General features: G+C 43.5%; 48 protein-coding genes, 13 tRNA genes, 4 rRNA genes and 4 pseudogenes (2 of these 69 running past the window's edge). 12 read left to right on the top strand and 57 right to left on the bottom strand.

The features are described 5' to 3' along the window. The 3 genes from ACQ4MX_RS19100 to ACQ4MX_RS19090 form a co-directional block, all read right to left on the bottom strand. Positions 1-776, bottom strand: partial view of an NADH-dependent flavin oxidoreductase gene (locus ACQ4MX_RS19100; protein WP_431086666.1) — the 5' portion only. Its footprint begins 430 nt before the window's first position; the window shows 776 of its 1,206 coding nt (coding positions 1-776); its start codon is at positions 774-776; its stop codon lies beyond the left edge, outside the window. 282 nt (positions 777-1,058) lie between these two features. Next, on the bottom strand, positions 1,059-1,655 hold the full coding sequence (locus tag ACQ4MX_RS19095) for a TetR/AcrR family transcriptional regulator (protein WP_431086665.1): 597 nt from the start codon (positions 1,653-1,655) through the stop codon (positions 1,059-1,061). Positions 1,656-2,070: 415 nt separating this feature from the next. Further along, positions 2,071-2,811, bottom strand: coding sequence for an SDR family NAD(P)-dependent oxidoreductase (locus ACQ4MX_RS19090; protein ID WP_431086662.1), 741 nt, complete (start codon positions 2,809-2,811; stop codon positions 2,071-2,073). Between the two features lie 171 nt (positions 2,812-2,982). On the opposite strand from ACQ4MX_RS19090, the gene ACQ4MX_RS19085 reads away from it, so the two are divergent. Continuing rightward, complete coding sequence (locus tag ACQ4MX_RS19085; protein WP_431086660.1) at positions 2,983-3,414, top strand: MarR family winged helix-turn-helix transcriptional regulator; 432 nt, start codon at positions 2,983-2,985, stop codon at positions 3,412-3,414. 613 nt (positions 3,415-4,027) lie between these two features. Further along, positions 4,028-4,771 (top strand): SDR family oxidoreductase, encoded by a 744-nt coding sequence (locus ACQ4MX_RS19080; RefSeq protein WP_431086659.1) that lies wholly within the window; start codon positions 4,028-4,030, stop codon positions 4,769-4,771. Between the two features lie 64 nt (positions 4,772-4,835). On the opposite strand, the gene ACQ4MX_RS19075 is transcribed toward ACQ4MX_RS19080, so the two are convergent. The 5 genes from ACQ4MX_RS19075 to ACQ4MX_RS19055 all read right to left on the bottom strand — a co-directional run bounded on the left by ACQ4MX_RS19075 (position 4,836) and on the right by ACQ4MX_RS19055 (position 8,756). Continuing rightward, positions 4,836-4,958 carry an IS3 family transposase gene (locus tag ACQ4MX_RS19075; RefSeq protein ID WP_431086658.1) on the bottom strand — a complete coding sequence of 41 codons (123 nt, stop codon included), beginning with the start codon at positions 4,956-4,958 and terminating at the stop codon, positions 4,836-4,838. Between the two features lie 788 nt (positions 4,959-5,746). Continuing rightward, positions 5,747-6,163 (bottom strand): SRPBCC family protein, encoded by a 417-nt coding sequence (locus ACQ4MX_RS19070; protein ID WP_431086656.1) that lies wholly within the window; start codon positions 6,161-6,163, stop codon positions 5,747-5,749. A 583-nt stretch (positions 6,164-6,746) separates the two neighbouring features. Beyond that, the gene (locus ACQ4MX_RS19065; RefSeq protein WP_272639237.1) at positions 6,747-7,118 is read right to left on the bottom strand and encodes a nuclear transport factor 2 family protein; all 372 of its coding nucleotides are present in this window, start codon (positions 7,116-7,118) and stop codon (positions 6,747-6,749) included. A gap of 39 nt (positions 7,119-7,157) precedes the next feature. Further along, a complete protein-coding gene (locus ACQ4MX_RS19060; protein WP_431086653.1) occupies positions 7,158-8,186 on the bottom strand; it encodes an NADH:flavin oxidoreductase/NADH oxidase in 1,029 nt (342 codons plus the stop codon). A 147-nt stretch (positions 8,187-8,333) separates the two neighbouring features. Then, complete coding sequence (locus ACQ4MX_RS19055) at positions 8,334-8,756, bottom strand: MarR family winged helix-turn-helix transcriptional regulator (RefSeq protein WP_431086651.1); 423 nt, start codon at positions 8,754-8,756, stop codon at positions 8,334-8,336. 94 nt (positions 8,757-8,850) lie between these two features. Between ACQ4MX_RS19055 and ACQ4MX_RS19050 the strand changes: the two are divergent. Beyond that, positions 8,851-9,157, top strand: a pseudogene (locus ACQ4MX_RS19050) (transposase); the annotation flags it as partial. A 116-nt stretch (positions 9,158-9,273) separates the two neighbouring features. Here ACQ4MX_RS19050 and ACQ4MX_RS19045 read toward each other — a convergent pair. Beyond that, complete coding sequence (locus ACQ4MX_RS19045) at positions 9,274-10,314, bottom strand: NAD(P)-dependent alcohol dehydrogenase (protein ID WP_431086649.1); 1,041 nt, start codon at positions 10,312-10,314, stop codon at positions 9,274-9,276. Between the two features lie 490 nt (positions 10,315-10,804). Here ACQ4MX_RS19045 and ACQ4MX_RS19040 point away from each other — a divergent pair, with 490 nt between their 5' ends. Beyond that, positions 10,805-11,188 (top strand): MerR family transcriptional regulator, encoded by a 384-nt coding sequence (locus ACQ4MX_RS19040; RefSeq protein ID WP_431086648.1) that lies wholly within the window; start codon positions 10,805-10,807, stop codon positions 11,186-11,188. A gap of 110 nt (positions 11,189-11,298) precedes the next feature. On the opposite strand, the pseudogene ACQ4MX_RS19035 reads toward ACQ4MX_RS19040, so the two are convergent. The 12 genes and pseudogenes from ACQ4MX_RS19035 to ACQ4MX_RS18980 form a co-directional block, all read right to left on the bottom strand. Continuing rightward, positions 11,299-11,966: pseudogene (locus ACQ4MX_RS19035) on the bottom strand (IS3 family transposase). Between the two features lie 323 nt (positions 11,967-12,289). Continuing rightward, on the bottom strand, positions 12,290-12,655 hold the full coding sequence (locus tag ACQ4MX_RS19030; protein WP_431086647.1) for a nuclear transport factor 2 family protein: 366 nt from the start codon (positions 12,653-12,655) through the stop codon (positions 12,290-12,292). A gap of 130 nt (positions 12,656-12,785) precedes the next feature. Then, a complete protein-coding gene (locus tag ACQ4MX_RS19025; RefSeq protein WP_431086645.1) occupies positions 12,786-13,376 on the bottom strand; it encodes an NAD(P)H oxidoreductase in 591 nt (196 codons plus the stop codon). 236 nt (positions 13,377-13,612) lie between these two features. Continuing rightward, on the bottom strand, positions 13,613-14,734 hold the full coding sequence (locus tag ACQ4MX_RS19020) for an NADH-dependent flavin oxidoreductase (RefSeq protein ID WP_431086643.1): 1,122 nt from the start codon (positions 14,732-14,734) through the stop codon (positions 13,613-13,615). Positions 14,735-14,749: 15 nt separating this feature from the next. Then, positions 14,750-15,394 (bottom strand): SDR family oxidoreductase, encoded by a 645-nt coding sequence (locus ACQ4MX_RS19015; RefSeq protein WP_431086642.1) that lies wholly within the window; start codon positions 15,392-15,394, stop codon positions 14,750-14,752. Positions 15,395-15,456: 62 nt separating this feature from the next. Then, positions 15,457-16,200 carry an SDR family oxidoreductase gene (locus tag ACQ4MX_RS19010; RefSeq protein ID WP_431086641.1) on the bottom strand — a complete coding sequence of 248 codons (744 nt, stop codon included), beginning with the start codon at positions 16,198-16,200 and terminating at the stop codon, positions 15,457-15,459. A 365-nt stretch (positions 16,201-16,565) separates the two neighbouring features. Then, entirely contained in the window at positions 16,566-17,048 is a 483-nt protein-coding gene (ybaK, locus tag ACQ4MX_RS19005) for a Cys-tRNA(Pro) deacylase (protein ID WP_431086640.1), read from the bottom strand. A 299-nt stretch (positions 17,049-17,347) separates the two neighbouring features. Further along, positions 17,348-17,773 carry a MarR family winged helix-turn-helix transcriptional regulator gene (locus ACQ4MX_RS19000; RefSeq protein WP_431086639.1) on the bottom strand — a complete coding sequence of 142 codons (426 nt, stop codon included), beginning with the start codon at positions 17,771-17,773 and terminating at the stop codon, positions 17,348-17,350. Positions 17,774-18,471: 698 nt separating this feature from the next. Beyond that, positions 18,472-18,708, bottom strand: a complete 237-nt coding sequence (locus tag ACQ4MX_RS18995) for a GH32 C-terminal domain-containing protein (protein WP_431086637.1) — start codon at positions 18,706-18,708, stop codon at positions 18,472-18,474. A gap of 367 nt (positions 18,709-19,075) precedes the next feature. Continuing rightward, on the bottom strand, positions 19,076-20,248 hold the full coding sequence (locus ACQ4MX_RS18990; protein WP_431086635.1) for a M24 family metallopeptidase: 1,173 nt from the start codon (positions 20,246-20,248) through the stop codon (positions 19,076-19,078). Positions 20,249-20,439: 191 nt separating this feature from the next. Beyond that, positions 20,440-21,522, bottom strand: coding sequence for an alkene reductase (locus tag ACQ4MX_RS18985; protein WP_431086632.1), 1,083 nt, complete (start codon positions 21,520-21,522; stop codon positions 20,440-20,442). Positions 21,523-21,581: 59 nt separating this feature from the next. Further along, positions 21,582-21,758, bottom strand: a complete 177-nt coding sequence (locus ACQ4MX_RS18980; protein WP_431086629.1) for a hypothetical protein — start codon at positions 21,756-21,758, stop codon at positions 21,582-21,584. 185 nt (positions 21,759-21,943) lie between these two features. On the opposite strand from ACQ4MX_RS18980, the gene ACQ4MX_RS18975 reads away from it, so the two are divergent. After that, positions 21,944-22,615: a response regulator transcription factor gene (locus ACQ4MX_RS18975; RefSeq protein WP_431086627.1), complete on the top strand. Its 672-nt coding sequence runs from the start codon at positions 21,944-21,946 to the stop codon at positions 22,613-22,615. After that, on the top strand, positions 22,612-23,649 hold the full coding sequence (locus ACQ4MX_RS18970; protein ID WP_431086625.1) for a HAMP domain-containing sensor histidine kinase: 1,038 nt from the start codon (positions 22,612-22,614) through the stop codon (positions 23,647-23,649). The genes ACQ4MX_RS18975 and ACQ4MX_RS18970 overlap by 4 nt, the downstream gene beginning before the upstream one ends. Before the next feature lie 194 nt (positions 23,650-23,843). Here the strand turns inward: ACQ4MX_RS18970 and ACQ4MX_RS18965 are convergent, their stop codons facing one another. The 5 genes from ACQ4MX_RS18965 to ACQ4MX_RS18945 all read right to left on the bottom strand — a co-directional run bounded on the left by ACQ4MX_RS18965 (position 23,844) and on the right by ACQ4MX_RS18945 (position 29,061). After that, positions 23,844-24,341: a PTS sugar transporter subunit IIA gene (locus tag ACQ4MX_RS18965; RefSeq protein ID WP_431086623.1), complete on the bottom strand. Its 498-nt coding sequence runs from the start codon at positions 24,339-24,341 to the stop codon at positions 23,844-23,846. 94 nt (positions 24,342-24,435) lie between these two features. Next, the gene (locus tag ACQ4MX_RS18960; protein WP_431086621.1) at positions 24,436-25,869 is read right to left on the bottom strand and encodes a 6-phospho-beta-glucosidase; all 1,434 of its coding nucleotides are present in this window, start codon (positions 25,867-25,869) and stop codon (positions 24,436-24,438) included. Between the two features lie 126 nt (positions 25,870-25,995). Continuing rightward, the gene (locus ACQ4MX_RS18955) at positions 25,996-27,408 is read right to left on the bottom strand and encodes a PTS transporter subunit EIIC (protein WP_431086618.1); all 1,413 of its coding nucleotides are present in this window, start codon (positions 27,406-27,408) and stop codon (positions 25,996-25,998) included. Between the two features lie 162 nt (positions 27,409-27,570). Continuing rightward, complete coding sequence (gene licT, locus ACQ4MX_RS18950; protein ID WP_431086616.1) at positions 27,571-28,407, bottom strand: BglG family transcription antiterminator LicT; 837 nt, start codon at positions 28,405-28,407, stop codon at positions 27,571-27,573. Positions 28,408-28,680: 273 nt separating this feature from the next. Further along, positions 28,681-29,061, bottom strand: a complete 381-nt coding sequence (locus tag ACQ4MX_RS18945) for a DUF2231 domain-containing protein (protein ID WP_431086615.1) — start codon at positions 29,059-29,061, stop codon at positions 28,681-28,683. 122 nt (positions 29,062-29,183) lie between these two features. Between ACQ4MX_RS18945 and ACQ4MX_RS18940 the strand changes: the two genes are divergently transcribed. The 3 genes and pseudogenes from ACQ4MX_RS18940 to ACQ4MX_RS18930 all read left to right on the top strand — a co-directional run. Further along, positions 29,184-29,654 carry a MarR family winged helix-turn-helix transcriptional regulator gene (locus ACQ4MX_RS18940; protein WP_431086614.1) on the top strand — a complete coding sequence of 157 codons (471 nt, stop codon included), beginning with the start codon at positions 29,184-29,186 and terminating at the stop codon, positions 29,652-29,654. A gap of 103 nt (positions 29,655-29,757) precedes the next feature. After that, positions 29,758-30,705, top strand: coding sequence for a quinone oxidoreductase family protein (locus ACQ4MX_RS18935; RefSeq protein WP_431086613.1), 948 nt, complete (start codon positions 29,758-29,760; stop codon positions 30,703-30,705). Positions 30,706-30,941: 236 nt separating this feature from the next. Then, positions 30,942-31,262: pseudogene (locus ACQ4MX_RS18930) on the top strand (IS30 family transposase); the annotation flags it as partial. A gap of 72 nt (positions 31,263-31,334) precedes the next feature. Here the strand turns inward: ACQ4MX_RS18930 and ACQ4MX_RS18925 are convergent. From ACQ4MX_RS18925 to ACQ4MX_RS18795, 27 genes are all read right to left on the bottom strand, one after another. Beyond that, a complete protein-coding gene (locus ACQ4MX_RS18925) occupies positions 31,335-31,673 on the bottom strand; it encodes a helix-turn-helix domain-containing protein (protein ID WP_431086612.1) in 339 nt (112 codons plus the stop codon). A gap of 179 nt (positions 31,674-31,852) precedes the next feature. Further along, entirely contained in the window at positions 31,853-33,685 is a 1,833-nt protein-coding gene (gene glmS, locus ACQ4MX_RS18920; RefSeq protein WP_192513361.1) for a glutamine--fructose-6-phosphate transaminase (isomerizing), read from the bottom strand. A 632-nt stretch (positions 33,686-34,317) separates the two neighbouring features. Next, entirely contained in the window at positions 34,318-35,658 is a 1,341-nt protein-coding gene (gene glmM / locus ACQ4MX_RS18915) for a phosphoglucosamine mutase (protein WP_134912351.1), read from the bottom strand. Between the two features lie 59 nt (positions 35,659-35,717). After that, on the bottom strand, positions 35,718-37,187 hold the full coding sequence (locus tag ACQ4MX_RS18910) for a CdaR family protein (RefSeq protein ID WP_431086609.1): 1,470 nt from the start codon (positions 37,185-37,187) through the stop codon (positions 35,718-35,720). Continuing rightward, positions 37,184-38,017, bottom strand: coding sequence for a diadenylate cyclase CdaA (gene cdaA, locus ACQ4MX_RS18905; protein WP_134912347.1), 834 nt, complete (start codon positions 38,015-38,017; stop codon positions 37,184-37,186). Before cdaA ends, ACQ4MX_RS18910 begins: the two co-directional genes overlap by 4 nt. Positions 38,018-38,237: 220 nt before the next feature. Beyond that, positions 38,238-38,858 carry a zf-HC2 domain-containing protein gene (locus ACQ4MX_RS18900; protein WP_431086608.1) on the bottom strand — a complete coding sequence of 207 codons (621 nt, stop codon included), beginning with the start codon at positions 38,856-38,858 and terminating at the stop codon, positions 38,238-38,240. 150 nt (positions 38,859-39,008) lie between these two features. Further along, a complete protein-coding gene (gene sigW, locus ACQ4MX_RS18895) occupies positions 39,009-39,575 on the bottom strand; it encodes an RNA polymerase sigma factor SigW (protein ID WP_014278287.1) in 567 nt (188 codons plus the stop codon). Positions 39,576-39,765: 190 nt separating this feature from the next. Further along, on the bottom strand, positions 39,766-42,558 hold the full coding sequence (ppc, locus tag ACQ4MX_RS18890) for a phosphoenolpyruvate carboxylase (protein ID WP_431086607.1): 2,793 nt from the start codon (positions 42,556-42,558) through the stop codon (positions 39,766-39,768). A gap of 736 nt (positions 42,559-43,294) precedes the next feature. Beyond that, a tRNA-Gly gene (locus tag ACQ4MX_RS18885) sits at positions 43,295-43,365 on the bottom strand. Between the two features lie 9 nt (positions 43,366-43,374). Then, positions 43,375-43,448, bottom strand: a tRNA-Pro gene (locus ACQ4MX_RS18880). Between the two features lie 18 nt (positions 43,449-43,466). Beyond that, positions 43,467-43,543 (bottom strand) — tRNA-Arg (locus ACQ4MX_RS18875). Between the two features lie 5 nt (positions 43,544-43,548). Then, positions 43,549-43,623: transfer RNA gene (locus tag ACQ4MX_RS18870), tRNA-Gly, on the bottom strand. Positions 43,624-43,633: 10 nt separating this feature from the next. Beyond that, a tRNA-Leu gene (locus tag ACQ4MX_RS18865) sits at positions 43,634-43,714 on the bottom strand. An 11-nt stretch (positions 43,715-43,725) separates the two neighbouring features. After that, positions 43,726-43,801: transfer RNA gene (locus ACQ4MX_RS18860), tRNA-Lys, on the bottom strand. Positions 43,802-43,805: 4 nt separating this feature from the next. Further along, positions 43,806-43,880: transfer RNA gene (locus tag ACQ4MX_RS18855), tRNA-Gln, on the bottom strand. Positions 43,881-43,935: 55 nt separating this feature from the next. Continuing rightward, positions 43,936-44,011 (bottom strand) — tRNA-Val (locus tag ACQ4MX_RS18850). Positions 44,012-44,022: 11 nt separating this feature from the next. Then, positions 44,023-44,094: transfer RNA gene (locus ACQ4MX_RS18845), tRNA-Glu, on the bottom strand. An 8-nt stretch (positions 44,095-44,102) separates the two neighbouring features. Then, a tRNA-Thr gene (locus ACQ4MX_RS18840) sits at positions 44,103-44,175 on the bottom strand. 5 nt (positions 44,176-44,180) lie between these two features. Further along, a tRNA-Asn gene (locus ACQ4MX_RS18835) sits at positions 44,181-44,253 on the bottom strand. 19 nt (positions 44,254-44,272) lie between these two features. Beyond that, a 5S ribosomal RNA gene (gene rrf / locus ACQ4MX_RS18830) occupies positions 44,273-44,389 on the bottom strand. Positions 44,390-44,523: 134 nt separating this feature from the next. Continuing rightward, positions 44,524-47,450: ribosomal RNA gene (locus ACQ4MX_RS18825) — 23S ribosomal RNA — on the bottom strand. Positions 47,451-47,707: 257 nt separating this feature from the next. After that, positions 47,708-47,783, bottom strand: a tRNA-Ala gene (locus ACQ4MX_RS18820). Positions 47,784-47,804: 21 nt separating this feature from the next. Further along, a tRNA-Ile gene (locus tag ACQ4MX_RS18815) sits at positions 47,805-47,881 on the bottom strand. Positions 47,882-47,919: 38 nt separating this feature from the next. Beyond that, positions 47,920-48,036 (bottom strand): 5S ribosomal RNA (gene rrf / locus ACQ4MX_RS18810). Between the two features lie 118 nt (positions 48,037-48,154). Then, positions 48,155-49,712, bottom strand: a 16S ribosomal RNA gene (locus tag ACQ4MX_RS18805). Together the 16S, 23S and 5S rRNA genes with 13 tRNA genes alongside form the textbook arrangement of a ribosomal RNA operon. A 417-nt stretch (positions 49,713-50,129) precedes the next feature. Further along, positions 50,130-50,360 (bottom strand): hypothetical protein, encoded by a 231-nt coding sequence (locus ACQ4MX_RS18800; protein ID WP_013312131.1) that lies wholly within the window; start codon positions 50,358-50,360, stop codon positions 50,130-50,132. A 195-nt stretch (positions 50,361-50,555) separates the two neighbouring features. Next, positions 50,556-51,170 (bottom strand): stage II sporulation protein M, encoded by a 615-nt coding sequence (locus ACQ4MX_RS18795; protein ID WP_431086605.1) that lies wholly within the window; start codon positions 51,168-51,170, stop codon positions 50,556-50,558. A 99-nt stretch (positions 51,171-51,269) separates the two neighbouring features. Between ACQ4MX_RS18795 and pdaB the strand changes: the two genes are divergently transcribed. Beyond that, positions 51,270-52,049: a polysaccharide deacetylase family sporulation protein PdaB gene (gene pdaB / locus ACQ4MX_RS18790; protein WP_431086604.1), complete on the top strand. Its 780-nt coding sequence runs from the start codon at positions 51,270-51,272 to the stop codon at positions 52,047-52,049. A gap of 106 nt (positions 52,050-52,155) precedes the next feature. Continuing rightward, complete coding sequence (gene gerD, locus ACQ4MX_RS18785) at positions 52,156-52,914, top strand: spore germination lipoprotein GerD (protein WP_431086603.1); 759 nt, start codon at positions 52,156-52,158, stop codon at positions 52,912-52,914. 34 nt (positions 52,915-52,948) lie between these two features. Here the strand turns inward: gerD and ACQ4MX_RS18780 are convergent, their stop codons facing one another. The 4 genes from ACQ4MX_RS18780 to ACQ4MX_RS18765 form a co-directional block, all read right to left on the bottom strand. Next, entirely contained in the window at positions 52,949-54,055 is a 1,107-nt protein-coding gene (locus tag ACQ4MX_RS18780) for a P-loop NTPase (RefSeq protein WP_431086602.1), read from the bottom strand. A gap of 60 nt (positions 54,056-54,115) precedes the next feature. After that, a complete protein-coding gene (gene cwlD / locus ACQ4MX_RS18775) occupies positions 54,116-54,892 on the bottom strand; it encodes an N-acetylmuramoyl-L-alanine amidase CwlD (RefSeq protein ID WP_431086601.1) in 777 nt (258 codons plus the stop codon). A gap of 69 nt (positions 54,893-54,961) precedes the next feature. Beyond that, entirely contained in the window at positions 54,962-56,131 is a 1,170-nt protein-coding gene (gene sat / locus ACQ4MX_RS18770) for a sulfate adenylyltransferase (RefSeq protein ID WP_149096342.1), read from the bottom strand. A 51-nt stretch (positions 56,132-56,182) separates the two neighbouring features. Continuing rightward, positions 56,183-56,875: a phosphoadenylyl-sulfate reductase gene (locus ACQ4MX_RS18765; protein WP_431086600.1), complete on the bottom strand. Its 693-nt coding sequence runs from the start codon at positions 56,873-56,875 to the stop codon at positions 56,183-56,185. Positions 56,876-57,186: 311 nt separating this feature from the next. On the opposite strand from ACQ4MX_RS18765, the pseudogene ACQ4MX_RS18760 reads away from it, so the two are divergent. Next, positions 57,187-57,671: pseudogene (locus tag ACQ4MX_RS18760) on the top strand (NAD-dependent malic enzyme); it runs 1,214 nt beyond the window's last position.

Raw genomic sequence — 57,671 nt, 5'->3', positions numbered from 1 at the left:
TAATCTACACCTCTTGAAACTAACTGTTCAATCAGATATAGAGAATCATCGAGTGTATAACCAATATCTGAACCATGAATTTCTTCAGGTGAAATACGGTAGCCCAAAATAAACGGTTCTGCGGACTCTTCTTGCGCAACTCGTTTGACTTCGTCAAAGATAGCAAGGGCAAAGGCAGAACGCTTTTCAAGACTCCCTCCCCATTTGTCCGTGCGTTTATTGGAAGTCGTAGAAAAGAACTGTTGAATTAAGTAATGGTTAGCACCATGTATTTCCAGGCCATCAAAACCAGCTTTGATTGCTCTACGAGTTGCATCTCCGAAGAATCCGATCACGTCTTGGATTTTTCGTTCGCTCATTCCTGTAACTTCGTATTCCAAAAACGGGAATTTAATTGTACTTGGCCCATAGGCTACTCCATAATCTCTCTGCGTAACCGATGCTTCACGACCCGTATGGTACACTTGCATTATGGCTTTTGCCCCTTCAGACTTCATGGCTTGCGCCATTTCAGTCATGCCTGGAAGATGTTTGTCGTCGAAAATTCCATATTGATAGTCAAGCCATTGGGCCATGATATCATTGTAACATGCAGCCGTTATCAATAATTGCCCTGTTTTAGCTCTACGCTTGAAGTATGCAATATCGGCATCGGTAACTGTTCCATCGGCATTGGATGAATTGATAACCATCGGTGCCATGACAAAGCGACCCGAAACTTCAATGCCATTCGGGAACGACATCGGACGAAATAACGATTCAAATCTGGAGTTCATTGAATTACCCTCTTTCATGTGATTAATTTCACAAAATAAATAAAAAAAATAACCTTTCTTATCCACTGAATATAATGAACGCGTTCATCGAACATGTTCATTATACTCCAACAAAACATTTTGTTCAAGGGGAAATTTTACTCCATTAAACAATAATGAACTGCTCACGTTTTTCTTAGAGATAAATATTTGGTCACCAAAAAAAGCAGAATCCATTCCAGATCTGCTTTCCTTAGGTACATTACCACTATTCAATTCTGTGCTTCAAACTCTCGAAATTGATCATAACCCTTTGATGAAAATGGACAACAAGTGCTGAACATACTGAGGTAGATCATAATTTCCTTCATGAACACACCAATCCATAATGGCACCTTTGAATATGACACACAGGTCCTTAGTGGTTTCTTCACAAGATCTTTCGCCCAAATGGATGAGCTGCTGCTCAACTGCCTCTTGAACGTATTCCAACGTGATCTCCATGACTCGGTTATAGATACGATCTGTATTGAGAGAGGAATTCGTACTTGAGAAAAATAAGCGGCAAAAGTCCAATCCAAACTCGGTAGTGTACCCGGCATACCAAACGTAAAAGGAAGTAATTTTCTCAATCGGATTCTGGAACCCCGTGTACATTTTAGCGTGCTGCTCAAAATCCTCTCCAGCCATTTCATAATAGAACGATAAAAGCTGTTCTTTACTATCAAAATAATTATAGAAACTACCCGTGGAGGTTCCGGCGATTTTGCAAACTTCCCTAATTGTAAAATTATCATAACCTTTATTTTTCATCAGTTCTAGCGTAGCTTGAAAAAGCTTTTTTTTCGTGTTTAACGCTTTCAGTTCTCTGGTAGTAAGCTTCCTTGCTTGACTCTCCATAATACCCCCCCCTTCTAACCTGTATACTCTATCTTCAGTATTCTATATCCAATAGTATAGCAAAATCAGTATGTATCAAACCATATACATGTATTCGTCTTATCTCCCCCGATTGAAAGAGCCGTTAATCTCAACATCGTATGCGCTCTCTGGCGAATATTGAATCGCTTGTTTTGGATGATAGGGACATTCATAAAACGGTTATAAGTATGTCCAATGTACAGTATTTTGTCCCCAAAAAAGCCTTGCTTTACACGCCAATTGACATAGTGAATCGCATGCTGCTTTTATAAAGAGCACGGATAATTATAGCTCAGGCCCGGTAGCTTGAAGTATAGCTTACCGGGCCTTACCAATTGAAACTAATAATGTGTAATAAATAGGGTACGATTGATAACTGGATATAAAAGGGTTATCACATTTCGCCTCCACCGCTCACAGGCAGGTAACTTCCTGTGAGATAAGCACTATCATCACTAGCATAAAAAGCAATAGCTTTTGCAATATCCTCAGGATACCCAATTCGGCCAAGAGGGAGAGAGGCCGTTAGCTGGTGTTTAAACCCTTCAGGCATAGAGGTAGTCGCATCTGTCTCTACCAATCCCGGGGAGACAACATTTGCTGTAATTCCCTGGCTGCCCAGCTCTTGGGCAATATATTTAACAAAACTATTTAGTGCTCCTTTTGATGTTCCGTGTGCTATAAAATTAGGTCCTGGGTGATTACTCAGACCGCTTGATATATAAATCAACTTTCCATAATTCTGTTTCTTCATATAAGGCAGTACCACCTTTGTAGAGACGAAAGCAGCCTGAAGTTCATCATTAGGTTTTTGAATAAACTCATCGAATGTCATATCTTCAAAAGATTTCTGAACAAAGCTCATACCCGCATTATGAACGAGGATATCTACGGTACCATAATTTTTAATGGTTTCTTCCACGAGCGTACTCATTTGTTCCATACTTCTAGCATCTGCTTGTATTGCGAATGCTTCTCCGCCATTTTCCCGGATCGATGCCACTACTTTATTAGCTTCTGTTGAATTTCTTGCATAATTCACAACTACTTTTGCTCCACGTTCAGCCAATATTTTTGCCGTAGCAGCACCGATCCCTCGACTTGCTCCTGTTACAATTGCTACTTTTCCTTGCATGTTGTTCTCTCTCCTTTATTAGTCAATATATTGACTACTTTAAGCAATTTAGCAGTATTAGTCAACATATTGATTAATTATCTGGAATTAAAATATAATGAGTTAGCCAACAGGTACGATCAATATATACGAGAAGTGCTTTAGTGACTTTGACTGAGATGGAGGTTCAATATGGAAGATGTAAAAACAGATATCACTTTAGATTTTTTAAGGATATCAAATCTTTTGAGCAAAGATGGAGCAAAGATGGTTGCAGATGTTGGACTTAATAGCATACAACAATGGGTTATTCTTAGTGCAGTCGCCAAAAAGGGGGATATCTCTATTGGTGAACTAAAAGAAGAAACACTCGTAACGAAACAAAATATGACAGGGATGATCAATCGTATGCAACAATCTAATCTGGTTGCTCTATTCCAAGACCCACAAGATAGAAGGCGAACCCTTGTGAAATTAACGGATGAAGGACACCGCGTTTATGAGCAATTGAATACTTCACGAATTAATTTTAATAACCAAACTTATCATATTTACAATGACCATGAAATTACTGTGTTAGGAGATTTACTTCATCGGATGGTTGAGCATTTAAAAGAGTACTGATCTATTTTTTGGTTCACCTGAATAAAAAGTTTATGTTTTGAACTAGCGCTTGTCTTCAATTCAAGGAACTCATATTCATAATAGAAGCTAACGTCAAAAAAGCCTTGAACGTACACATCAATTTACCATAGCAAGTCCGCCAGACGATCATAGTGTTTTAAAAAAGGAAATCCACTCCTTGTGAGATCCCAATCATAATCCTCTCGAAGAACATGGCGATTCTTCTTACTTGGGATGACTGGAATCGCCTGTTTTAAAAAAAAAGATCCCGGTTGGAATTACCCTATAATTTATACTCTTCATTACGTGTGGGTAAGCATATTTATATTCCGAAATAACACTATCTTTTTCATTTTGCATACTTACTTCAATTATCTTATTTCCCTTTAAGCAATTTCAAAGAATGTCTCGGGATACTTTATTTATTACATCATCGATTTTTAAATCGGCAGAACCTTTCATCGTACGGCAAAAACGGCTACTTTTATCATTTTTTTTGCCAATAGGGTATTGCATTTACCTTATAGTAAACAAATTGACAAAATGAAAAAACAATGCTAAATTAAATGCATGATTCATGCATTTAATTTGATAATGAAGAGGTGTACCAGATATGTCTTATATCACAGATAAGGTAATAATCGTTACAGGAGCTTCAAGCGGAATTGGCAAGGCAACCGCCATTCACCTAGCGAAGAATGGCGCATCAGTCGTGCTGGCATCAATTGATGGAGATGGACTAAAGATTGTAGCAGAACGTATTCAAAATGAAGGTGGCATAGCCATTTATAAAAAAACAGATGTCACGGTTAAGGAAGAAGTTCATGCTCTAATGGATGTCACACTGAATAAATTCGGGCGAGTGGATACACTGATCAATTGTGCCGGTATGATGCTATTCTCTATGTGGGATAATGCAAAAGTTGATGAGTGGGAAAAAATGATCGACTTGAATCTAAAAGGTACACTATACGGTATTGCTGCAGTTCTGCCGCACATGAAGAAACAAGGGAAAGGCCAGATCATCAATGTTGGCTCCATTGCTGGACACGCTGTTGGCGAAGGCCATGGCGTATACAGCTCCACAAAATACGCAGTAAAAGCTATCACAGAAAGCTTGCGTAAAGAAATGTCCGTCAAATACGGTATCCAAGCATCCATGGTATCTCCTGGTGTCATTGCGACAAACTGGCAAGATAGTGTAACGGATGAAGACGTGAAAGGCGTTCTGGACAATCTGAAGGAAGTAGCCATCGACGTAGAACATGTTGCGAGAACCATCGCATTCGTTGTCGACCAGCCTTCTGATGTGCTGATTAATGATGTTATTGTTTCACCGACACGCCAAGAATGGTAATGCAAAAAAAGAACTAACTGAAAATGAATTTGCCCTTGTCAAGTAGACAGTTACAAGAAAGACCCTAAGCAGCCTTAGTTCGGTTCCCGACCGGACTAAGGTTATTTAATTTTTTCTGGAATCTGTGGTGGTTATAAAAGTGTATGTAGCGCTGGACTTTCCCACGAGTTGCTTCTGGCTGGTGCAACGCAGGAGCCAGAAGAATTGCTCTTGAAAATGGCTAAAGAAACTTTCCATACAGCGTTTTAGTGACCAACTCCATTTCGTTACATACTAAACTGAATGCCATGACGCGAAGTAACTGGTGATACGACCTCGACGTATACTGAAAGCCGCGGCCACTGTGTCAGGAGGATTCCGCGCCTCATTCGTTTTTTGAACTGCTTTCTTCATCGTATCGAGCACAAGACAAAGGTTCTTACGAGCACCGATTGTAGTCAACCACTTCGTTCGCTGTACAGATCATAGATCGTAGAGAGGTAAAAGAAACTTTCCCCCAAAAGTAAATAGGTGATGTCCGTCCCCCATTTCTCCAATTGAACGCGTTGTTGAAATTCGCGGTTCAGGACGTTGTCTGAGGTAACACAAACTTTCTTCGTACAGGATTTGTGTCGACAATCCTGGTTGCCAGATGATTCACCATCACCCACACACAACCAAATGTGTGGTGACTAACATTCTCTCTTATTGAGTTCCTAATACTACAAATTATAAATAAGAAAATCCTGGAATGATTCAATCCAGGATCTTAAACTATTGTTCATATAATTCATCTGTTTTCTGCTTTGATTGCTTGATGATGAGGCAGAGATAAGAAATCTTTTTTTACTTGCTCCACGCTTTAACTAGCTACTGGTTCCCAATAACGTCATTTATCATGACAATAAGGACAATCTTCGCGTCCAATCCTTTATAATCTAAGTCAATGGATTCCGTGTATAATTTTTTTTATTGGCCTAGTACGGTTCAAGGTTCTTAATTCGCAAATGCTTGTCCCAATGCTTTTAATCCATTTTCGTACATTTCAAGGAATAAATTCTCAGCTTCTTCGTCACTGATACCTACAGGTGTGAAGCTGCCAGACCACTCAACCAATGATGATTCGCCGATAGCATTCTCGTGTACTTGGATGGTAGCTTGATAATCGGTGACTGGGAATGATGACTTCAATATCGAATACGTGTAGAAACGTTCCTTGTCATTAAATACTTCGAGGCGCTCTACAATCGTCACCCCATCAACATCAGTCAGATGACGTATGCGTCCACCTTCGCTTAGCTCACTACTAGATATAGAAGGTAACCAACCAGGAAGTGAATGAAACCCCCCGATCAATTGCCATACTTGATCAGCTGAGACAGGAATTTTTATTGTTGTTGAAGCATGTGCCATAAGAAGTACTCCTTTCAATTTTATTTAGTGTGTACTTTTACGTTTGTAGGCAAATAACAGATAGATTAGCTAGTGAAACGCGTAAGGAAACTATCTTGATGATCGATCTAATGATGGTTTACTCTTTTTTACAAACCAAAACTTTATCTATATATACAACACTTTCGTTCATGTGGAAGGTCATCTTGTTTGTACAAACTAGATGACCTTCTATCTGAGTTATGGTCAAATTGGATTATCTCATTACCACTCTTGGCGTGTCGGTGAAACAATAACATCATTAATCAGCACATCAGAAGGCTGGTCGACAACGAATGCGATGGTTCTCGCACATGCTCTACGTCGATGGCTACTTCCTTCAGGTTGTCCAGAACGCCTTTCACGTCTTCATCCGTTACACTATCTTGCCAGTTTGTCGCAATGACACCAGATTCAATACTATCTACAATTTTCTGAAGCTTGTTATCGCTGCTGCTTCTCCAATACCACTTGATGCACCTATCAAAACTACAACTTTATTTTCAATGTAAGACATAGTGAGAAATCTTCTTTATTTTATCGTTATCCTTACTGAGGAACTGTATTAACCATGTAAGTGGAATAGTTTACCGATCACTTTCCATTCTCCGTCTACCTTTAGTAGCTGATGATAGTCCGTATAGGACTCTCCATATGCATCATTTTCCAGACTGATACGTGCCGAAGCGATGGTGCCCTCTACATCCAGCACATCGATTCTCGATTTCATATTCGGTGCGGCACCTGCTTCGTCCACGAAATCCCACAAGTTTTGAATGGAACCTCCTAGGAAACCATTTGAATTATAACCGTACATCGTCGCATCTTTATGGAATGCTGGTTGCATAATTTCTTTCTTGCCAGCAATCAACCCATCCACATACTTACTAATCACTTCAACAATTGCTTCATAATCCTCGATTGGTGTTTTACTCATTTTCACTATTCCTCCTTATAAGTAGTAATTCCTTTTTACTTAGCGACGGAAACCATCTTCATATTGTTTTGGAACATCAGCCTCTTTACGCAATTGCTTAGATGCTTCCAAAGCCCAGTAAGGGTTTCGAAGCATGCCGCGACCTACCGCGATTAAGTCTGCTTCCTCATTTCCGATGATGCCATTTGCCAAAACTGCATCATCCAGTCTTCCTACAGCGATAACCGGCACATCCAATGCTTCTTTAATCTTTCTAGCTAATGGTGCTTGATAGGCAGCATGTGTACCCGGTCTACCCCAAGCGGCGATTTGCCCTTCTCCGCCGGAAGAGATATCGAACATGTCTACACCTGCATCTTGATATTCTTTAGCGAACTTGATGCTCCCGTCGATGTCATAACCGCCCTCTACATATTCTTTTGCAGAGATACGCATCAACAATGGCATACCCGTGGGAATCTCTTCTTTTGCTACTTGAATGATCTCCCGGCCGAATTTCGTCAAATCTTTTCCATACTCATCATCACGTTTGTTTGTAAGCGGAGAATGGAATTGGTGAATCAAGTAACCGTGCGCACCATGAATTTCGATTGTATCGAAACCAGCTTTTACTGCTCGTCTTACAGCAAGACGGAATTTTTCAACCATACCCTTTACTTCTTTCGTTGTCAGCGCGCGGGGGGTTTTGGAATTCTCATCGAATGGAATCGCAGATGGCGCAACTGGGACTTCTGCATCCTGTGCTTTACGTCCTGCATGAGCGATTTGGATACCTACTTTTGCGCCTTGTGCATGAATCGCGTCAACGATTTTCTTTAGTGCTGGAATCTGGTCATCCGACCACAAACCTAAGTCGTAATCCGAAATTCTTCCATCCGGCTCTACGTCTGTCATTTCAATCATGATAAAGCCTGCACCACCAACAGCACGGCTTACATAGTGGAGATAATGCCAGTCTGTTGCGATACCGTCTTTCTTATCGACAGAGTACATGCACATCGGAGACATCACAATCCGATTCTTCAGCTCCAACCCCTTAATTTTAAAAGTACTAAATAGATCTCGCATGTGAACATCCTTTCTCTTTAATAACATTCATGAGCATGCATCTATTTATTGAATGCATAACACATGCATATAATTTAACTCTAAACCTCACAAAAGTCAAATCAAAGAGCCCAAAGAAAATATAAGCTCTTTGAAAGACCATGCTGCTTAGAGTTCGTTTATTAATTTTTTCACTATTGCATCAAGATTATGCGCTTTTAAATGTTTTTGTAAAATCTCATGGAAAGCATGAAGACTTTTTCGAAGTTTATTCTCTCCCAGTTCTGTTAGCCTGGTATAGCTACCCCTCCGATCATCTGAACAAGTATGCTTCTCAAGAGCACCACAGCTTTTCGCCTCCATATTTCCCACCAGTCTAGAGAGTGCACTTTGGCTTAATCCTATTCTTTCCTGTAACTGTTGTAACCTAAGTTTTTTTTCGGGTGCCTTAGAAAGATAATAAAGGACGTAGAACTCTTTAATCGATAAACTAAATTGAGCCTGTAATATACTTTCCAATTCCTTCTTGATGTTATTTTGTATGATGTCCATAGATAACCACTGATCCATGAACTCATTTGTATTATTCATAATATAACTTCCCACCCGTCCTTCATGTAATTAATTATTTTTTTAGTATAAGGCAACCTGACTCTTTACTCAAATAACTTAAATGTCTGCTGTAAAGTGTAAAACCTGCCCTTTACGCGAAGGATGCTACAAGCCAGATGCCCGAAGTAAGATGTACTCGATTCGAATCTTGGCAGAACATTTCAAGAAGCAGATCGAGTTTGAACTCAGGATACGTTTAAGGAGCGGATCAAGCGCAGACCGATCATTGAACATAAAAAAAAATGCAGAGATGAAGAGATTCCATGGTATGGGAGCAGCCAAACACCGGGGCCTTTTCGGCATGCGAACTCACGGCATTCGTTGTAAATGTAAAACAAATGGTGAAGCTAATAGAGCAAAAACAGCCCATCCTCGCTTGAGGATGAACTGCTTTTTCATTTTTCGGCATCTGTTTTCCAGTTCGGAGTCCTGATTTAAACAAAAGTAAGGCTTTTGCAGGGCTCTCCATAGAGGCGACTCTTTTTACTTTACTGAATTATATCGTTGATGCGTCAATGACAAAACGATAACGCACGTCACTCCGGAGAACACGATCATACGCTTCTTCCACTTGGTGAGCATGGACGATCTCGATTTTGGGAACAATGCCGTTTTCTGCGGAGAAATCAAGCATTTCCTGAGTTTCACGGATACCTCCAACGAGTGAACCGGCAATACTGCGGCGTCCCATCAGCAAGGAGAACACATTGTACTGATCAGGTTTACCTGGAGCTCCTACATTCACAAGTGTTCCATCGACTTTAAGCAAGGATAAGTAAGCATCTACATCCAAATTGGCCGATACCGTATTTAGAATCAGATCAAATTGACTAGCTAGTGTCGTGAACGTAGCAGTATCCTGGGTTGCAAAGTAGTGATCTGCTCCCAATTCAAAAGCTTCGTCTTTCTTATCATTGGAACGACTCAGCACGGTAACCTCAGCACCCAGGGCATGTGCATATTGAATGGCCAGGTGACCCAGGCCGCCTACACCCACGATAGCAACTCTTTTACCCGGTCCGGCATTCCAGTGTTTCAAGGGGGAGTATGTCGTGATACCTGCACACAACAGTGGGCTTGCGATATCCATACCCAGTACATCCGGAATACGTACAACAAATCCTTCCGTTACAACAATCTTTTGGCTGTATCCACCGTATGTCGGTGTGCCATCATAATCTCTCGAGTTATAGGTTTGTACAACACCTTTCGTACAGTACTGTTCCTCTCCCTTCAAACAGTATTCACACTCTCCGCATGAATTGACGAAGCAGCCCACACCGACACGATCACCCACCGTGAACTTGGTGACTTCCTCACCTACGGCTTCCACATGACCTACGATTTCATGACCAGGTACCATCGGAAAGATTCCCCCGCCCCATTCACCATGTGCGCTATGAATATCGGAATGGCAGATCCCGCTGAACTTAATGTCGATCAAGATGTCATACGGTCGTAATTCTCGGGTTTCCATCGTTATTTTTTCAAATGGAGCTTTGGCATAGGGTACACTTAACATGCGAGTTTGAGTCATTTTTCTTCTCCTTTTTTATGCAATCATCATAATGTGATTCAAGTTTTTAATTGCTGGGGCATGTTTTTTTTCAAAAATGTCACCATTTTCGACCTATTAAGGTTTCCTTCGATCTTCCAATATCGGATCATGAAGACCAACTTTCTAATTTCTGATTACCGCTTTCAGATCAGAATCTCCATCAATACTCCTGTCCAGATCAAATACAAAATTCGGTCTGAGTCGCGAGCTTTGAGTAGCAATATCATCAATTTCCCTGACCTAAGAAGTTCCGTGCTTTCTGACTGAAGCTTTCGTTGTGTCCTTTTGTTAACCTCCATGTATCGAAATTTGTTTACACGAGTATCATATCGTTTAAAGTGTACTTTAGGTCAAATCTTTTTTTATTCCACTAAAAAGTGCTATACTCAACAATTCCGTTGAACTATTTTTATTTTATAATTAAAGCAGGTTAAATAATTGAGAAAATTGAAATGAGGTTGAAGCTGATATGAAAGAAATTAAAGATGTTGTAAGCGAAACGGGAGTCACCGCCTCTGCACTCCGATTTTATGAAAGTATGGGATTACTACCTTATGTGAAACGAACCCAAAGTGGGATAAGACTTTATGATGATGAAGATATCAAGTGGGTTGATTTTGTTACCGCGCTTCGTCGAACCAGCATGTCGATTTCGCAAATTCAAGAATACGTTAGGCTATATAAAGAAGGGGATCACACAATATCTAAACGAAAAATGATGATGATCGAGCATAAAAAAGCTATTGAAGAAAAAATGGAAGAAATTTATCGGAATCTAGATAAAATCAATTATAAATTAGCTCTATACGATGTGATGGAAGCACAAATGAACAATGATAAAATAAAAATATGAGAACGGGCTAGTAATGTATAGCATTAAAGTGTACTTTAATGCTATACATTACATTTTCATTTTCTATAGCTAAGGACGAGTAAATGAAAATATGGATTGTCAACACTAAACTAGACAGCTTTTTTGTGATGTCTCTGTTTGAATTCAGCCGGACTCAAGTAATGCAGAGATCCATGAATCCGGATATGTTTAAACCAGTGCACGTAGTCATGTAACTCTGTAGTTAGCTCAGCTATAGGCTTTCAAAATGACGTTTCTTCACAAACTCCGTTTTGAAAATTTTAAAAGTGACTTCCGAAACAGCATTGTCATAGGGGCATCCTTTCATGCTCAAGGAACGCTCAATCTGACAATTCCTCAATCCTAGAGGAAAGCTCATCATCCTCCGATGTAGCTCCGACCTTGCTCTCTTCATAATAATAGGTGCTTCTAGGGAGTTTCAGGACGTCGCACATGGCTGATACCGAGTATTTGTGTTTATTCTGGTGAATTACATTTACTTTCGTCCCATGATCGGTGCGGCTTGCTTTAAAATGTCGTTTTCCATTTTAAGTCGCTGATTCTCTTTTCGCAGTGTAATGAGTTCGTTCTCTTCAGGAGGACGATTATCCTTCTCTGCGAATGAGCCTGAGGTTTGAGCTTGTTTAATCCAACGATCTAAGGCAGATGCACTTAATTCGTATTCCTCCACAATATCTGCTCTTGATTTTCCATTCTCATATAGTTGAACCATTTGTCTCTTGAACTCGTCTGTAAATGTACGTCTTTTTCCTGGCATAGTAGATCCGCTCCTTGTTGTGTTGTAACTATTCCACTAGCCATTAATTTGGGCTTGTTCTAACTTGTTGTTAATGCCCGTTTGTAAGTCTATAAGGGTTAACCAATGATCGAGAAGTTCATTGGTTGATGGTGTAGACATTAAGTTCACCTACTGTAGTTATACATAATTAGGTTGTTACAGTATCCATAGTGAATCAGTGAAGAATAACATACCGGAGTATTTATAGCTATATTTCATGACCAAAACGTTTATCATCACAGAGATAAAAAAGCATGGATCATCAAACATGTGATCCATGCTTCCCTTGTGCGTATAGTTAATTAATATTGGTGAAACAGCTTCGAAACCACTTTCCACTTGCCATCTAATTTCAGCATTGTATGGTAATCCGTATATACTGCTCCTGGGGCCTCCAAGATAATACGGACGACTGCAACAGTCACCGCAACATCCAAAACATCAATACGGTATTCCAGATCTTTGGCCGGACCTAACTGATCGATTACATCGTACAGATTCTGAATAGATCCCGCACTTAGATTTCCATCATTCGTGTATCCATACATGATTGCATCGTCATGAAAAGTGGATTTCATGACATCACTATTGCCTGAAATGTTACCCTCAATATAACCTTTCAACGTCTCTACGATTTCTTCATAGTCTCTTATGGCAGTTCTGCTCATAGCGCTCTTTCTCCTTTTCAATATACAATTTGTATGTTCATGCATGTTTATTGCATTGATTTACAGTACACCTTTTAATTTTTAATAACTCCTTGACCTGGTCTGAGTCACGTTTTAGATTCTTTAGACGTTATAATGTATAGCCTATATTGTAGGCTTCATCAAGTAAGTTGTTGTAGAGTGAATCTAAATTCGTTTCTTGGTTATCTTCAAACTCCCCAAGTGTATTATACATAAAGTGTACCTGAGAATCCTTGACTCCCACATATTCAGCCATGCCAATGTTCATATACTTCTCCATCATGGTATCATAGTCCCTTTTTCTAAAATGGGATTGCGTATCACCGACCAGTGCAATCCATCTTATTTTGTTGACGGGCAGTTTTATTTCTCCATATGCAAAACCTAGGTTCCACACTCGATCAATATAGCCTTTCATTATAGCAGGAAAACTATACCACCAAACCGGGAATATAAACACCATCGCGTCCGATGACTTAATCCTTTCCATCTCACTTAGGACTTCATCAGAGTATAATTTGGATTCATTATTCCAGTCCGGTTCATCTTGGGGTAGTAATACTGGATTGAAGGCCTCTCGATATAAATCTGCTGTATCGTATTCATGTCCAGCTGCAGTCAGTCCCTCAGCAAACCGATGAGTTATACTCATCGTAAGCGAGTCGCTTCTAGGATGTGCGGTAACAATAAGTACTTTCATTATAAGCTTTCCTTTCAATTGAGAATATCACTAATCATTGATCTTATAATGTCGGTTATCACCTGATCATAAGAAAGAATAAACCACAGGATCGAGAAATATAGTAGAATCACCGTTCTTGAGCTGTAGATTACACAATGACATCATTGATCAGCACATTGGCTGGCTTGTTCACAACAAAACCAATCGTTTCAGCAAATCTCTAATCTCAAAAGAATACAGAAAAAGCCGAAGCTTTACTTACTAAATGGTATCCATCCCTGAGAAGTCTGAATAATATTCCATAATTTCGAAGGAATCTGAAGTTGACTCAATTTTGAAGTTTTCACTCCTGATTCAATCTGATCTTCTTGTCCACTCTCAACCAATTCGACCCAATTCGGATTCATAATCAAACCTCGGCCAATAGCGATTAAAGATACACCTGACTCCAATGCTTTTGCAGCAAGAGACGGTTCAATAATGGAACCCGCGACAATAAGAGGCACCCTGCCGTCCACATACTCTGCAATTAATTCAAGACGAGTTTTCTCACTTTGTGTCTCTACCGGGCTCGAGAGTACATGATCTAATGAAGCATGAATATAATCCACTTTCTGTTCCGCAAGTCGATCAATAAGGACATATGCCTCTTCCATTCTCAACCCACCCGGCTGGGAACGTTCCTCAGGTGAAAATCTGTAACCCAAAATAAACGGCTTCTCCGCATATTTTTTGATGACTTGCTCCACTTCCCGAACTACCTCAAGCGGAAAGCGAAGACGATTTTCAAGCGTATCTCCCCATTGGTCAGTCCGCTGATTGAAATACGGAGACAGAAAATTTTGAATCAAAAATCCATGCGCCCCATGAATTTCAACTCCGTCAAAGCCTGCTTCGATGGCCCGTCTCGTTGTCTCACCAAACGCTTTAATCATACTCATAATTTCTTCATGCGAAAGCGCTCGCGGCGTTTTCCCAAACGGACTACCTTGTACCGCACTGGCACTCACAAGGTCACGATCAGGTATAAGTTCAGGAATCGCTTTATTTCCTGCATGAAATATTTGCAGTATCGCAGGTGCTCCCCCTCGTTGGGCAGCACTGGCTAATTTCCGCAAGCTGGGGATGAATTTGTCATCAAAACCCGCGAATTCATCCGTAAATCCGATTCCGTTTGCTGTAATATGCGTACAGCCCGTTATCACAAGCCCTACTCCATTAACACGATTATTATAGTAGGTCACCTCTTCATCCGATATAGTAAAATCAGCATTGCCTGACCATGTGGTCATCGGAGCCATAACTACCCTGTTTTTCAAAGTGACTCCGTTATTTAATGTGAATGGTGCCAATAACTCTTTATATTTCGGATTCATACCGTAACCTCTTTTTCAGACTTTTTTCAATGCATCGGCAATCAAATCGTCACCAGTAATCAGATCGAATGCACGTTTATAGGTATGCTTCTCATCCAAAGCAGCCAAAATGGCATGAGCTACATCTTCACGAGGGATACTGCCATAGGTGATATTCTCAGCAGCAGACACTTTTCCCGTTCCTGGTTCATTCAAAAGAATTCCTGGACGTATAATAGTGTAGGTCAACCTGCTACTTTCCAGCACTCTGTCTGCATAATGCTTCGCTGCATAATACGGAAGGATATTATCGTGCCAATTCTCCCGGTTATTCGCCTGAATTGCACTGACCATGATAAATCTGTCAATGCCTGCTTTTTCGGCCGCTTCAATTGTTTTTCCAGCACCATCCAGATCAATCAATAGCGTTTTATCGTCTCCCGTTTTTCCACCCGAGCCAGCCGTAAACACAATGGCATCACAGCCCTTGGCGGCTTCTGTAATGGAGTCGACCGTCCCTTCCAAGTCTGCAAGAACTGTTTCGATGCCCTGCTTTTCATATGCATCGGCTTGTTCTTTTTTTCGTACCATCGCCCGAACTGTGTGCTCTTTGTTTTCCTTCAAAAGTTGGATCAGGCGCTGTCCGATTTGTCCATTTGATCCCACTACCAAAACTTTCATGCCCGGTCACCCCTCGTCACAAGATTTTGATTTCTGTCAACACAAATTACAGAACTTGAATCTTACCATTCTTGGGCTGTAGGGGCTACAATGACGTCATTGATCATAACATTTGCGGGCTTGTTTACGACAAAACCAATGGTTTCAGCCACATATTCAACATCAATGGCGACGTTATTCAAATCTTCCAATACCGTTTTGACATCCTGATCCGTTACTGTACTCTGCCAGTTCGTTGCGATAACCCCTGGGGATACCAGAACCGCTTGAATATTGTGTTTGACGGACACTTCTTTACGAAGACTTTCTGTAATCGCCCGCATTGCATATTTAGTTGCACTGTAGACGCCATGACCTTCCCCTACCGCATGGCCTGCAATGGACCCAACATTGATAATCTGGCCTTGTCCCTGTTTTTTCATTTGAGGCAATACGGCTGCAATTCCATATAACGTCCCTTTGATGTTAAGGTCAATCATCTTTTCCCACTCTTCCACATGGGCGTTATCCCACAGGGAGAATAGCATGTAACCAGCACAATTGATCAATGTGTCGACGCGACCCAAGTGGTCTATGGTGAAACTCACCAAAGACTGTACTTCATCATTGACAGTGACATCGGTTGCTTTATAGAACGCGTTACCACCCTCATTTTTGATCCGTTCAGTCAAGGATCTCAATTTACCTTCATTTCTTGCTGCGAGGACAACCGTTGCACCATTTTTTGCCAGATACAAAGCCGTCGCCTCACCTATTCCACTTGAAGCACCTGTTATAATAATGACTTTGTCTTTAACATATTGCATTTTCAAAACTCCCCTCTTGTTTTAGATAATTACCCAATAACTAATATCTAGCACGCCACAAAATCAAAAGCATGCGCATGCATTTAATTTAATGGAAAAATCAGATGTTGTCAAGTCTGTGACAATAGAACACCATTATTTCTGCCTAACTGATTACATTTGCTGCAGATCACATCGTATAGAACAAACATTAAACATTATTGGTTTGTTCTAATAAAATATACGTGGATTAATTTATGAAAATGTATAAATCGGAGGTGCGGAAATTGGGTAGATTTCATTTTAAACAACCGTTCAAGGATTTATAACATATCGGAGCGCATAGTAATGGGATCAAACTTAAGCATGGCATTTACATCTAATATTTACACTTCCCTCATTATGTTCGCAGGTGTCACAGGAATGATCTTTTGTAAATCACTTAACGCCAGTTGCACCTGACATCCTACTCGCCCACCTGAAAAATAAATAGTCTCATAATTTACAGCGATATGGTCAATAAAGGTCTTGAACTGCTTTTTCATTCCGATCGGTGAACAGCCCCCGTGAACATACCCCGTCAAGGGCAGTAGCTCCTTCTGAGGAATCATCTCTAGTGTTTTTTCCCCCGTCACCTTTGCAGCTTTTTTTAGATCAAGCTCCTTCTCAACAGGTACCATAAAAACATAATGTACTTTCGAACGACCAGATGTCACAAGTGTCTTAAACACCATAGCGAGATCCTGTCCGTAGGAATTTGCCACATCAAAAATATTAAGCGTTTTATGATCAAAGTAGTAATAATCATAGTTGATTTCCTCCTGATCAAGGATTCGCATTACGTTGGTCTTATCTAACTTTTTCACCATATTCATCACCAAATATATAAAATTTTTGTTTTATTTTATAGCTCTGATCGTTGGTTTTGTTATTTTGCAAGAGATCCTAATAAATGAATGTGCATTCATATGAATTTGCGTGTTTTCATTTTCACCTGTGCAGTATTCAGATAATTCGTTCTGACAATACGAATTATTCACAAAGAAATTTAATGAAGCGTGCAAGGAACTAAAAAAGACACCCCTCTAACCTTCTGTAGAGTGCCTTTCACATAACAAAAGATATATTAAGAATCTGAAGTATGATATGGCAACGCAGGTAAGCAATCTTAAAGCAATTTTTGGATAACGTTATGAAATTCAGATTTCAAACCTTTATTTTGAAGTTCTGATTGTAGAACCTGGTTGAAAGTTTGTAGAGCACGCTGGAATTTATTTTCGCCCAATTCCGTAATCCGAGTATAAATACCTCGGCGATCATCCTCGCATATATGTCTTTCCAGCGCGCCACAGTTCTTGGCTTCCATTCTTACTACGAGTCTCGAGGTCGCACTTTGACTTAAACCCACCATTTCCTGAAGTTTCTGTAATCGTAATTCTTTATCCTCCGACTTGGATATAAAATTCAATACATAAAACTCCTTTAATGATAAATCATATTGTTGTTGCAGAGCTTGTTCCAATTTGTCAGTAACATTGGAATATATATGAGACAAAGACAACCATATATCTAAAAGATCATTTTTATTTTGCAATTTTTGAACCACCCAATCTATACTAAAGTAGTATCACATAGTTTATGCTATTGTATCAAGCTTAAACGGAACGGTCAAAACCAATATCATACCTGATAATAATTCATAAAAGTTCTTATTATAAACAAATTGCTCGAGACATAGCCAATTCAAGGCATTGCCACGAGCAATAAATTTCGATTCATGTTTATGAAAGAAACTGATGAATTGCTTGGAAATTACTTTTCACTTGCCGCCAACCAGAAATTGGATACTCCTCATTAAAATCAGCTGAAATCGTGAAATCTGCCCATTTTTCGATCTCTTTCAGATGCGGACCAATACGATCCTCGGCAGCTACTGTTAGTCCTTCAGCAAATCGATTAGTTATACTCATTTCTACGATGAGCGACAACAAACAGGACTTTTATAATATCTTTCCTTTCAATTAAGAATCTCGAACCTTAAATCAATCTTATTTCGTTTTTAGTCAGTCTTTCTCATCAATAGCGACTGCATTCAATTCATCTAATACATAGTTTACATCTTGCTTTATCTTTCCATTCTGAAGAGATCACACCTGAAGATAAAACGCGGAACAAACTAAAACAAAACTGCAAAGTAAAAAAGCATGCACGTGCATATAATTTAATGGATATCTAGACTTTTATCAAGTTTGGTATGCATTGAAGGCTGTTTGACGTACTCCATCTGTCTTCTTACCTGAATTTAGAACAATTAAGCATAAGTTTCTGCTCCGGAATAGAATATGTGATAACCGTTTCTTCTCGATCTGTTCCACGAAACTTCAAGCCTACCAAGTCTGCACTTGACTTCGTGAGGTCGAACACTACCTTAACTTCAAGCAGGTCGGCTTCAACTTCCTTGAAGTAACTTCCAGAAATAGCGTCGCTAAGTGTGAAGTGATAATACCAACAAATCGAACATTGTGGCATTCTATGAACAGTGTGAATAATATAATATCGAATAGGGTATGCAAATTCGACTAGTACACATTCTATACCGAATTATCCTGTCCAACTTCCGTTGATGATACGAGGATGATATTTCCTACACCCGTCTCTATTGGAAAGGTATAATTCCGTTTCCAAGCGCCGCGCACCTAATGTTACATGTTGCCGGCGCCTCCCTTTCCGCTCGCCAAGTCGTTGACGATGCGCTACACGTTCTGGCGGTTGGCACCCAGATCGCGTGCGAGCCAGGCCACCGGTTGCGGACGATCCGCCGCAACTGACGACTGCAGCCCACATGGCCCATCTTTTCGCGAAAATATCCAGCTGCGTGCGCCGGGCACATCGCCGCTTATCGGACTACCTGCATATGGACCGGCAGTGAGTTGAGCTCTTCTGAGCCGTCGCGCGTCACGATAACAGCGCCCCCGGACAGTGCCTTCTTGTAACCCAGGGCGGCGCAAGGCTCGACTGCCAGCACCATGCCTTCCTCTAGAACCAGCGCTTCATCATTATAGCCGGGGACGAAAGCGGGAGCCTTGAAAGAAGGATGGACGTTGGCTTCCATCAGACCCGCGTTCATCTCTCCTACAAGAAGCACGGGGGACAGGCTGTGCAAGACGGGGCTTCCGACCCAGCATCCCGCATCGAGAATAACTTGACGCATGGCCTTCCAGACCGACGCAAATGGTACTCCGGGGCGGATTTGCGCGACACCAGCCTCATAGGAACGACGTGCCACATCCGCAAGGTGCAGGCGTTCGGCATCGGGTTCACCGATGACGATACTGATCTGCGCTTGACTGTCCTGGCCGCCATACCAGGCAAATATCTCGGCCTCGACTACATCGCCAATCTCCAGCGCTTTTGGCTGGCGCTGCGGATAGAACCACTGATGCCCGCCCATGAAGCCCATCGCTTCGGGCTCGACCGTCATCAGCAGAGTGAACGTCGAGGTGTCGCACCCTTCTCTGGCGAGAGCATCACCCACCGCTGCATAAAGATCGGGTTCGAGCGCGCCAACGCGACACTCGTCAACCAGGGCTTTCGCCGCGCGTTCACACGCCTTTGCCGCGTGGCGAACCAACGCCAGTTCCTCTGTGCTTTTCTTCAGCATCGTCAGACCGAATTCAGTTGTCACATCGACGATCTCCGCACCTTGGAGCACTTCCATGAGGCGAGAGCCTTCCGGGAATGTCGAGGAACCACCAATCGGAATGAAGGCGGAGGTCAAGCCAAACACCCCTATGCGGGCCTTTTTCAAGCCGCGTTCCTCGAGCACTTCACCTACCGAACCGATCGGATCGAAGCTCGCCCGCGTGTCCTTTATCCACGGCTCAATCCCACGCCGCGCATTGTCGAAATTGATGCCGACGTCCCAGCCAACTCCGAGATAGACGGGCGCAGAGTCAAGCGGGAATACCACCGCGCCACCGGCGCCGTTAGTATTGGCAAGATATGGCTGGAGGCGGTTGGTGTTGAAACCTCCAATGCCGACCAACGCGCTGAGACCCTGCTCGCGCATGAATGATCGCGTCCGCTCCCATCGCCGGTCCCTCTCAGCCGTAGAAAGTGTTGGAAATATTTTTGAATTGCTCATTGTCTTTTTCCCTCCGATTTGAGATTTGAGCGCCTACCTCGGTGAGGCGCGATTCTGAGTATTAGATAACTATGGCGTACAATTTCCAGTTGCATTAAACTTTTTACTATATATGGTTATTTCTCTTGAGATTCTAATTCTTTCCGCGTAGGATAATCCGTATAACCCTTACTTCCGACACCACCATAAAATGTTGCAGGATCTGCTGCATTTAATGAAGCCCCCGCTTTAAGCCGTTCAACCAAATCTGGATTGGATAATGACCATACACCAACTGGTATCATATCAGCTAAGCCACCATCAATATCCACAATACGATCTTCCAGAGCACCTCCAGCCCGATTCACTAACAATGGATTCTTCCAGATTGAACGAATTTCTTGGAGCAGTTGTTCGTTTCCAATATGCATGATATGAAGGTAAGCCAAATCCAATTTAGCCAATTCTTTTACAAGGTAGCGATAAACTTCAGGACCTTGTTCACCATCTTGAATTCCACCGAGAGGTACCCCTGGCGAAATGCGGAAGCCTGTTCTTTCCGCTCCAATTTCTTCGACGATTGCTTTCGTTACTTCAATCGCAAAACGAGCACGATTTTCTACAGATCCTCCGTATTCATCCGTCCGTGTATTTGAATTTTCTCCGATAAATTGATTAATCAGATAACCATTGGCTCCATGAATTTCAACACCATCAGCTCCCGCTTCAATAGCTGCAGCAGCTGCTTTTCGGAAGTCTGCAATTGTCGTCTGGATCTCTGCTTTACTTAATTCCCGTGGAACCGGGATTTCCTTCTTTCCTGTAGCGGTATGCATTTCTTCACCTGGTGCAATTGCAGATGGTGCAACGGGTTGACGATGATGTGGTGTATTGTCGGGGTGTGACATACGACCGGCATGCATCACTTGAATATAAATAAATCCACCAGCTTTATGCACTGCATTCGTAACTTTTTTCCAACCTTCAATATGCTTGTCAGTATAAATCCCAGGTGACAGTAAGTAACCTTGAGCATCATCAGAAGGTTGTGTACCTTCAGTAATAATGAGTCCCATTGATGCTCTTTGAGCATAATAAAGGGATGCTAGTTCTCCCGGAGTACCATCTTCATTCGCTCTACAACGTGTCATTGGCGCCATCGCCAAACGATGCGGTAATTCCAGTTTACCAATATTAATTTTACTCCACACTTTTTCCATTTTTTATAACTCTCCTCATCAAATGTTGTTTATAAAGAACGTTAATTTTTCTATCTAATTTATCCTGTTCCGTCACTAAATATCCTCTTATAGATTGCGTACATAGAATGTAGCCTTTTTGGTTCTGCTAGGTTGTCTCCCTCTGAGGTGATGGTTAGATGCCTTAAGCCTAGGTCAATGCTTACTTGCTCAATTAATAGCATTTTCCATTCTTCACTGTTTTTCAATTGCAGCATCCATTCTAGTCTCCCTTTCCATAGAGTAATCTTTTATCTCTAATCTTGTTTTGCTGTCCTCATTATAAACATCAAATATAAACTAAACCTCAACTACAGTAGTTGAGATTCACTTGATCTTTTTGAGTTATACTTTAACAATCTATACATTATTGAATACAATGAAAAGCTTAGGAGGAAACTTTATGTTTACTGTACTTGTTGTTGAGGATGACAATAAACTACGCCAGCTCTTCTGTACCGTCCTAACTAGGAATGGATACCGCGCCATACCGGCAGTGAACGGCGAAAATGCGTTGGCTGCACTCGATAAAGAATTTATCGATTTGATGATTTGCGATATTATGATGCCTCATATGGATGGCTTCGAATTAACTCAGACGCTTAGAGATAACAATCAGGAACTCCCCATTCTTATGGTAACTGCACGTGAGAATTTCAGTGACAAGCAGCAGGGATTTCTCGCCGGAATCGATGATTATATGGTCAAACCAATCAATGTAAATGAAATGATTCTTCGTGTGGGGGCGCTGCTCCGCCGGGCAAAAATTATTAACGAACGCAAGATCGAATGGGGTAAAACAGTATTAGATTATGACGCTTTAACCGTTATTCATGAACAAGAGAGCCTCCTTCTCCCTCAAAAGGAATTCTATCTTCTCTACAAAATGATGTCATATCCAAACAAAATCTTTACCAAACAGCAGCTTATGGATGAAATATGGGGGATGGATTCTGAAACTGACGAACACACGGTGGTTGTTCATATTAACCGCTTGCGTGAACGTTTCAAAGAGAATACTGACTTTGAAATTGTCACGGTAAGAGGACTGGGCTATAAGGCGGTGAGACTGTGATCAAACATCAAAAAAATCGAGGCTTATGGTGGTATGTTGTATCGCTGGTTTTTGTAATTATTCTGTCTTTTATTTTGACTATGTCTACCTTTGCTTATCTATTTATTCGAGCAGGCTATAGCCTTTCAACGCAACCTATTTTGATTATTGTTTTGTTTTGTCTGGTCATTGGAACAACCCTCTCAGTGATGGTCGGCCGAAAAATATTATTACCCATTACAGACTTTAGCAAGGCAGTTAAAGAAATTGCCAACGGCAACTTCAATATTCATTTGAACGAATCCCACAAGATCAATGAGATTAGTGAAGTGGCTCACCACTTCAATATTATGGTTCAGGAGCTGCGTAGCATCGAGACCCTTCGCAATGATTTTGTAGTCAACGTGTCCCATGAATTTAAGACGCCCATTGCTGCTATCGAGGGATATGCCACTCTTTTGCAGGAAGACAATCTCAGCAAAGAAGAGCATAACGAATATACCGGTTTGATTATTGACAGTGCCCGACAGTTGTCTACACTGTCCGGCAACATCCTCAAAATATCCAAACTCGAAAACCAGGAGATGCTCACAGAACAGAAGGAATATCGGCTGGACGAGCAACTTCGGCAGGCGCTGCTACTACTTGAACCACTTTGGGCACCCAAGCAGATAGATCTCAACATTGAGTTAGACAAACTATACTATTATGGAAATGAAGAGCTTATGATGCAGGTGTGGCTCAACGTGCTTGGCAATGCGATCAAATTCACCCCCGAATGTGGTGAAATCTCGGTTTCTCTCCATCTTAACAGCCCGTGGATTTCGATAGTCATATCTGACACAGGAATAGGAATGCCTCCTAGTGTACTCAAGCATATTTTCGAAAAATTTTATCAAGGTGATCCTGCCCGATCTGCCGAAGGCAACGGTCTTGGCCTGCCTCTGGTTGCCCGCATCATCAGCTTGAGCAGAGGAAATATTGAGGTGAGCAGTGTACCTGAGCAAGGTTCAATTTTCACGATCACGTTACCTGCAATTACTGAAGTGAAATAATGCTACAATACTTAAATGAAACCGATTATCCGTCACTACCTGAACCAAGAACTCAAGAAAGCTGCGTATTGTATGAAATAAACGGGCTCTTAAGTTTAACTCATATTATAATTTTCATAAAAAAACCGGTCTCTAAGAGACCGGCAATGGTTCTAGTTAGAAAAGTAGTTTTCAAAACGGATTAATTCTCAAAGTCATACAAGAACTCGGATTAAATCTCGTTCTAGCCTCGAATCTTCTCCAGGATTTTGTAATATTTCAACATTTTTTATTGAATCTTGGCCATTTGGTATTACAATGGGTGTAATTACAGAACAACCCGCCTTTTGAATTTGTTCAATATCAAACTCAAGCAACAATTGACCCTTTTTCACTTTTTCACCTGAAGCAACATGACTTGCGAAACCATTACCTTTTAGTGAAACTGTGTTTATACCCACGTGAATTAAAATCTGTATTCCCGACTCATCTTCTAGAAGTAAAGCATGTTTACTCTTCTCCATGATATGGGCTAATGTTCCATCAAATGGAGCCATTATTTTTCCTTCCGAAGGGATGATTGCTATTCCCTCCCCCAAGGCTTTACTAGAAAATGCATCATCGTCTACTTCTTCAATAGCTAAAACCTTACCTATTAGGGGGGAAGCAATTAATACCTCTTTAGGAGTTTTTTTATTTTTAAATCCAAACATAATTTACCTCCATAATAATTAAAAATATTCTTATTTAATTTGATGATGTCATAAGCTGCATCCTGCCAGGGAATAAATCTAAAACCATGAATTTCTAAAGACTTTCCCCATTAGTTGCGATTACTTTTTTATACCAGTCAAAAGATTTTTTCTTATAGCGATCTAATGTACCACTACCATCATTTTGCTTATCGACATAGATAAATCCATAACGTTTAGACATTTCACCAGTGAATGCACTAACTATGTCAATACATCCCCAAGGAGTATAAGCGATCAAATCAACTCCATCATTTACCGCTTCTTTCATTTGCTCTACATGTTGTCTCAAATACTCAATACGATAATCATCTTCTATTTTCCCATTTTGGTCGATTTCATCATATGCTCCCAATCCGTTTTCTACTAACATCAGGGGAATTTGATATCTATCGTAAATCTCGTTTAAACTATAACGTAGTCCCTTAGGGTCAATTTGCCAACCCCAGTCACTTGCTTTCAAGTAAGGATTTTTTAATCCTTTTAACATGTTAGCTTCTACCTGTTCCTGGTCTGGTTTCGAACTATAACAGATAGACATATAGTAGGAAAAGCTATAGAAGTCTGCAGTGCCTTCTTTTAATATTCTTAAATCGTCTTCCTGCATTTCAATTTTTATATTGTTTTCAATAAAGAATCTGTCCATATATTTAGGATAGCTTCCTCTGACTTGAACATCACCACAGAACCAATTTCTAATATGATTTCTTGTCTGAGTTTCAACAATATCATCTGGATCACAGGTTAAAGGATACGCAGTAGCGAAGAGTTGCATGCACCCGACCTTATAATTATCATCAATCTCATGTGCCAATTTTACTGCTAAAGCACTCGCCACAAATTGGTGGTGCAAGCCCTGATATCTCAATTGAGGTATATCAACCATATTTTTAAAATGAGTGCTTCCTTCATTTAGAATCCCTTGTGGAAGAAATGAGCCATGAGTTCCAGTTGCACTATTAATTTCATTAAAAGTCAACCAATACTTCACTTTTCCTTTAAAACGGGTAAACAAAACATTACAGTATTTCATAAAAATATTAATCATTTCTCTGCTTGCCCAACCATTATATTTTTGCGTTAAGGCATATGGCATTTCATAGTGAGAAAGGGTAATCAACGGTTCAATATTATATTTTAGACACTCGTCAATTAAATTATCATAAAATTCAAGACCTTTTTCATTAGGCTCCATTTCTTCACCTGTAGGAAAAATCCTTGTCCAAGCTATAGAAAGACGCAAAATTTTAAATCCCATTTCTGCAAAAAGTGCAATATCCTCCTTATATCTATGATAAAAGTCTATTGCTTCTTGATTTGGATAGAAGGTGTCTTTCTCAATTTGAGGAGTTATTCTCCTTGGTTTCGTGCTGCTTCCGATTGTACAAATATCTACGCAACTAACACCTTTCCCATCAACATCCCAAGCTCCCTCACATTGATTAGCAGCAAGAGCTCCCCCCCACAAAAAGCCTTCTTTAAATGACATTTTAAATACCTCCGTTATTTCCGTATAATTGATCTAATTAAGCGCTTTTCTGTGTTTTATTCTTTAAAAATTACATTTTTATGGGATGGAATACATCGATTTTATCCCAGTATGTTAATGCCTTACTTACTTATTCACTACTTTTTTTTGATCACCCAAACTATAAGAGATACCAAAGGCAACCACTAATGCAACTACATTAGCTAAGCATCCATATAAGAACTCAGGGCCCACCAAAAGAATCAAGCCCGGTATACCTTTACTTCCAAGTGCCCATACTCTGACCCCAAGAAGACCCATTGTTAAACCGCCAGCAGCCCCACCAATCATTGTGGAAATTAATGCTTTTCTGTTAAGTAGCAGGACACTATAAATAGCTGGCTCAGTGATACCCATTAATGCTGTAATCCCTGTTGAATAAGACAGTTCTTTAGTTTTACTATTCTTAGTTCTAAAAGCTAATCCAAAACAGCTGCCAACTACAGCAAATACTGTAGCAAACATCGCTGGTCCGATGACATTGTCGTAACCAAATAGAGAAAAATTAGTTATCGCAATAGGAAGTATTCCGTGATGTATACCTGCTCCAACAATCACTACATTTAAACCACCCAAAATAGTAGTTAACAGCCAAGGGTAGCTGGTTGACAATGGTACTAGAACAGCTGCAATTCCATCAGTGATTAATCCAGCTATAGGACCTAGCAGCAGTAAACCTAAAGTTCCTAAAATCGCAAATTCTAAAAAAGGCAACAGGATTAGTTTTAGCGCATTCGGAATAATCTTATTCAAGCGTGACTCAATCAAACTTTGAACCCAAACTATTAACAAGATAGGAATGAGTGACTGAGCATAGGTTACTGGTTTAACAGTAATCCCCAAGAAATCAATTGGATTCCCGCTAGCCAACAATGTTGTTAGATTTGGAAAAAGCAATAACGCTGCTACAGTCATGCTTATATAAGGGTTAACATTAAATCTCTTTGCACTGCTCATAGCTAGGAAAAAAGGTAAGAAGTAAAGTGGAGCAGAAGCAAAAGCAGCTAGTATTTGATATGTTGTTGTTGCAGGATCAAGTAACTCATACGATCTTATGACAGCAAATATAGCTGAAAAAAGTCCACTTGCAACTAAAGCAGGCAATATGGGTGTAATACACTCTGAAATAGTCGAAATGAATTTTGAGAGTAGCCCTTTTGCGCCTTCTTTATTTCCATCCCCCTCATTATTCACTTCCGTTGTTTCCTCAATTTTCACATTCATTTCTTCAATGCTTTCAGTATTTTTTTCTTTCAGTTTCAAAAATTCTTCGTAAACTTCATGAACTTCAGTTCCTATAATAACTTGTACATCGTTCCCCCTTGTTATTACTTTTTGGACCCCATCTAATGCTTCTAAAGACTTAATTGCATCATTTTTCACTTTTGATGGTTTATCAACTCTAATTCTTAATCTTGTCATACAATGATTTACTTCAAGTAAATTTGATTTTCCACCAATGAAATCCAGCGTGTTCTTTGCTACTTTACCGTAATCCATTTTACTTCCCCCCTAAAATAATTCCACCATTTATAATTTCAAACTATAAAGCCATATTAACAAATCCTCTTACCAGTAATTAACAAGAAAAGCCTAAATCAAACATCCTTAAAAGAATGTTGATTTAGGCTTTGCCAGTTAAGTTACAACCCTAAAATCAATTTATTTATTTTCTTTAACTACTCTTTGTATATGAATCGTCAAGTAAAGAATTTCTTCATCCATCAAAGGATACGTGTAAGAGCTTTCAATAAACTTTTTAATTTTTTGTGCACATTTAAATTCTTCTGGAAATTGTTCCTTAACTACATCATATAAATTTTTAACAGAGGAACTGTTATAATGGTTTCCTTTGACCAAACGTTGTGCAAAAAATTTCAAGTGCGTAATGAATCGATAAAACAATAAAGAATCCTCATCAAACTCAATTCTGAAATGATATCTAACTATTGTTAAAATCTCTTGCATTACCTTTGTCATTTTTCTCACAACCGGCATTTCTTCATTCAATTCAGCATTTACGATGTGAAGAGCAAAAAAACCCGCCTCATCCTCTGGAAGTAATACTCCAAATTGTTCACATATCATATTTAATGCTTCTAATCCAATTTCGTATTCCTCTTTGTATAGTTGCTTAGTTTCCCAAAGCAGTCCGTTATTAATAGGTAATCCCATATTATAACGTTCTATAGCAAAATGAATATGATCAGTTAAATGAATATAAATGCTGTCATTTATTTTTTTGCCGAGCTTTACTTTTGCATATGCGATAATTTCTTCTGTTATCTTCATATACTCTATTGGCATATCGACAATTAAACTTTTGAATTTATTCATTACATCTTTGTCTTCTAAGGTAAATATTTTATCAATTAGTCGATCATCAAGCACATCACCAATACTTCTCCCATAGGCAATCCCTCGACCGATAATGATAACTTCCTGATCATCCTTCATTGCAATTACTGCATTGTTGTTTAGCACTTTTTTAAGGTTCATCTTATCACCTCATGCAATAGAAAAAGACAATACCTCCTTTTAACTAAGGATCGGTATTGCCTGATTTAACAGTTACAATCCGCTATTTTCTTCGATGGTGTCATTATAACAAATATCATTCGATTTTGCAATTTTTTTGTATATCAATTATGAAATAATTCTTATTGTAATTGTTTTGGAATGCCATGACCTCACAGTTCGTCTCTATCATTTGATTAATATTCCATAATTTTTAAATGCCTGATTACAAGATACGAGGTGAGTTGTGTACTATTACTGATAAACTAACTGACCGCCATAATGTCCTGTAATTGTTAACAATACTACGCTGATTACAGATAGAAACAATACTATTCCAGTTAGAAAGACGGTTGTTTTTCTTCTTTGGAAAAAAAGGAGTACAAGAACTAAGGCGAAAGATAAAATACTAAAAAAAGCAAATCGTTGATGTATATTAATAATTTCCCTGCTCGCATTTAAATGCTGTATAGCATAATCCACACCTGATAAACCCGATATAAGAGAGAAAACCAGCGATATGAATCCCCCTATTAATAAATAATTAGCTAGCTTTTTATAAAATACTGGTTTCCAAATTGAGATCCACAAAGCAGCAACTCCTAAAATCAGCATTACAATTAGAAAAATGAACAATTATAAGGTGTAATTGAAGTGACATAAAACATCTCCTTGTTTATTAATAAATTAATTGGTTTGACAACATGTTTTCATATTGGTAACATGTTGTCAAATGTATTGTTAGTTGGAGGTTTCAAATGGAACTAGACCATAAGAAGGCAGATAAGTTGGCCGATCTCATTTTGGCAGTATTTCGGCTCGATGGTGTCCTAAAAGATTGGGGGGACGAGTTTGCTGCACTGGAGGGATTGAGCAGTGCCCGATGGCAGATGCTGGGCGCCCTTGCGCTTGCTGATCAGCCACTAACAGCCCCACAGGTTGCCGCCAGAATGGGGGTTACTAGACAGGCAGCTCAAAGGCAACTCAATCTGCTGGTTGAGAAAAAATTGATCGAGATTCGCCCCAATCCTATGCATAAACGCTCGCAACTATACGCATTAACACAAAGCGGTCTGATTACCTACAACGCCATTGATGGAAGGTGGAAGATCCATGCTTCACAAACCGCCTCCTTGTTTAATGTCAGCGATTTGGACACAGTTGTAACATTGTTGAATGCATTGGTCGATGTGCATTTATCAAAGCATCAGAAGGGCGGACATGAATAGCGTACAAATCCTTGTGCTGCAGGAGCGAACTACGTAAGACCTATTGAATGCCACATCCGACAATTTTTCGATTTTGCGAGATATTTTCAAGGGGGGATTTGTAATGTTGGCTGCAGTTGTAAATAAATTTGGTTCCCCACCAGTCTTTGGGGATTACCCAGAACCACAAACAGGTATTGGAGAAATAGTGATCAATGTTCATGCAGCTCCTCTGAGCCCGATTGTTAAGAGTCTTGCGGCTGGTAAGCATTATACGAGTACCGGTGGTACTGGCTTTGTACCTGGGATTGATGGCGTCGGCACTGATGAGAATGGACGACGTGTGTACTTTTTATTCCCAAAGCAGCCTTTTGGTTCCATGGCGAAAAAAACACTGGTATCAGCAAGCTCTGTGGTACCAGTTCCTGATGGCGTCACTGATGAGCGCGCAGCTGCAGTCGTTACGGCAGGGCTTTCCTCTTGGGTTGCGCTTACACTCCGTGCTAAGTTTCAGCGTGGAGAAACTGTACTAATTAACGGTGCAACTGGTTCCGCAGGAGCACTCGCTGTTCAGATTGCCAATTATCTTGGCGCAAGCAAGATAATTGCCACTGGTCGTGATAAAGCTAAATTAGCTCTACTACCGGCGAACGTCGTTAAGATTCCTCTGGACAAATTTGCTGATGAAGCGTTGCTCCGAGCTTTTTCTGAGAAGGTTGATGTAGTTCTTGATTACCTTTGGGGAGAACCTGCAAGTCGAGTAATTGCAGCAGCTACCACTGATCGTGGTTCAGGTACAGGAGAACCACGGCTTCGTTACGTGCAGATTGGCTCCATTGCCGATGAGACGATCCTGATTTCCGCAGGTTCCCTCCGTAGTTCAGGTCTAGAGATCCTTGGTAGCGGCATTGGTAGCCTTTCAAAGAGCGAGCTAGTTGCAGGTGCAGGACAATTACTTAATGCCATGCCTGCTGGCGGATTCAACACACCAATAAAAACATTCCCACTCTCTGAAGTAACAGAAGCCTGGCATGATGAATCGAATGATCGCCGGATTGTTTTACGCCCATAGAGCTGTTCTATTGCTTTATGAACCGAGCTTGTGAGAAGGTTGGTCTAAGCTCAATAATTAATGTAAAAAAGTATTAATATTTAACTAAATCTAGTTTATTTGTTGGACGGATTGTAATATGAAGCGCGACACCCACTGGAAATAAATAAAAAATGGCCCATGGCCTGATTCGTGTAGAATAGAGCACCATAACACATTCACACTGGAGAATCAGTCCATGAGCAAACGGTTACGGCGAATCAGGCAAGGAGTTTGCCTGATTCGCGAGCCTGGAAGCGGTCCACCATCTGCAGATCTACTTCGCTGCCCCCTATTCTTCCTGGCAACGAGGGTCTAACGAGAATGCCAACGGCCTGCTTCGGGAGTTTTTCCCAAAAAGCACCGACTTTGCTCAGATTTTGGATGAAGAATTGGAGCGTTCACTTCATCTGATCAACCGTCGCCCACGAAAATACTTGGGATGGAAAACCGCTCACGAATCATTTACAGAAGAGCTGTCGCACTTGGCTCAACAATCCGTCGTACATAAATGCCACGAATTATCCGTATTCAGATAATTCGTGGCATTTATGTACTTGAATTAAAATGAGTATTTTTAAGACATATTAATAAGAAGCTTCCGGGAAAGATCAGTACCGAATAATCTTCAGCTTTATAAAATCAATAATTTCATCTCTATCCTCTTTAGTAAGTTCTCGAAACGAAGAAATAAGTTCTAATTCCTGGGCTTCAATGGCTAAATTAAAAATAGGTTTCTTTGATATAGGCGTATCTCCAAAGATTAACCACTCTATATGGGAATTGAAGTTTTCTTTAATTGCTATAATTATATCAAGAGAGGGTCTGTATTTATCTTGCTCCAACTCACTCAACGTTCCTTGAGAAATTCCAATTGTATTTGCAAACTTTATTTGATTTAAGTTGTTTGTTTTTCTAATAGTTCGAATTCGTTGGCCTATTGTAGACATAATTGCCCTCCTAAGCTAAAAAGATCCCGATATATCATCGGGATCTTTCTTGATGTTTGTAAAACGACTAGTTCCAGACTTTTTTTACTGGTTCCACAGTTTTTTTATTGGTTCCATACATCTTTTACTGGTTCCACACTTTTTTATCACCAGACAGCCTTTATATCGATATACTGCCCTTACTCAACCGTTACACTTTTCGCCAGGTTACGTGGTTTGTCAACATCATGACCCAGTGCAAGGGAAGCGTAGTAAGCCAACAGTTGGAGAGATACAACCGAAATCGCAGCAGACAGGATTGGAAGTGTCTTCGGAATTGCAAATACCTGATCCACGGACTTCAACAACTCAACAGCGTGCTCTTCGTACGTAATCGCAAGAACATCTGCGCCACGTGCCTTCACTTCCTTGATATTGCTCACGGTTTTCTCCAACACGGATTCCTGTGTTACCAAAGCGATAACCGGAATGCCATCTTCGATCAATGCCAGCGTACCATGCTTCAGTTCACCCGCCGCATAAGCCTCGGAATGAATGTAGGAGATTTCCTTGAGTTTCAGGGAACCTTCCTGTACTACAGCATAGTCTTGACCGCGACCAATAAAGAACAGGTGCTTGTGGCTGGCAATTTGCTCAGCGTATGCTTTAATCGCGTCTGCTTTGCCCAGCATTTCTTCTACTTGCTCTGGCAGTGATTCCATAGCAGCCAACATATGAGCTACTTGCTCATCCGTTTGAGTGCCACGTACTTGAGCCAGATACAGACCAAACAGATAAAACGCAATCAACTGCGAAGAATATGCTTTGGTTGAGGCTACGGCAATTTCCGGTCCTGCCAGTGTAACCAACACATCATCTGCATCGCGGGCAATGGAGCTACCAACTACGTTTGTAATCGCTAGTACATGAGCGCCATTCGCTTGTGCTTCACGCAGTGCTGCCAACGTATCGGCAGTTTCACCGGATTGACTCACTACGATTACCAGTGTCTCTGGTGTTACGATTGGCGAACGATAACGATACTCGGAAGCCACGTCGTTTTCCACCGGAATACGAGCCAGGCTTTCAATAATCGTACGACCAATCAAACCAGCATTGTAGGCTGTACCACAAGCAACGATTTGAATATTGCGAATATTTTTAATTTGTTCTTCTGTCAGCTTCAACTCAGGAAGAACAACTTTTTTAGTTTCTTTGTCGATTCGGCCCAACATCGTGTCACGGTAAGCCTTAGGCTGTTCGTGAATTTCTTTCAACATGAAATGCTCATAGCCGCCTTTTTCCGCTGTTACAGCATCCCATTCGACATGAATCATTTCCCGAGAAATAAATTGGCCTTCGATTGTCATTAATTCGACGGCATCACTGGTCAAAACAGCCATTTCGCCATCGTTCAAAATAAATACATTGCGTGTATATTTCAGAATAGCCGGAATATCGGAACCGATAAAGTTTTCGCCTTCTCCCACACCAATAACCAGCGGGCTAGCTTGACGAACAGCTACCAGCTTATTAGGCTCGTGCTCTGTCAGCACACCCAGTGCAAAGGCACCGCGCATAAAGGTAATTGCTTTTTGTACCGCTTTGACGATATCTCCTTTATATTCACGTGCAACCAGATGGGAAATAACTTCCGTATCCGTTTCGGAAATAAAGGTATGACCTTCGCTGATCAGCTGTTCTTTCAGCTCCAGATAGTTCTCGATAATCCCGTTATGAACCACGGAGAACTTTTGACTCTCATCCAAATGTGGATGGGAGTTTTCATCTGAAGGCTTACCGTGTGTTGCCCAACGTGTATGCCCGATGCCTGCATGGCCTACCAGCGGCGCACCATCCAGCTTCGCTTCCAGATTCGCCAAACGACCTTTTGCCTTGGCTACTTTCAGTCCTGAATCTGTAAACACGGCAATACCCGCAGAGTCATAACCGCGGTACTCCAGCTTTTTCAACCCATCAATCAATACCTCTTGCGTATTCTGATCACCAATATATCCTACAATGCCACACATATTCGTTATCCTCCCGATCATCATTTCACAGGACGACTCATCACAGGACTAACGTGTGCGGTAGATTGCGGAATAAAGTTCATTCATCTATGAAGTTGTCAATGATAACTATAGAAAATTACAGGCATCTCTTCACGAATGTAACGAAATTCCCAAACCGCGCACGCCAATGATGATGGCCGCACATTCATGAAATGAATCTTATAATTTAGTTTATAAAATAAAAGCATCTATCGGTGCGTTGTGTAAACAGTTGCCTGCTTATTTTCCGCTGCCGATTTACGGGTCGATGCCTCACCGGAAGGTCCCCGCCGAATGTTTCGAACACCTTCACCTCGTCAGCTCGCTTTGCCGTGAACCCATCTGTGAGCAACATCATCCAAATTGAATGATCTGCCTCACCAACAAGTTCCCCCGCGCAAAATCAAGCTCTGGCGCTTGTATTACATTACCTTACAACCCTCGCTTTCTCTTTCTGAGTCACAACATCCCTATATTATATTCAGCTCAGCATCATTTGGCAATGACACTTTATTCATATTTGCAAGTTCTGGTAAGTATTCAATTAAAAATAATATCTTCAAACGCGGTCGCCTGCTTACTTTGAACAGGCAACCGACGTTTACAAAATTTTAAACTAATTCTTTTTTTACAACATCTACGATCTGTCCTACAAATTGCTCCAGTTCATCCTTATCCGGCCCTTCAGCCATAACACGAATAAGCGATTCTGTACCGGAAGCACGAACCAATACGCGTCCATTATCACCCAATTGCTGTTCCACCTGCTCAATCGCTTCTGCAATGGCAGGATTGCCCTCGTAATTGCGTTTGTCCTGTACACGCACATTAACTAGCACTTGCGGATACTGCTTCATGAGCGATTTCAGCTCACTCATCTTTTTACCGGAAGCTTTCAGGGTATCCATCAGTTGAATCCCGGTCAACATGCCGTCGCCCGTCGTATTGTAATCGAGGAAAATAACGTGACCAGACTGCTCACCGCCCAGATTAAAGCCGCCCCGGCGCATTTCTTCCATCACATACCGGTCACCAACTGCAGTTTTTGCAGTCTTGAGCGCCAGTTTTTCCGTTGCTTTGTAAAAACCAATATTACTCATCACAGTCGATACAATAGTGCTGTCCTTGAGCTTTCCAGCGCGGTTCAGCGCATCCCCACAGATACAAAGGATATAGTCGCCGTCTACCTCTTCGCCGTTCTCATCAATCGCGATTAGACGGTCTGCATCGCCGTCAAAGGCCAGACCAATGTCAGCTTTCAAGCGGCGTACTTCCTCTTTCAGCTTTTCAGGATGGGTTGAACCGCAATGATCGTTGATATTCAGCCCGTTTGGCTCCGCACCGATGGTGTGTACTTCGGCTCCCAATTCCGCAAAAAGCTTCGGCGCCAGCTCATAAGCCGCTCCGTTCGCACAATCCAGTACGATTTTGAGCCCTTCAAAAGAATGGCTAATCGTTGTTTTCAAAAACTCCAGATAATCGTAGCGAGAATGCTCGTCTACAACAACCGTACCTAATCCGCCACCAATTGGACGAGGCAATTGATCCTCCTTGGCATCCATCAGCTCTTCGATTCTCAGTTCCGTTTCATCTGTCAGTTTAAACCCGTCGCCGCCAAAAAACTTAATGCCGTTGTCTTCCACCGGATTGTGGGAAGCCGAGATCATTACACCAGCGTCCGCTTTCAATTGACGTGTAAGATAAGCGACTCCCGGCGTTGAAACGATACCCAGACGAACCACATTAGCCCCAATAGACAGCAAACCGGCTACAAGCGCCGATTCCAGCATCAGACCGGACACCCGTGTATCCATACCGATAACAACTGTTGGTTTTTCTACATTCCCTGCTAAAACATATCCGCCGCAACGGCCAATGCTATATGCCAGTTCTGCTGTAAGTTCCTGATTAGCAATGCCTCGTACACCATCTGTACCAAAATATTTCCCCATGTATAATGACTCCCTTTTTTGTCTAATGAACCTTAAATATTTACTACAGATAAATCATGTTATGGCTGACCGCTCTCCGGGGTTCCATTTGCAGAAGAATCTGCGCCGTTATGAGGGTTTGTTTTATCCTCCGCAGCCGCATTGTCCCCGGGTTTCGCATCAGAGGAGCCGCCTTGACCGCTCTGGCCCTCCTGTGGCCTCTCCTGCCCCTTATTACCGCTGCCGGAAGGGGTTGATTCATTCCCACTGCCCGGATTCGTTACAGCCGGCGTTGAAGGGCTCTCAATGTTCACCGTTGCCGTTAGCTGGCTGGCGTTTCCGGATTGCGTAATGTATTTGGGCAAGCCTACCTTCAAAGCAACCTCATGCTGACCAGCCTCCAGACCACTTACGTCTGCAACCAAACTAATATCATCGTTGGTTAAATTGCTGATCATATCCTGCGGCCCCTTCACGGTAACATCCATCGTCTTGTCTGCAGGCGTTGTAATCGTCGAAGTCGTCCCGTCTGCTGCCCCCTGCACAACAATCGGAATGCCTGACAATGTTCGCTCCGCATCGGTCACCTGATTAGATGGCACAACTGTCACCTGAATTTGTATCGAGCCAGGCTCGATTTTATCAGAACCGGCGGGCGCTGCCAAATTAGCTTGAACTGTGTGGGTCCCTGCTTCCGTTAATTGGCTCAGATCGAGTGTAGCCGTAACATAGGAGCTAAGGCTGCTCAAAACATCCTGCGAGGCGTATACGATCGCTTCTTTTACATTTGCATTTACTTTGGAAAGCGCCAGACCGTTCGGCAGCTCTCCGGAATAGACAATTTTCACAGGCACGGACTTCGTTTGCTGGGTTACCGGGATTTCAACAGACACTGTGGAAGGCTCAATAACCGCTCCTGTAAGTTCCTGTCCCTTTTTGTTGTAAGCCTTCAGCTTCACCCGTTTCTGTTCAAACTTCTCCGAGATTCCCTCCGTATCCACAGCCCCCTGCACCGCAACCACTGTACTCAACTGGCTTTTAGGCAAGGTGACCTTCACCGTTTGAGGGGCAACCACAGGCTCTCCGAGCTGCAAGCCGGTATCCGGTTTACCCTTGGAAACAATAGAAACATCAAATGATTTCGTTTGCTTTTCCTCAATCGTGACTGTCACACGACTAGGAGTCATAGATACCAACTCCACGCCATTCGGCAGATTCGCTACGAGTGGCAAGGTTTTGGTGCCTGCTCCCAACCCACTTAAATCCAATTGGGCCTGGTAATTATCTGCGAAAAAAGAAGTTAGCACGGAACGCTGTCCTCTAACCTCCATCTTCACATGGTCAGTATCCATTGTAGATAATACATATTTTGACTCATCCAGACCGCTGGTCTGAATACCTACATTATCAATCACTTTATTATCATAAGAAACGGTCAGCGTGGACGAAGGCGTACCTGTATCCAGATGAACCATTCCCCACAGCAGGACGGCAACCGCGAGTGCCAATATTTTAGAAATCGTATTGTTGTTAATCCATTTGTCCATCATGAATTTCCACGGCCTCCCCTCCGATTCCAGAATGAGCCGCGTTTTTCCTTCAAAGTCGGTGTCGGCCGCAGCTCCTCATACAGCTTGGATATTAAGGATTCTTCTTTAATATCGCGCACGACCTGCCCATTGATAGCCAAAGAAATTTGCCCTGTCTCCTCTGAAACCACCACAGTTACGGCATCCGTTACCTCACTCACCCCAATCGCTGCCCGGTGACGGGTTCCCAGTTCCTTGCTGATAAATGGATTTTCCGACAGTGGTAAGTAACAGGCTGCAGAAGCAATCTGATTATTTTGAATAATGACCGCACCATCATGCAGAGGCGTATTTGGAATAAAAATATTGATCAGCAGCTCGGAACTGACCACTGCCTGTGTCTTGATACCGGACTCCGTGTATTCGTTTAGCCCCGTTTCGCGTTCAAATACGACCAAAGCCCCTATTTTTCTACGTGATAAATAATTCAGCGCCTTAATCATTTCCCCGATTAACTTGTTTATCTCCTCATCATCCGCAGACGAACGCCCAAACAGCTTGCCTCGCCCCAATTGTTCAAGGGCACGACGTAATTCAGGCTGAAAAATAATGAAAATAGCTACCACACCAAAGGTAAACATCTGGTTCATCAGCCACTTGAGCGTATACAAATCAAACCAAGTGCTAACCGCCCAAATGACCACCAGGAACAGAATTCCTTTTAGCAATTGAACTGCACGCGTTCCACGAACAAGTAAAATAAGCTGATACATAATATAGGTTACGATCAGAATGTCGATAATATCTTTAATGGACTCTTTCCAAGTCAGGTCCGCGAAATAATCCAACATGCGCATGCCCCCGCAATTTTCTGTAGTGAGTGAGTGTAATATGTACACAGTATGCTCTCTCTATCTAGGTTATAACGATAAGGCCCGCGTTGCAAGCCGCATGACAAAAGAACCGCTAAAATCAGTAAAATACAGTACAAATAGCCAGCTTCATATACAAAAAAGCGCCTTTTCCAGCGGAAGAGGCGCTCGATATCATTCTTGCCAGTTCAAGCTTCTTTTATGGAGAGGACGTACCCTCGAACAAATCAGTAACTTTATACCAAATCCAGTCCAAGGTTTGATCAATACTTTTGACTTGTCCTGCAATATGTGCTGTGGATGCTTGATAGTAAGAACCGTCAATCACTGTTACATTTCCTTCCACATCACCATATACCTGAGCCTTGCCATTTTGCACGGTCAAATCTCCAGCAATGGATTTACCCTCAGGCACGATCACAGTATTCCCTTGAATAACAACCTCATCCAGATGGCTTCCCTTGACTACCAATTGATGGTCTGTGGTTGAAAAGCTTGCCATGCTTGAGCATATAATAACAAGAAAGAAAGCTGCGGCCGTAACAGCCGGGTGTCTTTTCACCCAAGTCAGCATAGGCGCCATTGGCACTCTTCTATGCGGCGGCAAAGCATTCATAATGCGAAGTGTCAGCTCATCCGATACACACGGCACTTGATGCCGTGTACCATAAAGCATCGCATCCGTCCGCTCCAGCTCTTTAAAACGCATGCGGCATTCCGGGCAGGTGTACAAGTGATGCTCTAACTCCTGTTTATCCTGCTCGGACAGGTCGCCATCCAGATAGTCATGCATAAAAGAGACGGCTTGTTTGCAATCCATATGAGCCAATCCTTTCTAATATTCTTCCGTGTTTCTCTACATAACATGCTCCGGCTTAGAAACTTTGCTCACTTTACATACGCTACAACGAGCAATATGTTTCACAAAAAACATCTGTGCGAGCACTTTCCAAGACCCTGAACACATGATTTACAGCTTGTGCTCCAATTTTTTGCGTAGAAAATCCCGGCCTCTGTGAACCCTCGTCTTAATGGTAGTGACCGGAAGATTAAGCACATCGCTAATTTCCTGCAAGGAAAGCTCCTGCAAGTAACGCAAAACCATAATTGTCCGGTATTTGTCTGGAAGACTGTCAATGGCATCATGAATCAAGGATTGTGTCTCGGACAACAGCGTACGCCCTTCGGGTGTAAGCTCTTCGCTAGCGAGCATTGCATACCCATCCACACCTTCCTGCTCATTCATCTCAGCATCCAGTGAATATGTAGGCTTTCTCCTTCGCAGACGATCAATGCACAGATTCGTCGCAATCCGGTAAATCCAGGTTGAAAACTTCTGCCCATGATCATATTTTTCCAAATTACGATATACACGCAAAAAAGTTTCCTGCACCAGATCCTCCGCCTCATGGCGATTACCTAGCATCCGGTAGGAAAGATGAAAAATCCGATCTTTATATAACTCGACTAACTCCGCAAAAGCTCGCTGATCACCTTTCTGCACCAGCCTAACCAAGCGGCTTTCCATATTATCCACTCTATACTCCCCCAGACTTGCTGATGGGTTGCTCATTACATTGTTATGATAATTCATCGTAGTTCAATTTTATCGGAAAATCAACTGTAGCGTTGATACCAATAGGACTCCTGCTCCGTCATATGCATGCAAACAGCACAATCGGGCACCCATAAGCGCCCGATTGCCTGTATTCATGCGCCAAGCTGTATCAGCCCGTGTTTCTCAGTCCTGCGGCGATTCCGTTAATGGTTAACAGCACCTCACGCAGCAACTCCGTATCGTCTCCGCTCTGGTCACGCAGTTCGCGTAGCTCACTAAGCAACTGAACCTGCAAGTAGCTTAACGGATCGACATAAGGATTACGCAACCGGATGGACTCCTGAATTACTGGCACATCATCCAGAATTTCCGATTGTCCTGTTATTTTCAAAATCAGCTCGGACGTCAGCTTGAATTCCGCTGAAATTTGCCCGAAAATGCGCTGGCGAGCCTCTTCATTATCGGACATCCCTGCATATTCCTCTGCAATCAGCAAATCCGCCTTCGCAATCGCCATTTGCAGTGTATCAATAAGGGAACGGAAAAAAGCTGATTCCTTGAACATCGTTTGCAGCACCTTGAGGTTATCCTCATTGTTCTGATAGAAGCTTTGCAGCCCTGTTCCAGCCGCGTACCAAGCAGGTAGCAAGTACCGGCTTTGCGTCCATGCAAAAACCCATGGAATAGCGCGCAAGTCCTCAAAACGTTCACTGTTCTTACGTTTGGATGGACGAGAGCCGATATTCAGTTCGCCCACCTCAGGCAATGGCGTTGATTCCTTGAAGAAAGTGAAGAAATCAGGGTCGCGGAAAATCAAATCCTGATACTTCTCCAGCGATACCTCGGAAATACGGGCAATAATCTCTTCCCAGCTCTCCTCGAACACTTCCTTCTTACCGGAACGGTTATATGCCACTGCGGTAATCAGAGCTGACGTTGCCTGTTCCAGGCTTCGATAAGCGATGCCCTTGAGCGAGTATCTGGATGAGAGTACCTCACCCTGCTCCGTAATCTTGATGCCGCCTCCGATCGTATGAGGAGGTTGGGCCAAAATGCTGCGATTAAGCGGCATTCCTCCGCGTCCCAGTGCTCCCCCGCGTCCGTGGAAAAACTTCACTTTTACGCCGAACTCATTAACCACTTCCGTAATGCTGTTCATCGCAACCCGAAGCTCCCAGTTCGCCGTCACCACACCGCCGTCCTTGTTACTATCTGAATATCCCAGCATGATCTCCTGAAGCTGATCCATTGCTGCTACGGATTGGCGATATACAGGTAAGTTCAGCAGCCTCTTCATAATACTAGGGGCAGCATGCAGATCATCTATCGTTTCAAACAGAGGAACGGATTGCAATGTACATACGACTGTGCCATCTTTCTCGATACGGAACAGACCCACTTCTTTAGACAGCACCATAACTTCCAGCAAGTCGCTTGCTCCCTGAGTCATACTGATCAAGTAGCTTGTAATGGATTGCTTGCCGAATTCCTCCTGAGCCAGATAAATCGTACGATATACATCAAGACATTCCTGCGTGCTGTCGCTATATTTCAAATACGGCGACGTAATCGGACGAGGCTCGTTCAGCAGCTTTTCCAGCAGGTCTATTTTTTCTTCCTCAGGGAGCTTGCCATAATCCGCAACAATATTCATTTTAGAGAGGATTTCAGTCATTGCATTTTCATGCTCCTGACTATGCTGACGTACATCCAGCGTAGCCGTATGGAAGCCGAACAGCTCTACCTGACGAATCATCTTTTGAATATAAGTATCTGCCACATAATCCGCAAAATGATGACGCAGGCTGTCGTCAATAACGTTCAGATCCGCAATAAGCTCTTCAGCAGAGCTATAACGTTCCTTCGTGCCCTGCTTGCTTTCATCCAGGATATTATTCACCTTGGCTATCATGTAGGCCAGCTTGATGCGGTAAGGCTCTTTTTCGTTATGCCACACTTCCATCTTTTTAAGCGTAATATGGGTTCGGTCTTCCTCAATAGAAGCCAGCAAATCATCAGAGACACGTATAATGCTAGTGCTAAAGCTCAGATAACCCATAAATTCCTTCAGCGTGTGCTGATATTCTCTCAAAGCCAGCTTACGCTGCATACGTAACGTTTCCCAAGTAACATGAGCCGTAACAGACGGGTTGCCATCCCGGTCCCCCCCGATCCAGGAGCCAAATCTCAAATAGGTCGGAATATGCCATCTCTGCTCAGGATAATATTTGCCTAAACATCGTTCCAATTCTTGGTATACGTCAGGCAACACATGAAACAAAGTCTCATGAAAATAATACATCCCGTTTCTCACTTCGTCTAACACAGTCGGTTTGCGATCACGAAGTTCGTCTGTCTGCCATAGTGTAATCACTTCATTCAGCAGATTTTCCCGCACCTGTTCCCGCTCCCGCAAGGTAAGCATAGGATTATCCAACAGCATGACGTCCTCGGAAATGCGCTTGTGAATGTCCAATATCACCCGTCGCGTGGCTTCTGTAGGATGTGCGGTCATAACCAGCTCCAGTGAAAGCTCCTCCAACAGACTGCTAACGTCATCAGCCGAAAATCCACCCTGTTTAAGCTCCTGAACAGAACTTTCAATTGAACCACGTTGAACATCTTCACCAGCAGAATGCTCATAGTCCCGTTTGCGGCGGATACGATGATTTTGCTCGGCAATATTCACTAACTGAAAATAAATCGCAAACGCGCGAATAACCTGGTGACGAATGTCCGTATCCAGTCCGCTAACGATTTGTTTGAAATTCTCATACAACTCCGGCTGATACCCGGCACGTAACGATTTACTTGTCTCACGTATCTTTTCCACGATATCCAAAAGTTCGTTGCCACCCTGATGAACCAAAACCTCACCAAGAATATTCCCCAGAAAACGAACGTCCCGCCGTAGCAGATTGTTGGATTGGTTTTTGTTAGCGGTTAACGTAAGCTCAGTCATGCTTTTCCCCCCATCTGATCTGTTCACACCCAATACAGCCTTGTTGCAAAGGTACGTATACACACGAAATTTGACACTTTCTTAACATCATACAATAAAAACGCGTGAAAAGCTGCAAAATTTACAGTAAAAAGTCACGCTTTTTAAATACTTTTTTTGAGAATATATTGGTTTTTTATGCATAAAAATGAAATTTAATAAACCAAATCACTTTTATCGTCTAGATAAACATGAAACTTTATGCACAGGTATTATAAACAGCATGATTTTCAAAACAAAAAATCATGCATCATTATGTGCATATGTTTATGATTTGTTGACAAAGTAACCCCAATAAGCTTCTATCCACAAAGATATACACAAAACAGCCATAATTTCAATATTTCAGAGCAGTTTTTTTCATCCATACTCAGCTATACCCACATAAATAGAATACATTGTGTACAACTACGTACAGCAGCCTTAGAGTTATCCCCATGCAACCGTATCGTTAACGGTCATAGGATTCCTATATTGAAGGGATTTGATCACGAAATTAGCCTTACTACAGGAGAAAGGGATACATTAGAGGGGGAATTCGGGATCTGGGTGTTAAAGTACCTGGAGCCTATGTACAATATGCACAAGTCATCCCCAACTGTGCATGACAGGAGATTTTCGCAGTAACCTATACACAGAGAACGTTTATAATGTGGACAAAATAAAAAGAAGCCTCTCGGCTTCTAGGTAATCAGTAAGCGGGTGATGGGAATCGAACCCACGCTATCAGCTTGGAAGGCTGAAGTTCTACCATTGAACTACACCCGCAAATTAGTATCGGGATGACACGATTTGAACATGCGACCCCCTGGTCCCAAACCAGGTGCTCTACCAAGCTGAGCTACATCCCGACATATAATTTTAAAAAATGGCGCGCCCTGAGAGATTCGAACTCCCGGCCTTTTGATTCGTAGTCAAACGCTCTATCCAGCTGAGCTAAGGGCGCAAATATGGAGCGGACGACGGGAATCGAACCCGCGACCCTCGCCTTGGCAAGGCGATGCTCTACCGCTGAGCCACGTCCGCAAAAACAAGATGCGCGTGGAGGGACTTGAACCCCCACGTCAAAGACGCTAGATCCTAAGTCTAGTGCGTCTGCCAATTCCGCCACACGCGCATGTAATAAAATGGTGAGCCATGAAGGACTCGAACCTTCGACACCCTGATTAAAAGTCAGGTGCTCTACCAACTGAGCTAATGGCTCTTAATGGCTGGGGATATAGGATTTGAACCTATGCATGACGGAGTCAAAGTCCGTTGCCTTACCGCTTGGCTAATCCCCAATATGCATATGATTCACAATTCCCCAACATTTCAACCAGGTAAGAGGATGAAATATGGTGGAGGCTGAGGGGCTCGAACCCCCGACCCTCTGCTTGTAAGGCAGATGCTCTCCCAGCTGAGCTAAGCCTCCATACTATCCTATGACCCGTAGGGGAATCGAACCCCTGTTACCTCCGTGAAAGGGAGGTGTCTTAACCGCTTGACCAACGGGCCCTAACACAAGCTCTCAACCGGGTTCGAACCGGTGACCTCATCCTTACCATGGATGCACTCTACCTGCTGAGCTATGAGAGCAAAGGCTCCCCGAACAGGACTCGAACCTGTGACAACTCGATTAACAGTCGAGTGCTCTACCAACTGAGCTATCAGGGAATAGTAATCATAAGGATTTGCTTGGCGACGTCCTACTCTCCCAGGACCCTGCGGTCCAAGTACCATCGGCGCTGGAGGGCTTAACGGTCGTGTTCGGGATGGGTACGTGTGGAACCCCTCCGCTATCGCCACCAAACATGAATTTGTAAAACAAATTCTACCGTATGGGTATTCGGTTCATCACTAATCGTGTGAATGAATAGCCATGCGCTTTTCTTCAAGGTGTTACACCCTGAAAACTGGATCCGAAACTCCATTGCGTCCTATCCTTAGGATAAGCCCTCGACCGATTAGTATTGGTCAGCTCCATGCATTACTGCACTTCCACCCCCAACCTATCTACCTCGTCGTCTTCAAGGGGTCTTACTAATTGGGAAATCTCATCTTGAGGGGGGCTTCACGCTTAGATGCTTTCAGCGCTTATCCCTTCCGTACATAGCTACCCAGCGGTGCTCCTGGCGGAACAACTGGTACACCAGCGGTACGTCCATCCCGGTCCTCTCGTACTAAGGACAGCTCCTCTCAAATTTCCTACGCCCACGACAGATAGGGACCGAACTGTCTCACGACGTTCTGAACCCAGCTCGCGTACCGCTTTAATGGGCGAACAGCCCAACCCTTGGGACCTACTTCAGCCCCAGGATGCGATGAGCCGACATCGAGGTGCCAAACCTCCCCGTCGATGTGGACTCTTGGGGGAGATAAGCCTGTTATCCCCAGGGTAGCTTTTATCCGTTGAGCGATGGCCCTTCCATGCGGTACCACCGGATCACTAAGCCCGACTTTCGTCCCTGCTCGACTTGTAGGTCTCGCAGTCAAGCTCCCTTCTGCCTTTGCACTCTTCGAATGATTTCCAACCATTCTGAGGGAACCTTGGGACGCCTCCGTTACTCTTTAGGAGGCGACCGCCCCAGTCAAACTGCCCACCTGACACTGTCCTCGTACCGGATCACGGTACCAAGTTAGAACCTAGATACGATCAGGGTGGTATCCCAAGGATGCCTCCTCTCAAGCTGGCGCTCAAGTCTCTTAGGCTCCCACCTATCCTGTACAGATCGTACCCAAATTCAATATCAAGCTGCAGTAAAGCTCCATGGGGTCTTTCCGTCTTGTCGCGGGTAACCTGCATCTTCACAGGTATTAAAATTTCACCGGATCTCTCGTTGAGACAGCGCCCAAGTCGTTACGCCATTCGTGCGGGTCAGAATTTACCTGACAAGGAATTTCGCTACCTTAGGACCGTTATAGTTACGGCCGCCGTTTACTGGGGCTTCGGTTCATAGCTTCGCCCCGAAGGACTTACCACTCCCCTTAACCTTCCAGCACCGGGCAGGCGTCAGCCCGTATACTTCGCCTTGCGGCTTCGCACAGACCTGTGTTTTTGCTAAACAGTCGCTTGGGCCTTTTCACTGCGGCCCCCTCGGGCTATTCACCCTACCGAGGCACCCCTTCTCCCGAAGTTACGGGGTCATTTTGCCGAGTTCCTTAACGAGAGTTCTTCCGCGCGCCTTAGAATTCTCTTCTCGCCTACCTGTGTCGGTTTGCGGTACGGGCACCTTCTCCTGGCTAGAGGCTTTTCTTGGCAGTCTGAGATCATGACCTTCGCTACTGTAATTTTCGCTCCCCATCACAGCCCAGCCTTACGATGTGCGGATTTGCCTACACACCAGCCTCACTGCTTAGACGGACATCCATCAGTCCGCGTCACTACCCTACTGCGTCACCCCATTGCTCATAACGGATTACGGTGGTACAGGAATTTCGACCTGTTGTCCTTCGACTACGCCTATCGGCCTCGCCTTAGGTCCCGACTTACCCTGAGCGGACGAACCTTCCTCAGGAACCCTTAGGCTTTCGGCGGATCTGATTCTCACAGATCTTTTCGTTACTCATACCGGCATTCTCACTTGAATGCAGTCCAGCGCTCCTTACGGTACACCTTCAACCCACATTCAACGCTCCCCTACCCCTGATGCAAAGCATCAAGCCATAGCTTCGGTGGCGTGTTTAGCCCCGTTACATTTTCGGCGCAGAGTCACTCGACCAGTGAGCTATTACGCACTCTTTCAATGGTGGCTGCTTCTAAGCCAACATCCTGGTTGTCTGTGCAACTCCACATCCTTTCCCACTTAACACACACTTGGGGACCTTAGCTGATGGTCTGGGCTGTTTCCCTTTCGACAATGGATCTTAGCACTCACTGTCTGACTCCCGGAACTAAGTCTATGGCATTCGGAGTTTGACTGAGCTTGGTAACCCTTGCGGGCCCCGCACCCAATCAGTGCTCTACCTCCACGACTCTTATTCCGAGGCTAGCCCTAAAGCTATTTCGGGGAGAACCAGCTATCTCCGGGTTCGATTGGAATTTCTCCGCTACCCCCACCTCATCCCCGCATTTTTCAACATGCGTGGGTTCGGGCCTCCAGTGCGTGTTACCGCACCTTCACCCTGGACAGGGGTAGATCACCCGGTTTCGGGTCTACGTCCACGTACTAAGTCGCCCTATTCAGACTCGCTTTCGCTGCGGCTTCAGCTCTTCACCTTAACCTTGCACGGGAACGTAACTCGCCGGTTCATTCTACAAAAGGCACGCCATCACCCATTAATAGGGCTCTGACTTCTTGTAAGCACACGGTTTCAGGATCTATTTCACTCCCCTTCCGGGGTGCTTTTCACCTTTCCCTCACGGTACTGCTTCACTATCGGTCGCCAGGGAGTATTTAGCCTTGGCAGATGGTCCTGCCGGATTCATACGGGGTTTCACGTGCCCCGCACTACTCGGGATCCGTCTCGGAGGGAACAAGTTTTGAATTACAGGGCTTTTACCTTCTCTGGCGGGCCTTTCCAGACCTCTTCATCTAACCGGTTCCTTTGTAACTCCATGTGAGACGTCCCACAACCCCAAGGAGCAAGCTCCTTGGTTTGGGCTAATCCGCGTTCGCTCGCCGCTACTGACGGAATCACTATTGTTTTCTCTTCCTCAGGGTACTTAGATGTTTCAGTTCCCCTGGTATGCCTCTGTTCTGCCTATGTATTCAGCAGAAAGTGACTGTCGATGAAGACAGCCGGGTTTCCCCATTCGGACATCCCCGGATCAAAGCTTGCTTACAGCTCCCCGAGGCTTTATCGTTGTTCGCCACGTCCTTCGTCGGCTCCTGGCGCCTAGGCATCCTCCGTGTGCTCTTTGTAGCTTAACCTAGCATTTACAAAGTAAATGCGATTTGTTTTGGATTTCGGTTCATCACCGAAGTGTGAATGAAATTCAAGACAGCTACCTTTATTTCACTTGTTTACACAAGATCAGCGTAAAGGAATATTCTAAAACGCAATTTCGTTTCGGTATCCAGTTTTCAAGGTGCAATACTGTTTCAAGGAAACAGTGACCTGTGTGATTATCAGCCCAACTCCGAAGAGTGGATGATCATCATGCAGTTTTTTTTGATGAAGTTGTAATTGGTGGAGCCAAGCGGGATCGAACCGCTGACCTCCTGCTTGCAAGGCAGGCGCTCTCCCAGCTGAGCTATGGCCCCAAAAGGTGATATAAAGTTATATGGTGGGCCCTAGTGGACTCGAACCACCGACCTCACCCTTATCAGGGGTGCGCTCTAACCAGCTGAGCTAAGGGCCCATAATAAACCACCAAAGAAGTTCTTCTTTAGTGGTTGCGCTTGGCGACGTCCTACTCTCCCAGGACCCTGCGGTCCAAGTACCATCGGCGCTGGAGGGCTTAACGGTCGTGTTCGGGATGGGTACGTGTGGAACCCCTCCGCTATCGCCACCAAACGTTTGAGAGTTTGAGCTCTCAAAACTGAGCAACGAGTGAGTAACAGGCCTAAACCTGAGTTTTGAAGCTTACGCTTCATATTTGAATGTTTCCGTTGCAGGAAACAATTCTCCATAGAAAGGAGGTGATCCAGCCGCACCTTCCGATACGGCTACCTTGTTACGACTTCACCCCAATCATCTACCCCACCTTCGGCGGCTGGCTCCCTTGCGGGTTACCCCACCGACTTCGGGTGTTGTAAACTCTCGTGGTGTGACGGGCGGTGTGTACAAGACCCGGGAACGTATTCACCGCGGCATGCTGATCCGCGATTACTAGCAATTCCGACTTCATGCAGGCGAGTTGCAGCCTGCAATCCGAACTGAGACCGGCTTTTCTAGGATTCGCTCCAGATCGCTCTTTCGCTTCCCGTTGTACCGGCCATTGTAGTACGTGTGTAGCCCAGGTCATAAGGGGCATGATGATTTGACGTCATCCCCACCTTCCTCCGGTTTGTCACCGGCAGTCTGCTTAGAGTGCCCAGCTTGACCTGCTGGCAACTAAGCATAAGGGTTGCGCTCGTTGCGGGACTTAACCCAACATCTCACGACACGAGCTGACGACAACCATGCACCACCTGTCTCCCCTGTCCCGAAGGAAAGATCTATCTCTAGACCGATCAGGGGGATGTCAAGACCTGGTAAGGTTCTTCGCGTTGCTTCGAATTAAACCACATACTCCACTGCTTGTGCGGGTCCCCGTCAATTCCTTTGAGTTTCAGTCTTGCGACCGTACTCCCCAGGCGGAATGCTTAATGTGTTAACTTCGGCACCAAGGGTATCGAAACCCCTAACACCTAGCATTCATCGTTTACGGCGTGGACTACCAGGGTATCTAATCCTGTTTGCTCCCCACGCTTTCGCGCCTCAGCGTCAGTTACAGCCCAGAGAGTCGCCTTCGCCACTGGTGTTCCTCCACATATCTACGCATTTCACCGCTACACGTGGAATTCCACTCTCCTCTTCTGCACTCAAGCTCCCCAGTTTCCAGTGCGACCCGAAGTTGAGCCTCGGGATTAAACACCAGACTTAAAGAGCCGCCTGCGCGCGCTTTACGCCCAATAATTCCGGACAACGCTTGCCCCCTACGTATTACCGCGGCTGCTGGCACGTAGTTAGCCGGGGCTTTCTTCTCAGGTACCGTCACTCTTGTAGCAGTTACTCTACAAGACGTTCTTCCCTGGCAACAGAGCTTTACGATCCGAAAACCTTCATCACTCACGCGGCGTTGCTCCGTCAGGCTTTCGCCCATTGCGGAAGATTCCCTACTGCTGCCTCCCGTAGGAGTCTGGGCCGTGTCTCAGTCCCAGTGTGGCCGATCACCCTCTCAGGTCGGCTACGCATCGTCGCCTTGGTAGGCCATTACCCCACCAACTAGCTAATGCGCCGCAGGCCCATCCATCAGTGACAGATTACTCCGTCTTTCCTCCCCTCCCCATGCAGGGAAAGGATGTATCCGGTATTAGCTACCGTTTCCGGTAGTTATCCCAGTCTGATAGGCAGGTTGCCTACGTGTTACTCACCCGTCCGCCGCTAGGTTGTTGTAGAAGCAAGCTTCTACAACAACCCCGCTCGACTTGCATGTATTAGGCACGCCGCCAGCGTTCGTCCTGAGCCAGGATCAAACTCTCCATTAAAGACCAACCGAAGTTAGTATATAGAAAGAGCGATTCGCTCATTTTGAAACTGACGAGATAAAATATCTCTTTTTTGCTCCAGCTCCGTCCAGCCTTGCAGCATGTCCGAAAACCTTCGCGGTTCACTCACTCGTTGTTCAGTTTTCAAAGATCAAACCTGCATTATGTCTTGCTGTCGTTCTTGCTTTGTTTCATCACCGCGTCTCAGTGGCGACCTTTATAATATATCATCACTTTGTGAGATTTGCAAGAGTTTTTTTAATTTCTTTTTTTCGAGCAAATTCCTCAAAAAGGAACGAAAATTAATTTACCATGAATCCTAAATAGAGTCAACAATTATTTTGATATCAGTAAGTATAAACTTCTTAAGGGTTAACTTCCTGATATCTCTAATTTTATAATTGGCTCTTATATCTTTTATTGTTTGGTTTGGGGAACGCGCCCTCTGCGGGCATATTTGGATAGTTCCTTGGCGGGTGCAAAGCGGGCATACATGCGGAAAACTGTTTTATACCGAAGCGCTATCGCATAACGAATATCCTGATCCAATCGGGTATCGCTCATATCAAGCAGCATTTCATCAAGTTCCTTACGAAGAACATAATCCAGTTCCTTGCATTCTTTTTCATTAAACAGCATTCCCAGCATATGACCATACTCCCTTATCAGCTTATTATATAGTGCTTATATTCGTTCAACTATTGTTCCAGTCTTTACCTGTTTTTAAACTCAACTGCTAAGGTTTCAAACCTTATTCCGATTTAATTCCATGTTTTCTCTTTGGGCTCTCCCCTTTGTTATGTTCAATTTTCAGGAAAAATATAAATAACCGACCATAATATTTTAATGTGACAATAAACGATACGTTATTCCACTCTCGATTGCAGCAGCAATAAGCAGCAGAACAACGGACCATATAGACACCCTAAACGTCTGTTTCATAAACGACTCCCATGTTTGGGCAAGCCCTTTTCGTTTCAACCCTATGCCTGCACCGATCGAGGTCATCACCTGCCCCCCAAACTTCAAACCGAAAGCACAGGCGATAATTAAAACAGGTAATTCAATTACACCATGCGGAAGCAGTCCTTTTACAATAACCTCATACAAGCTTCTGCCCGTATCCGCCTGTAAGTGTACGACAAACCCCAGAACCATCCCATTCATAATCAAAAATACAAACGGTACGATTCCAAATAAAGCCCCTACAAATATAACCAGCACACACTTGATAGCATTATTGAAAAAGATAAACACAAAAAAACTCCATTGAGGATGTTCAGTCTGCTGCAAACGCTGAGCCACTTCCCCCAATCCTGACAATTGTTGAGCCAATATAGATTGAATAGCCCCTGTACTTAACCAGCCCACCACAATACTTATGCAAAACAGAAATGCGGAAACTAAAATCAACCGTCTTGTCGTGTGTAAATCATGTAGAAATGCTTTTAATCCCATCAGATCAGTCCCTCCTGTTAGTCCAATGGCATAATTGACAACCCCAGGCATAGCTTTAAGTAAACAAGCACTTCTATGATGAAAGGGGCGTTATTAACCATGAATTCTTTTTTTTATGTACTGAATGGCAAAAAAATTAAACGGTTCTTTATCGTAGCAGCGGCGGCCATTTTCGCTATTGGGGTCATTTATGTAGAAACTGATAATGTCACCGTTTTTTCCGAGGAAGTACCAGCGGCTATTTATAGTGTACCCACAGACAAAAAGCTGATCGCTCTTACTTTTGACATTAGTTGGGGAGATAAGCGTACTGAACCCATCCTAAAGGTTCTTCAGGACAAAAAAGTGAACAAATCCACCTTCTTTCTTTCCTCCCCATGGAGCAAAACACACCCGGAGCTTGTGAATCAGATAAAAGATCGTGGATATGAGATCGGCAGCCATGGACATAAACATGAAAATTACAGCAGTCTAAGTGATGAGGACATTCGTAAGCAGATTACAACAGCCCACACCACGTTGACCGAGCTGATCGGGCAGTCGCCGAAGTTGATCCGTATGCCTAATGGTGATTTCGACAAAAGGGTTCTTCAGGTCGCCAGCACTTTAGGCTACAAAACAATCCAGTGGGACACTGATTCTTTAGATTGGAAAAACCCGGGTACTCAGGTCATTATTGACCGTGTTGTGAAAAAAGCACATCCCGGTGACATTGTTCTTCTGCATGCCAGTGATTCCTGTAAACAAACTCATGAAGCGCTGCCCGTCATTATCGACAAATTGCGTGCGCAAGGTTATGAATTTGTAACTGTATCCGAACTGCTTCAACAGGGAACAGTAAAAGGCAAAGAGGTTCGTGATCAGGCCTTGGGTCTTTAAGGAGTTATTTTACAACGTTCTCAACAAAAAACCAAAATTCAGACGACATATTTCACCTCATCCAATCGCATACTATCCACATTCATGATGAAGGAGGAATACGGCCATGAATTGGACTCGTTTGCAATTAGTCAGCATGATATGCGTACTGGGCGTTGCGCTAACTGGCTGTGGTTCGGACCAGAGCTCGGCGCCTCCCCAAAACAGCTATAAAGAAATGAAAACGATGGTTGTCGATATTTTAAAAAGCGATGACGGGAAAAAAGCAGTGGAGGAAGCTTTGACCGGGGAAAGCAGCTCATCGAAAGATGGACAATCTGGTCAAGGCAGCGAAGGCGGTGGATCTGGAGGTGGATCTGGCGGAGGCTCCGGCGGCAGTATGGGAATGAAAATGATTATGCCCACACAGTCAGCAGAACAGATGAAGATCGCAGTCAAGGATACTCTGGTTTCTCCGGAATACAAAAAGGAAATCGAGAAAATTATGACTGATCCGCGCTTTGCTGGTGAGTTCGCCAAGGCCATCAACAGCCAAAGCAAGCAACTCCATATGCAGCTCATTAAAGACCCTTCTTATCAAAAATCTATTGAGGCGATGCTCAAATCGCCAGAACTGACCAAAATGTATATGGACTTAACTAAAACCCCTGAATACCGCAAACAATCTATGACGGTCATGCACGATGCGATGCAGAATCCAATTTTCCGACTTGAGGTCATGAATTTACTCAAAACTGTCGTACAGGAAGAGCTACAACCCAAGGTTGAGAAAAAAAGTGGTCAGGGCGGAACAAGTGGTGCAAAACAAGATGGCGGTGGTAGCGGTGGTGGTGACAGCGGTAGCGGAGGACAAGGAGGTCAATAATAAAAAGGCTGGTTCAGGAACCAGCCTTTTTTTCTTATTCAGATTCGGCGTGCAACGTCGTAATTTGAGTGGCGATGTCGTTGTAGATCACTCCCGTTGCCGATTCGGATTTATATACAGATGGTGAAAAATCCGCCTCTGCCGGATGATTATCCGGAATACCTAGTGGAATTTGCGCCAGCAGCTTTGTATGAAGAGTATCCGCCAGCATAGCCCCACCCCCACGGCCGAAAACATAGTCCTTCTCTCCAGTAGAGGATACATAATAGGACATGTTCTCGACAACGCCAATGACCTTATGATCCGTTTGGAGCGCCATTGCTCCTGCACGGGCGGCCACAAAGGCTGCGGTTGCATGAGGAGTAGTCACAATGATTTCTTCACTCTGCGGGATCATCTGGTGTACATCAAGCGCTACATCCCCGGTTCCCGGCGGTAAATCAAGAATCATATAGTCCAGCTTGCCCCATTCCACATCGCTAAAAAACTGTCTGAGCATTCTTCCCAGCATGGGTCCTCTCCAGATCACGGGGTTGTTCTCCCTGACAAAAAAACCCATAGACATAATCTTGATACCGAATCGCTCCACCGGTTGAATAATACCATCTTCTACGGTAGGAACGTCCTCGACCCCGATCATATCAGGTACGCTAAATCCATAAATGTCCGCATCAATCAAACCTACACGTTTGCCCTGTCTAGCCAAGGCAGCCGCTAGATTTACAGCCACCGTCGATTTTCCGACACCGCCTTTTCCGCTGGCAATGGCGATAAACCGTACGCCAGATGCCGGATTCAGCAGCTCATGTTCTTCCATACCAGCAGCATGTCCCTTGGTCAAAACTGGGTCAGCCGCTTCCTCCGCATTCTCTCCCGTCTGAATGGCGGATCTTTCATGCTCAGACGCTTCACGAATACGAATATGAATATGGTTCAGCCCCGCTTCTTCCAACGTCTGCCTGATTTCCCGCTCCAGCTCTGCCCGTGCTCCTTCCTCCGGATTCAGACTAATCGCGGTCAAGGATACACGATCCTCTTTAATAACAACATCCCGAATAAAATGAAGATCGACCAAACGATGACCTGTATGAGGCTCTCGTACCTGTTGAAGTAACTCTATAACTTGCTCTCTAGATTGCATGAATAATCAGCACCTCTGCTTCAGTGAATTTACGTAGTTGTAAACACTTACAGTATACCACTATCTGACCTCAGGTGCAGACGAGACTCCCTTTTCCCCAGCACTATAACGCAGCACTCCCTTATAAATCGCTGCTGCCACCTGTCTCTGATAGGTTTCATCACTCAGTCGTCTGGCTTCCTCCGGATGGGACAAAAAGCCGACTTCTACGAGAGCTGATGGCATTTTGAGAGCCTTGAGTAAATATACCGTGTTCACCGTCTTGGCCACTCTGTCTGTGTTCTCCAGGTTGCGTTTAATCTCCTCCTGAATGAGGGAGGCCAAATTTTCGTTATCCGCATGATTAGGGACGTAAAAGGTTTGGGCTCCACTCCAACGGCTCGACGGGATGCTGTTCATGTGAATACTTAAAAAGAGATCCGCTTTATGCTCCTCAATCATGCGTACACGCTGCTTCAGATCCTCCGTTTTTCTTTTAGCATAGCCCTTGGTTTCTTGCTGCGCCAAATCACGGTCAGCCTCCCGGGTCATGACGACAACGGCCCCTGCTTGCTGTAAATAATCTCGCAAATAAAAGGCAATCGCCAGATTAATGTCCTTCTCAATGACGCCTTCCTTGCTGACAGCCCCCCCATCTGGTCCTCCATGTCCTGCATCTATGGCAATTACTTTACCGTTAAGTGGAAGACTCCAATGGGTCCAGGCTTTCGAAGCAGGTATCTCATATAAAGCCAGCGTGATAAACAGAACGGCGAGACAGCAGCCCAGCAGTATTTTTTTCAGCGTCCGATAGCGAATCCACAGTGTAACCTCGTGTTTACGATTGTTTTTTTGCATAACAAAACGCCTCCGTCCCTATACAGATACTAATGATCTATATGGGACGAGGCGTGTAAATAGTACAACTCAGGAATGAACAAATTCTTTCATACCTTCAATCAACACTTGGGCGACTTCCGGTCGTGTAAATTCAGGTGGCGGGCAAACCCCTGAACGTAACAATTCCCGCACTTTGGTGCCTGAAAGCGTCAAATGATGTTCCTTGGGATGAGGGCAAGTTTTGCTAGAGGCCATATTTCCACATCGGGTACAATAAAAGCTGTGTTCGAAGAACAACGGGGTAATCTCCAGTTCCTCAGGTGTGAAGTTTTTGAAAATATCCTGTGCTTCGTACGTACCGTAGTAGTCTCCTACACCCGCATGGTCCCTTCCTACAATAAAATGGGTACACCCGTAGTTCTTCCGTACAATGGCATGAAAAATAGCCTCTCTCGGGCCAGCATATCGCATAGCAGCAGGAAATACGCCCAAAAAGGTACGGTCAGCCGGATAATAGTTGTCCAGCAGCACCAGATAGCTCTTCATACGCACATCTGCCGGAACGTCATCTGACTTGGTTTCACCCACGAGCGGATTCAGAAATAACGCATCGACAATCTCCATCGCGCTTTTTTGGATGTACTCATGCGCCCGGTGTACGGGATTACGTGTTTGGAATCCGACTACTGTTTTCCAGCCTTTTTCAGCAAAATGATTGCGTGTCTGCGCCGGTGTGTAATAAAACTCACCAAATTGTGCGGGTTCTGGCCGATTCAGCACCTGCACAGATCCCCCTACATAAGTAGCTGGTCGCTCCAAAAGTTTTTTAACGCCAGGATGCGCCGGATCATTTGTCTTGAATACACGTCTGGCCTCCTCTGCCTGATCAACCTGATATATACTCTCAATATCAAGTACAGCATATATGGTACCGTCCGTTTCACCCACTAAAGCGACCTGTTGACCCAATGTAAGTTCCCCGGCTATGATCTCCGTAACCGCAAGCGTAATGGGGATACTCCAGACTGTACCATCGGCAAGACGCATATCCGCTACCACCGACCGATAGTCGGCTTCGTTCATAAACCCTGTCAGCGGAGAAAATGCCCCCACTCCAATCAAATCCAGATCGGAAATAGTCCACGAGTTTACACGGATAGGAAACAATTCACGGGCGGCCTGCAAAAGTGTTTTTTGCTCTGGGCCTGTAATGATTCTATCGACAAGCGTTCCACCATGCGGAAGAATTGCAGCCATAATGCACTTCCTTTCTGTTCATAAATGAGATTGACAGCTACTTGTTTATCGTTATTGATGGAGTCCACATTCCGTTTTCTCACTGCCTGACCAGCGACCAGCACGAGGATCTTCGCCTGAAAGGACTTCACGCGTACATTGCTCACAACCGATGCTGGGATAGTTACGATCATGTAGCGGATTATACAGCACTTTATGTGTATGAATATAGTTCCACACGTCCTCTGATGTCCAGCTCGCCAACGGGTTGAATTTAACGAGACCGAATTTTTCGTCATATTCTATCTTTTTTGCATTTGCACGGGTAGGAGCCTGATCTCGGCGGATCCCAGTAATCCATGCATCGTATTGCGATAAAATACGTGTCAGCGGCTCTACTTTACGTATACCACAGCATGTGTTGGGATCTGATTTCCAAAGCTCTTCTCCATGCTTGGCCGCTTGCTCTTCCGGAGTAATTAAGGGAGATACCCGCACAAAATCCATGTTGTATTTTTCCTTCATCTGATCACGCGTATCGTACGTTTCTTGAAAATGAAAGTCAGTGTCCAAATAAAAAACATCACTGGAGGGACTAATTTTTTGCAGCATATCTACAAGCACTACATCCTCCGCCCCAAAGCTACAAGCAAAGGTAAGATTCGGAAACGTATGAACAGCATACTGAATAATTTCCTCAGGCGTAGCCTCTTCCAGCTCAATTGCCTTGACTTTGATCAACTCTTCTTTCTCCAACAAGTTCATTTTCAATGCGCCTCCATATGAAGATTCATAAATAAATTCCAGCATTCCAATACCGACTAAACTAATAAGAATAAATAAAGTATAAAACTTTCATGTGCATTGTCAATCCAAGGGATTGTGTCCTTATGCATACAATCTTTGGCCCTAAAAATGTAGAATCGTTGCCCTGCAAGCATTTTATAACCCTATCCTCCGTATCCAACCAAGTTCATTGACTTTATATAAAATATTCTTATACAATACATTTGGAAATCATCCTAAAGTTACTTGGTAACTAAAAGTAATCAGTCATAGAAAGAAGGTTCGCTTGAATGGAAGCTTTTTACGTCAACAAAGACGGTTCGCTCGCTACTCCGCTCAAAGGAAAAGATGTACTCGCCAATCCGCTTTTAAACAAGGGTGTCGCCTTTACACCGAATGAACGGAAGGAGTTGGGGCTTGAAGGTATACTGCCTCCGACGGTCCTGACCTTGGAAGAGCAGGCCGAACGTGCGTACAAGCAGTTTCTCGCTCAACCAACCACGCTGCGTAAGAATGCTTCGTTGAATGACTTGATAATCGAAATGTGGTCTTATACTATCGTCTCCTTACGGATCACCTGAGCGAAATGCTTCCGATTGTCTATACACCAACCGTAGGTCAAGCTATTCAGGAATACAGCCATGAGTTTCATCGTCCCGGTGGGGTATATCTTTCCATTAATAATGTGGACGCATCGCACAGGCTTTTGCCAACATGCAATTGAGCGCTGACAATGTAGACTTAATCGTGGTTACTGACTCCGAAAGCATACTCG

The sequence above is a fragment of the Paenibacillus sp. 8b26 genome (genome assembly GCF_050626875.1).
GTDB lineage: Bacteria > Bacillota > Bacilli > Paenibacillales > Paenibacillaceae > Paenibacillus.
The sequence above is the reverse complement of the archived record's forward strand: the minus strand, read 5'-3'. Positions and strand labels throughout refer to the sequence as shown.

Bases quoted from the DNA above. Each gene is read 5' to 3' on its own strand.
- ACQ4MX_RS19095 (WP_431086665.1), bottom strand. From the start codon at position 1,655: ATGGAGAGTCAAGCAAGGAAGCTTACTACCAGAGAACTGAAAGCGTTA.
- ACQ4MX_RS19090 (WP_431086662.1), bottom strand. From the start codon at position 2,811: ATGCAAGGAAAAGTAGCAATTGTAACAGGAGCAAGTCGAGGGATCGGT.
- ACQ4MX_RS19085 (WP_431086660.1), top strand. From the start codon at position 2,983: ATGGAAGATGTAAAAACAGATATCACTTTAGATTTTTTAAGGATATCA.
- ACQ4MX_RS19080 (WP_431086659.1), top strand. From the start codon at position 4,028: ATGTCTTATATCACAGATAAGGTAATAATCGTTACAGGAGCTTCAAGC.
- ACQ4MX_RS19070 (WP_431086656.1), bottom strand. From the start codon at position 6,163: ATGGCACATGCTTCAACAACAATAAAAATTCCTGTCTCAGCTGATCAA.
- ACQ4MX_RS19065 (WP_272639237.1), bottom strand. From the start codon at position 7,118: ATGAGTAAAACACCAATCGAGGATTATGAAGCAATTGTTGAAGTGATT.
- ACQ4MX_RS19060 (WP_431086653.1), bottom strand. From the start codon at position 8,186: ATGCGAGATCTATTTAGTACTTTTAAAATTAAGGGGTTGGAGCTGAAG.
- ACQ4MX_RS19055 (WP_431086651.1), bottom strand. From the start codon at position 8,756: ATGAATAATACAAATGAGTTCATGGATCAGTGGTTATCTATGGACATC.
- ACQ4MX_RS19045 (WP_431086649.1), bottom strand. From the start codon at position 10,314: ATGACTCAAACTCGCATGTTAAGTGTACCCTATGCCAAAGCTCCATTT.
- ACQ4MX_RS19040 (WP_431086648.1), top strand. From the start codon at position 10,805: ATGAAAGAAATTAAAGATGTTGTAAGCGAAACGGGAGTCACCGCCTCT.
- ACQ4MX_RS19030 (WP_431086647.1), bottom strand. From the start codon at position 12,655: ATGAGCAGAACTGCCATAAGAGACTATGAAGAAATCGTAGAGACGTTG.
- ACQ4MX_RS19025 (WP_431086645.1), bottom strand. From the start codon at position 13,376: ATGAAAGTACTTATTGTTACCGCACATCCTAGAAGCGACTCGCTTACG.
- ACQ4MX_RS19020 (WP_431086643.1), bottom strand. From the start codon at position 14,734: ATGAATCCGAAATATAAAGAGTTATTGGCACCATTCACATTAAATAAC.
- ACQ4MX_RS19015 (WP_431086642.1), bottom strand. From the start codon at position 15,394: ATGAAAGTTTTGGTAGTGGGATCAAATGGACAAATCGGACAGCGCCTG.
- ACQ4MX_RS19010 (WP_431086641.1), bottom strand. From the start codon at position 16,200: ATGCAATATGTTAAAGACAAAGTCATTATTATAACAGGTGCTTCAAGT.
- ybaK (WP_431086640.1), bottom strand. From the start codon at position 17,048: ATGGTGAAAAAGTTAGATAAGACCAACGTAATGCGAATCCTTGATCAG.
- ACQ4MX_RS18995 (WP_431086637.1), bottom strand. From the start codon at position 18,708: ATGCCACAATGTTCGATTTGTTGGTATTATCACTTCACACTTAGCGAC.
- ACQ4MX_RS18990 (WP_431086635.1), bottom strand. From the start codon at position 20,248: ATGCGCGAGCAGGGTCTCAGCGCGTTGGTCGGCATTGGAGGTTTCAAC.
- ACQ4MX_RS18985 (WP_431086632.1), bottom strand. From the start codon at position 21,522: ATGGAAAAAGTGTGGAGTAAAATTAATATTGGTAAACTGGAATTACCG.
- ACQ4MX_RS18980 (WP_431086629.1), bottom strand. From the start codon at position 21,758: ATGCTGCAATTGAAAAACAGTGAAGAATGGAAAATGCTATTAATTGAG.
- ACQ4MX_RS18975 (WP_431086627.1), top strand. From the start codon at position 21,944: ATGTTTACTGTACTTGTTGTTGAGGATGACAATAAACTACGCCAGCTC.
- ACQ4MX_RS18965 (WP_431086623.1), bottom strand. From the start codon at position 24,341: ATGTTTGGATTTAAAAATAAAAAAACTCCTAAAGAGGTATTAATTGCT.
- ACQ4MX_RS18960 (WP_431086621.1), bottom strand. From the start codon at position 25,869: ATGTCATTTAAAGAAGGCTTTTTGTGGGGGGGAGCTCTTGCTGCTAAT.
- ACQ4MX_RS18955 (WP_431086618.1), bottom strand. From the start codon at position 27,408: ATGGATTACGGTAAAGTAGCAAAGAACACGCTGGATTTCATTGGTGGA.
- licT (WP_431086616.1), bottom strand. From the start codon at position 28,407: ATGAACCTTAAAAAAGTGCTAAACAACAATGCAGTAATTGCAATGAAG.
- ACQ4MX_RS18940 (WP_431086614.1), top strand. From the start codon at position 29,184: ATGGAACTAGACCATAAGAAGGCAGATAAGTTGGCCGATCTCATTTTG.
- ACQ4MX_RS18935 (WP_431086613.1), top strand. From the start codon at position 29,758: ATGTTGGCTGCAGTTGTAAATAAATTTGGTTCCCCACCAGTCTTTGGG.
- ACQ4MX_RS18925 (WP_431086612.1), bottom strand. From the start codon at position 31,673: ATGTCTACAATAGGCCAACGAATTCGAACTATTAGAAAAACAAACAAC.
- glmS (WP_192513361.1), bottom strand. From the start codon at position 33,685: ATGTGTGGCATTGTAGGATATATTGGTGATCAGAATACGCAAGAGGTA.
- glmM (WP_134912351.1), bottom strand. From the start codon at position 35,658: ATGGGGAAATATTTTGGTACAGATGGTGTACGAGGCATTGCTAATCAG.
- ACQ4MX_RS18910 (WP_431086609.1), bottom strand. From the start codon at position 37,187: ATGATGGACAAATGGATTAACAACAATACGATTTCTAAAATATTGGCA.
- cdaA (WP_134912347.1), bottom strand. From the start codon at position 38,017: ATGTTGGATTATTTCGCGGACCTGACTTGGAAAGAGTCCATTAAAGAT.
- ACQ4MX_RS18900 (WP_431086608.1), bottom strand. From the start codon at position 38,858: ATGGATTGCAAACAAGCCGTCTCTTTTATGCATGACTATCTGGATGGC.
- ppc (WP_431086607.1), bottom strand. From the start codon at position 42,558: ATGACTGAGCTTACGTTAACCGCTAACAAAAACCAATCCAACAATCTG.
- ACQ4MX_RS18800 (WP_013312131.1), bottom strand. From the start codon at position 50,360: ATGCTGGGAATGCTGTTTAATGAAAAAGAATGCAAGGAACTGGATTAT.
- ACQ4MX_RS18795 (WP_431086605.1), bottom strand. From the start codon at position 51,170: ATGGGATTAAAAGCATTTCTACATGATTTACACACGACAAGACGGTTG.
- pdaB (WP_431086604.1), top strand. From the start codon at position 51,270: ATGAATTCTTTTTTTTATGTACTGAATGGCAAAAAAATTAAACGGTTC.
- gerD (WP_431086603.1), top strand. From the start codon at position 52,156: ATGAATTGGACTCGTTTGCAATTAGTCAGCATGATATGCGTACTGGGC.
- ACQ4MX_RS18780 (WP_431086602.1), bottom strand. From the start codon at position 54,055: ATGCAATCTAGAGAGCAAGTTATAGAGTTACTTCAACAGGTACGAGAG.
- cwlD (WP_431086601.1), bottom strand. From the start codon at position 54,892: ATGCAAAAAAACAATCGTAAACACGAGGTTACACTGTGGATTCGCTAT.
- sat (WP_149096342.1), bottom strand. From the start codon at position 56,131: ATGGCTGCAATTCTTCCGCATGGTGGAACGCTTGTCGATAGAATCATT.
- ACQ4MX_RS18765 (WP_431086600.1), bottom strand. From the start codon at position 56,875: ATGAACTTGTTGGAGAAAGAAGAGTTGATCAAAGTCAAGGCAATTGAG.